At 59.0% G+C, this 56,183-nt stretch carries 56 protein-coding genes and 1 pseudogene (1 of these 57 running past the window's edge); 35 read left to right on the top strand and 22 right to left on the bottom strand.

The window, feature by feature from the left end; all coding sequences use genetic code 11:
- The 4 genes from ACIOU6_RS15305 to gap all read right to left on the bottom strand — a co-directional run.
- Positions 1-1,287, bottom strand: partial view of a TonB-dependent receptor gene (locus ACIOU6_RS15305; RefSeq protein ID WP_401137550.1) — the 5' portion only. It extends 1,299 nt beyond the left edge of the window; the window shows 1,287 of its 2,586 coding nt (coding positions 1-1,287); its start codon is at positions 1,285-1,287; the stop codon falls past the left edge of the window.
- A 122-nt stretch (positions 1,288-1,409) separates the two neighbouring features.
- Entirely contained in the window at positions 1,410-2,375 is a 966-nt protein-coding gene (locus tag ACIOU6_RS15300; protein ID WP_401137547.1) for a FecR family protein, read from the bottom strand.
- Between the two features lie 124 nt (positions 2,376-2,499).
- Entirely contained in the window at positions 2,500-3,018 is a 519-nt protein-coding gene (locus ACIOU6_RS15295) for an RNA polymerase sigma factor (protein ID WP_221730711.1), read from the bottom strand.
- Between the two features lie 191 nt (positions 3,019-3,209).
- Entirely contained in the window at positions 3,210-4,211 is a 1,002-nt protein-coding gene (gap, locus tag ACIOU6_RS15290; RefSeq protein ID WP_339430952.1) for a type I glyceraldehyde-3-phosphate dehydrogenase, read from the bottom strand.
- A gap of 220 nt (positions 4,212-4,431) precedes the next feature.
- Here gap and edd point away from each other — a divergent pair, with 220 nt between their 5' ends.
- The 11 genes from edd to ACIOU6_RS15235 all read left to right on the top strand — a co-directional run bounded on the left by edd (position 4,432) and on the right by ACIOU6_RS15235 (position 17,995).
- The gene (edd, locus tag ACIOU6_RS15285; protein WP_401137543.1) at positions 4,432-6,258 is read left to right on the top strand and encodes a phosphogluconate dehydratase; all 1,827 of its coding nucleotides are present in this window, start codon (positions 4,432-4,434) and stop codon (positions 6,256-6,258) included.
- Positions 6,255-7,214 (top strand): glucokinase, encoded by a 960-nt coding sequence (locus tag ACIOU6_RS15280; RefSeq protein ID WP_401137540.1) that lies wholly within the window; start codon positions 6,255-6,257, stop codon positions 7,212-7,214. Before edd ends, ACIOU6_RS15280 begins: the two co-directional genes overlap by 4 nt.
- A 179-nt stretch (positions 7,215-7,393) precedes the next feature.
- Entirely contained in the window at positions 7,394-8,125 is a 732-nt protein-coding gene (locus ACIOU6_RS15275; protein WP_221730715.1) for a response regulator, read from the top strand.
- Positions 8,115-9,584 (top strand): ATP-binding protein, encoded by a 1,470-nt coding sequence (locus ACIOU6_RS15270; RefSeq protein WP_221730716.1) that lies wholly within the window; start codon positions 8,115-8,117, stop codon positions 9,582-9,584. Before ACIOU6_RS15275 ends, ACIOU6_RS15270 begins: the two co-directional genes overlap by 11 nt.
- A 227-nt stretch (positions 9,585-9,811) precedes the next feature.
- Positions 9,812-11,071, top strand: a complete 1,260-nt coding sequence (locus ACIOU6_RS15265) for an AGE family epimerase/isomerase (protein WP_401137537.1) — start codon at positions 9,812-9,814, stop codon at positions 11,069-11,071.
- 131 nt (positions 11,072-11,202) lie between these two features.
- Entirely contained in the window at positions 11,203-12,504 is a 1,302-nt protein-coding gene (locus ACIOU6_RS15260; RefSeq protein WP_221730718.1) for an ABC transporter substrate-binding protein, read from the top strand.
- A gap of 156 nt (positions 12,505-12,660) precedes the next feature.
- The gene (locus ACIOU6_RS15255; RefSeq protein WP_221730719.1) at positions 12,661-13,569 is read left to right on the top strand and encodes a carbohydrate ABC transporter permease; all 909 of its coding nucleotides are present in this window, start codon (positions 12,661-12,663) and stop codon (positions 13,567-13,569) included.
- A complete protein-coding gene (locus tag ACIOU6_RS15250) occupies positions 13,562-14,407 on the top strand; it encodes a carbohydrate ABC transporter permease (protein WP_221730720.1) in 846 nt (281 codons plus the stop codon). Before ACIOU6_RS15255 ends, ACIOU6_RS15250 begins: the two co-directional genes overlap by 8 nt.
- Before the next feature lie 2 nt (positions 14,408-14,409).
- Entirely contained in the window at positions 14,410-15,570 is a 1,161-nt protein-coding gene (locus ACIOU6_RS15245; protein WP_221730721.1) for an ABC transporter ATP-binding protein, read from the top strand.
- Between the two features lie 106 nt (positions 15,571-15,676).
- Positions 15,677-17,026 (top strand): carbohydrate porin, encoded by a 1,350-nt coding sequence (locus ACIOU6_RS15240; protein ID WP_221730722.1) that lies wholly within the window; start codon positions 15,677-15,679, stop codon positions 17,024-17,026.
- A gap of 114 nt (positions 17,027-17,140) precedes the next feature.
- The gene (locus tag ACIOU6_RS15235) at positions 17,141-17,995 is read left to right on the top strand and encodes a D-hexose-6-phosphate mutarotase (RefSeq protein WP_221730723.1); all 855 of its coding nucleotides are present in this window, start codon (positions 17,141-17,143) and stop codon (positions 17,993-17,995) included.
- Between the two features lie 147 nt (positions 17,996-18,142).
- Here ACIOU6_RS15235 and ACIOU6_RS15230 read toward each other — a convergent pair whose 3' ends face one another.
- Positions 18,143-19,003, bottom strand: coding sequence for a MurR/RpiR family transcriptional regulator (locus ACIOU6_RS15230; RefSeq protein WP_171057240.1), 861 nt, complete (start codon positions 19,001-19,003; stop codon positions 18,143-18,145).
- A 226-nt stretch (positions 19,004-19,229) separates the two neighbouring features.
- Here ACIOU6_RS15230 and zwf point away from each other — a divergent pair, with 226 nt between their 5' ends.
- From zwf to ACIOU6_RS15210, 4 genes are all read left to right on the top strand, one after another.
- On the top strand, positions 19,230-20,696 hold the full coding sequence (gene zwf, locus ACIOU6_RS15225) for a glucose-6-phosphate dehydrogenase (RefSeq protein ID WP_221730724.1): 1,467 nt from the start codon (positions 19,230-19,232) through the stop codon (positions 20,694-20,696).
- Entirely contained in the window at positions 20,683-21,396 is a 714-nt protein-coding gene (gene pgl / locus ACIOU6_RS15220) for a 6-phosphogluconolactonase (RefSeq protein WP_401137531.1), read from the top strand. The genes zwf and pgl overlap by 14 nt, the downstream gene beginning before the upstream one ends.
- Before the next feature lie 17 nt (positions 21,397-21,413).
- A complete protein-coding gene (locus tag ACIOU6_RS15215; protein WP_075945403.1) occupies positions 21,414-22,079 on the top strand; it encodes a bifunctional 4-hydroxy-2-oxoglutarate aldolase/2-dehydro-3-deoxy-phosphogluconate aldolase in 666 nt (221 codons plus the stop codon).
- A gap of 189 nt (positions 22,080-22,268) precedes the next feature.
- Positions 22,269-22,994 (top strand): intradiol ring-cleavage dioxygenase, encoded by a 726-nt coding sequence (locus ACIOU6_RS15210; protein WP_401137528.1) that lies wholly within the window; start codon positions 22,269-22,271, stop codon positions 22,992-22,994.
- 5 nt (positions 22,995-22,999) lie between these two features.
- Here ACIOU6_RS15210 and ACIOU6_RS15205 read toward each other — a convergent pair whose 3' ends face one another.
- A complete protein-coding gene (locus ACIOU6_RS15205; protein WP_221730727.1) occupies positions 23,000-24,181 on the bottom strand; it encodes an aminotransferase class V-fold PLP-dependent enzyme in 1,182 nt (393 codons plus the stop codon).
- A gap of 29 nt (positions 24,182-24,210) precedes the next feature.
- Positions 24,211-24,447 carry a DUF3820 family protein gene (locus ACIOU6_RS15200; RefSeq protein WP_003227425.1) on the bottom strand — a complete coding sequence of 79 codons (237 nt, stop codon included), beginning with the start codon at positions 24,445-24,447 and terminating at the stop codon, positions 24,211-24,213.
- Positions 24,448-24,653: 206 nt separating this feature from the next.
- On the opposite strand from ACIOU6_RS15200, the gene ACIOU6_RS15195 reads away from it, so the two are divergent.
- Positions 24,654-25,121, top strand: a complete 468-nt coding sequence (locus tag ACIOU6_RS15195) for a PA2169 family four-helix-bundle protein (RefSeq protein ID WP_221730728.1) — start codon at positions 24,654-24,656, stop codon at positions 25,119-25,121.
- 121 nt (positions 25,122-25,242) lie between these two features.
- On the opposite strand, the gene ACIOU6_RS15190 is transcribed toward ACIOU6_RS15195, so the two are convergent.
- Complete coding sequence (locus ACIOU6_RS15190) at positions 25,243-25,713, bottom strand: MaoC family dehydratase (protein ID WP_071553717.1); 471 nt, start codon at positions 25,711-25,713, stop codon at positions 25,243-25,245.
- A 42-nt stretch (positions 25,714-25,755) separates the two neighbouring features.
- Complete coding sequence (locus ACIOU6_RS15185) at positions 25,756-26,700, bottom strand: lysophospholipase (protein WP_401137525.1); 945 nt, start codon at positions 26,698-26,700, stop codon at positions 25,756-25,758.
- Between the two features lie 239 nt (positions 26,701-26,939).
- Between ACIOU6_RS15185 and fadD2 the strand changes: the two genes are divergently transcribed.
- Positions 26,940-28,628: a long-chain-fatty-acid--CoA ligase FadD2 gene (gene fadD2, locus ACIOU6_RS15180; RefSeq protein ID WP_401137522.1), complete on the top strand. Its 1,689-nt coding sequence runs from the start codon at positions 26,940-26,942 to the stop codon at positions 28,626-28,628.
- Positions 28,629-28,988: 360 nt separating this feature from the next.
- Entirely contained in the window at positions 28,989-30,686 is a 1,698-nt protein-coding gene (gene fadD1, locus ACIOU6_RS15175) for a long-chain-fatty-acid--CoA ligase FadD1 (protein WP_221730731.1), read from the top strand.
- Between the two features lie 77 nt (positions 30,687-30,763).
- Here fadD1 and ACIOU6_RS15170 read toward each other — a convergent pair whose 3' ends face one another.
- Complete coding sequence (locus ACIOU6_RS15170; protein WP_115984244.1) at positions 30,764-31,141, bottom strand: hypothetical protein; 378 nt, start codon at positions 31,139-31,141, stop codon at positions 30,764-30,766.
- Between the two features lie 196 nt (positions 31,142-31,337).
- On the opposite strand from ACIOU6_RS15170, the gene ACIOU6_RS15165 reads away from it, so the two are divergent.
- From ACIOU6_RS15165 to def, 3 genes are all read left to right on the top strand, one after another.
- Positions 31,338-31,529 (top strand): CsbD family protein, encoded by a 192-nt coding sequence (locus tag ACIOU6_RS15165; RefSeq protein ID WP_401137519.1) that lies wholly within the window; start codon positions 31,338-31,340, stop codon positions 31,527-31,529.
- A 164-nt stretch (positions 31,530-31,693) separates the two neighbouring features.
- On the top strand, positions 31,694-32,644 hold the full coding sequence (locus ACIOU6_RS15160; RefSeq protein WP_221730733.1) for a YihY/virulence factor BrkB family protein: 951 nt from the start codon (positions 31,694-31,696) through the stop codon (positions 32,642-32,644).
- A gap of 2 nt (positions 32,645-32,646) precedes the next feature.
- Positions 32,647-33,186, top strand: a complete 540-nt coding sequence (gene def, locus ACIOU6_RS15155) for a peptide deformylase (RefSeq protein WP_221730734.1) — start codon at positions 32,647-32,649, stop codon at positions 33,184-33,186.
- Positions 33,187-33,219: 33 nt separating this feature from the next.
- Here the strand turns inward: def and ACIOU6_RS15150 are convergent, their stop codons facing one another.
- Positions 33,220-33,630, bottom strand: coding sequence for a GNAT family N-acetyltransferase (locus tag ACIOU6_RS15150; RefSeq protein ID WP_339538070.1), 411 nt, complete (start codon positions 33,628-33,630; stop codon positions 33,220-33,222).
- 802 nt (positions 33,631-34,432) lie between these two features.
- Here ACIOU6_RS15150 and ACIOU6_RS15145 point away from each other — a divergent pair.
- A pseudogene (locus ACIOU6_RS15145) lies at positions 34,433-35,209 on the top strand (PAS domain-containing protein); the annotation flags it as partial.
- 3 nt (positions 35,210-35,212) lie between these two features.
- The gene (locus tag ACIOU6_RS15140) at positions 35,213-35,752 is read left to right on the top strand and encodes a methyl-accepting chemotaxis protein (RefSeq protein WP_260455671.1); all 540 of its coding nucleotides are present in this window, start codon (positions 35,213-35,215) and stop codon (positions 35,750-35,752) included.
- A gap of 71 nt (positions 35,753-35,823) precedes the next feature.
- Here ACIOU6_RS15140 and ACIOU6_RS15135 read toward each other — a convergent pair whose 3' ends face one another.
- From ACIOU6_RS15135 to ACIOU6_RS15120, 4 genes are all read right to left on the bottom strand, one after another.
- The gene (locus ACIOU6_RS15135) at positions 35,824-36,252 is read right to left on the bottom strand and encodes a hypothetical protein (RefSeq protein ID WP_401137514.1); all 429 of its coding nucleotides are present in this window, start codon (positions 36,250-36,252) and stop codon (positions 35,824-35,826) included.
- 39 nt (positions 36,253-36,291) lie between these two features.
- On the bottom strand, positions 36,292-36,705 hold the full coding sequence (locus tag ACIOU6_RS15130; RefSeq protein ID WP_401137512.1) for a hypothetical protein: 414 nt from the start codon (positions 36,703-36,705) through the stop codon (positions 36,292-36,294).
- 171 nt (positions 36,706-36,876) lie between these two features.
- Positions 36,877-37,434, bottom strand: coding sequence for a hypothetical protein (locus ACIOU6_RS15125; protein WP_401137509.1), 558 nt, complete (start codon positions 37,432-37,434; stop codon positions 36,877-36,879).
- 113 nt (positions 37,435-37,547) lie between these two features.
- Positions 37,548-38,042, bottom strand: a complete 495-nt coding sequence (locus ACIOU6_RS15120; protein ID WP_260455643.1) for a PACE efflux transporter — start codon at positions 38,040-38,042, stop codon at positions 37,548-37,550.
- Between the two features lie 121 nt (positions 38,043-38,163).
- Here ACIOU6_RS15120 and ACIOU6_RS15115 point away from each other — a divergent pair, with 121 nt between their 5' ends.
- Positions 38,164-39,036, top strand: a complete 873-nt coding sequence (locus ACIOU6_RS15115) for a LysR family transcriptional regulator (RefSeq protein ID WP_401137506.1) — start codon at positions 38,164-38,166, stop codon at positions 39,034-39,036.
- Positions 39,037-39,156: 120 nt separating this feature from the next.
- Here the strand turns inward: ACIOU6_RS15115 and ACIOU6_RS15110 are convergent, their stop codons facing one another.
- Positions 39,157-40,188, bottom strand: coding sequence for a LacI family DNA-binding transcriptional regulator (locus ACIOU6_RS15110; protein ID WP_401137503.1), 1,032 nt, complete (start codon positions 40,186-40,188; stop codon positions 39,157-39,159).
- A 216-nt stretch (positions 40,189-40,404) separates the two neighbouring features.
- Here ACIOU6_RS15110 and ACIOU6_RS15105 point away from each other — a divergent pair, with 216 nt between their 5' ends.
- Together ACIOU6_RS15105 and ACIOU6_RS15100 are read left to right on the top strand one after the other, a co-directional pair.
- Complete coding sequence (locus tag ACIOU6_RS15105) at positions 40,405-40,938, top strand: gluconokinase (protein ID WP_221730740.1); 534 nt, start codon at positions 40,405-40,407, stop codon at positions 40,936-40,938.
- Positions 40,939-41,019: 81 nt separating this feature from the next.
- Positions 41,020-42,372, top strand: a complete 1,353-nt coding sequence (locus ACIOU6_RS15100; RefSeq protein ID WP_221730741.1) for a GntP family permease — start codon at positions 41,020-41,022, stop codon at positions 42,370-42,372.
- A 178-nt stretch (positions 42,373-42,550) separates the two neighbouring features.
- On the opposite strand, the gene alaC is transcribed toward ACIOU6_RS15100, so the two are convergent.
- Complete coding sequence (gene alaC, locus ACIOU6_RS15095) at positions 42,551-43,768, bottom strand: alanine transaminase (protein ID WP_221730742.1); 1,218 nt, start codon at positions 43,766-43,768, stop codon at positions 42,551-42,553.
- A 139-nt stretch (positions 43,769-43,907) separates the two neighbouring features.
- On the opposite strand from alaC, the gene ACIOU6_RS15090 reads away from it, so the two are divergent.
- From ACIOU6_RS15090 to ACIOU6_RS15080, 3 genes are all read left to right on the top strand, one after another.
- Positions 43,908-44,570: a LysE family translocator gene (locus ACIOU6_RS15090; RefSeq protein WP_401137498.1), complete on the top strand. Its 663-nt coding sequence runs from the start codon at positions 43,908-43,910 to the stop codon at positions 44,568-44,570.
- 68 nt (positions 44,571-44,638) lie between these two features.
- On the top strand, positions 44,639-45,124 hold the full coding sequence (locus ACIOU6_RS15085) for a GyrI-like domain-containing protein (RefSeq protein WP_221730744.1): 486 nt from the start codon (positions 44,639-44,641) through the stop codon (positions 45,122-45,124).
- 88 nt (positions 45,125-45,212) lie between these two features.
- Positions 45,213-45,701: a GNAT family N-acetyltransferase gene (locus ACIOU6_RS15080; protein WP_221730745.1), complete on the top strand. Its 489-nt coding sequence runs from the start codon at positions 45,213-45,215 to the stop codon at positions 45,699-45,701.
- A 132-nt stretch (positions 45,702-45,833) separates the two neighbouring features.
- Here the strand turns inward: ACIOU6_RS15080 and ACIOU6_RS15075 are convergent, their stop codons facing one another.
- Entirely contained in the window at positions 45,834-46,439 is a 606-nt protein-coding gene (locus tag ACIOU6_RS15075; RefSeq protein WP_401137494.1) for a pyridoxamine 5'-phosphate oxidase family protein, read from the bottom strand.
- A 19-nt stretch (positions 46,440-46,458) separates the two neighbouring features.
- Positions 46,459-46,944, bottom strand: a complete 486-nt coding sequence (locus tag ACIOU6_RS15070; protein WP_221730747.1) for an N-acetyltransferase — start codon at positions 46,942-46,944, stop codon at positions 46,459-46,461.
- 237 nt (positions 46,945-47,181) lie between these two features.
- Here ACIOU6_RS15070 and ACIOU6_RS15065 point away from each other — a divergent pair, with 237 nt between their 5' ends.
- Together ACIOU6_RS15065 and ACIOU6_RS15060 are read left to right on the top strand one after the other, a co-directional pair.
- Entirely contained in the window at positions 47,182-47,526 is a 345-nt protein-coding gene (locus ACIOU6_RS15065; protein ID WP_401137491.1) for a YciI family protein, read from the top strand.
- Positions 47,519-48,748, top strand: coding sequence for an RNA polymerase sigma factor (locus ACIOU6_RS15060; RefSeq protein ID WP_401137489.1), 1,230 nt, complete (start codon positions 47,519-47,521; stop codon positions 48,746-48,748). Before ACIOU6_RS15065 ends, ACIOU6_RS15060 begins: the two co-directional genes overlap by 8 nt.
- Positions 48,749-49,279: 531 nt before the next feature.
- Here ACIOU6_RS15060 and ACIOU6_RS15055 read toward each other — a convergent pair.
- A complete protein-coding gene (locus ACIOU6_RS15055; protein ID WP_339430919.1) occupies positions 49,280-50,134 on the bottom strand; it encodes a LysR family transcriptional regulator in 855 nt (284 codons plus the stop codon).
- A gap of 89 nt (positions 50,135-50,223) precedes the next feature.
- Between ACIOU6_RS15055 and ACIOU6_RS15050 the strand changes: the two genes are divergently transcribed.
- Positions 50,224-50,661, top strand: a complete 438-nt coding sequence (locus ACIOU6_RS15050) for a multidrug/biocide efflux PACE transporter (RefSeq protein WP_221730750.1) — start codon at positions 50,224-50,226, stop codon at positions 50,659-50,661.
- A gap of 48 nt (positions 50,662-50,709) precedes the next feature.
- Here ACIOU6_RS15050 and ACIOU6_RS15045 read toward each other — a convergent pair whose 3' ends face one another.
- Positions 50,710-51,465 (bottom strand): SDR family NAD(P)-dependent oxidoreductase, encoded by a 756-nt coding sequence (locus ACIOU6_RS15045; protein WP_401137484.1) that lies wholly within the window; start codon positions 51,463-51,465, stop codon positions 50,710-50,712.
- A gap of 120 nt (positions 51,466-51,585) precedes the next feature.
- Here ACIOU6_RS15045 and ACIOU6_RS15040 point away from each other — a divergent pair, with 120 nt between their 5' ends.
- Positions 51,586-52,482 (top strand): LysR family transcriptional regulator, encoded by an 897-nt coding sequence (locus tag ACIOU6_RS15040; RefSeq protein WP_339495409.1) that lies wholly within the window; start codon positions 51,586-51,588, stop codon positions 52,480-52,482.
- 37 nt (positions 52,483-52,519) lie between these two features.
- On the opposite strand, the gene ACIOU6_RS15035 is transcribed toward ACIOU6_RS15040, so the two are convergent.
- Positions 52,520-53,542 (bottom strand): transporter, encoded by a 1,023-nt coding sequence (locus ACIOU6_RS15035; protein ID WP_221730753.1) that lies wholly within the window; start codon positions 53,540-53,542, stop codon positions 52,520-52,522.
- A 274-nt stretch (positions 53,543-53,816) separates the two neighbouring features.
- Here ACIOU6_RS15035 and ACIOU6_RS15030 point away from each other — a divergent pair, with 274 nt between their 5' ends.
- Positions 53,817-55,439 (top strand): methyl-accepting chemotaxis protein, encoded by a 1,623-nt coding sequence (locus ACIOU6_RS15030; protein ID WP_221730754.1) that lies wholly within the window; start codon positions 53,817-53,819, stop codon positions 55,437-55,439.
- A gap of 109 nt (positions 55,440-55,548) precedes the next feature.
- Positions 55,549-55,992 (top strand): hypothetical protein, encoded by a 444-nt coding sequence (locus tag ACIOU6_RS15025; protein WP_401137480.1) that lies wholly within the window; start codon positions 55,549-55,551, stop codon positions 55,990-55,992.
- Positions 55,993-56,183 lie beyond the last annotated feature (191 nt).

Here is a 56,183-nt window from a genome sequence, read left to right as displayed (position 1 = left end):
GGCGATCTGGTGGTTCAGGCTCCACTTCACGTTGTCGGCCAGCAGGCTGTCGAGGGCGAAGCTGTGTTCGATACCGAAACGCTCGCGGGTGATCGTGTCGTTGCCGGTGCGCCACTGGTACATGCCGCCGGGCAGCATGTTGTTGGGGATGGTCGGGGCGCCGTTGAAGTACGGGCCGCCGTAGGCGCTTTTCTGATCGGTGTCGCGATCGTCCTTGTACTTTTCGTAGGTCAGGCCCAAGCGCGAATCTTCGTTGTAGTTCCAGCCGATCTTGGCCAGTACGTTGCTTGCCTTGACGTCTTCCGGGTTGGCGGCGGTGCGCTCAAGGCCTGTGCCGTGGTTGCTGCCGTAGGCATCGGTTTCATGGCCGTCACGCTGGCTGTAATGCAGCAAACCGTCGAACTGATCGGCACGGCCGGCGACGGTGGCGGACTTCAACCAGCTCTCATCGGCCGAGCTGTAACCGGTTTTAAGGCGGGCGCCGACGTCTTTGCCGGGCTTGATGATGTCGTCCGCATCGAGGGTGTAATAGCTGACCGCGCCGCCGATGGCGTTGCTGCCGTACAGCACCGAGGCCGGGCCACGGAGGATCTCGACGCGTTTGACGATTTCCGGGTCGACGTAGTTGCGTTGGGTCTTGGCGTACGGGCCGTTGAAGAACCCGTCCGGTACTTCGACACCGTCAACCTGAGTCAGGATGCGGTCGCCATCGATGCCGCGGATGTTGTAACCGCTGATGCCGCCTCGCTGGCCGGCGCCGCCGACGGAGACGCCCGGCTCATAGCGCACCAGATCCTTGAGGGTGTTGACGTTGTTGTGATCCAGTTCTTCACGGGTATGCACACTGACGGTGGCCGGCACGCTGTTGACCGATTGTTCCTGACGGGTGGCGCTGATGGTCACTTGATCCAGATTCAGTGCGCCGCTGTTACGGCGCATCTGCAGCACGACGTTGTTTTTGCTCAATGTGCGAACGCTCAGGTTGGTCCCCACCAACAGGCGCTCCAGGGCTGTTTCCGGCGGCAGCGAGCCACGCACGCCCGGTGACGACACGCCCTGAGCCAATTCTGCCGACAGGCCGACCTGCCAACCCGTGACGGCGGTGAAGGCATTCAGTGCCGACACCAGCGGTTGCTGGCCAATCGAGAACGAGTAATCACCCATGTTGCGTGTCGGTTGCTCGGTGGCAGCCATGAGCGGTGCGGTACCGGCCATGAGGATGGCAGCGGTCAGCAGCGACAACACGCGGGAAGAGGAAGCAGTCTGGCGGGTAAGGCGAGAGGACATCGATAGCGCTCCGTGTCGCACGAATCTTTATAGGTGCTGATTGGCGTCCGAAGATGCGAATCAATTGCATTGGCTATAACTAGACGAACGCGCTTTGGCTATCGAGTAAAAATAATTCTCATTTAGTTCAGGATCACCAGCGCCGGGAATTCCTGCAGGCGCGCCGAGGTGATGTGAGCGAGGGAACGCACCACGTCCAGTGGCTGATCGAGGCGGTAATTGCCAGTCACGGCGACATCAGCCAACTGCTCGTTGGTGTTGATGATCCAGCCCGGATAGTAGCGGCGCAGTTCGGCCAGCACCTGATTCAACGGGCAGTTCTCGAACACCAGTCGGCCTTGCACCCAGGCCAGATCGGTCGAGGCGTCAAGTTTGGCCGGGCGGTCGAAGCCGTTGGGGCCGATGCGAATACTTTCTCCGGCAGACAGACGCACCCGGGCATCGTTATGCGTAGCGCGCAAATCGACATCGCCGCGTTGCACGTTGACCTGCGCCACGCCGTCCAGATAACGCACCGCGAATGCGGTGTCATGCACGCTGGCCTTGACCGGGCCAGCGTCGATTTCCAGCGGTTGCTTGCGGTTGCCGGCAATCTCGAAAAACGCCTCGCCCTGGTACAACCGCGCGACGCGCAGTTGATCGTTGATGGTGCTGGAGAACGCCGAATTGGTGTTGAGCAGGACTTTCGAGCCGTCCTCCAGTTGCAGACGCTGACGCTCGCCGACCACGGTCAGGTGGTCAGCCTGGATGCGCAGCGGCACATTGCTGAAACTGAACAAACCGAGCAGCAATACCGCAGCGGTGGCCAGTGGTTTCCAGTGTGGACGCAGACGGCTGAGGACGCTGACTTTCGCAGGCGCCGCCGCCAGGGTTTGCGCGCACTGAGCGATTTGCGGGCCATCCCAGATCGCTTGGGCCTTGGCAAACGCCTCGGCATTCAACGGATCGGCCGCCAGCCAGGCATGAAATTGCCGGGTCTGTTCCTCGTCCGGGCTGCCTAGCACGATGAGCCAGTCCAGTGCCTGGTCCATTGCGTTTGCAGCGTCCCGCGCCGATTCCGGCGAAGGCGAGCGGTGGGTGTCCGTCACGGTGTTTCCTCGGCAGTGTCTGCGCACGGCTGTTTTTTTAGTGAAGCGTAAAAGTCGGGCAAGGGTAACAAAGCACAAAGCTTAGTGCAGTCGAACCTGGCGCTTACGGAAAGAGCCTACAGCCTCAGTCGCCATTCAAGCGTTCAGCGACGCCAATGCAGATGGTCATGATCAGTTTCAATTCTTTTTGCACGGTGCTTAAAGAGACATTCAGTTCGTCGGCGATTGCCTGATAGCTGTGCCCGTGCAGACGGCTGAGGATGAAAATCTGCTGCTGACGGGTGCTCAGTTGACTGAGACTCACGTTCAAGCGTTCGAGCAATTGTTCGGCGTGGGCGGCGTCTTCGGCGCTGCTGGCAGGGGCGGCGATGCTGTGCACGACGTCCTGCGGCACGTCATCGACCATGGTGCGTGAATGAATCTTGCGCGCACGCAGATGATCCAGCGCCAGATTGCGTGCGGTCTGGAAGACAAAGGGTTCGAGGTGGTCGATGGCCCGCTCGCTCAGCGCCCGCGTCACGCGCAGGTAGGTTTCCTGCAACAGGTCTTCAGCGGTGCTGTGATTGTTGACCATCCGTTCCAGCGTGCGCAGCAACGAAGTGCGCTGGGTGAGGAAGACATGGTTGAAGCGCGATTGACTCACGGGAGGACCTGATCCATTTGAGGCGAATGATAATGCTTATCATCCAGTCGAATGGTCAAGCCTTGATTTCAGATTGAAATCGCCAACCTGTGGGAGCGGGCTTGCTCGCGAAGGCGTCGTGTCAGGTGACTCATCTATTGATTGAACCACCGCTTTCGCGAGCAAGCCCGCTCCCACATGGGGAGTGCGGCTTACTCCGCGTTGCACAACGCCAGGCAGTTATCCAGCATGCGGTTGGAGAAGCCCCACTCGTTGTCATACCAGGCCAGCACCTTCAGCAGTTTGCCGCTGGATTTGGTGTGGTTGGCGTCGAAGATCGACGACAGCGGGTTGTGGTTGAAGTCGCTGGAAACCAGCGGCAAGGTGTTGTAGCCGAGAATTTTCGAGTGCTGGCTGGCAGCCTTGAGCAACGCGTTGACTTCCTCGGCGCTGGCTTCTTTCTTCAACTGCACGGTCAGGTCCACCAGCGACACATTGATCACCGGTACACGCACAGCCATGCCGGTCAGTTTGCCGGCCAGTTCCGGCAGCACCAGGCCCACCGCTTCAGCGGCGCCGGTTTTGCTCGGGATCATGTTCTGCGTGGCCGAGCGCGCGCGGTAAGGGTCGGTGTGATAGACGTCGGTCAGGTTCTGATCGTTGGTGTAGGCGTGAATAGTGGTCATCAGGCCGCTTTCGATCCCCAGTTCGCGGTGCAACACCTGCGCCACAGGCGCCAGGCAGTTGGTGGTGCACGAAGCGTTGGAGATGATCTGGTGCGACTGGCGCAAAATGTCGTGGTTGACACCATAAACCACGGTGGCGTCGGCGCCTTTGGCCGGGGCCGAGATGATGACTTTGCGCGCGCCGGCAGTAATATGCGCGGCGGCTTTGGCACGGTCGGTAAAGAGACCGGTGCATTCGAACACCACGTCAATTTTTTCCGCAGCCCATGGCAGTTCGGCCGGGTTGCGAATGGCACTGACGGCAATGCGGTCGCCGTTGACGGTCAGGCTTTCGTTGTCATGCGCCACTTCGGCGTCGAACGTGCCATGAACGGTGTCGTATTTGAGCAGATGCGCGTTGATCGAGCTGTCGCCCAGATCGTTGATGGCGACGATCTGCAAATCCTGTCGGTAGCCTTGGGTATACAGTGCGCGCAGGACATTACGGCCGATGCGGCCAAAACCATTGATTGCGATTCGAAGAGTCATGAAACAGCGCCGCCGTCGTTTTGTTGTTGGAATTACAAGATTATTCGCATAAAAATAGAAAACAAGCCTTTTTAGTGGCAATATTTTGTTTTATCTACAACGAGTGACCTGAATCAACTGGTCCGAATGATCAAAAACACCGTCTGTCATTCCAACAACAACGGTGTTTGATCAGCATAGACAATCAGGTCGCCACATCCGTTAGCCTGGAGTTCTACACATGCATCCCCGCGTCCTTGAGGTCACCGAACGGCTTATCGCCCGCAGCCGCGCCACGCGTCAGGCTTACCTTGCACTGATTCACGGCGCCGCGACTGACGGGCCGATGCGCGGCAAGCTGCAATGCGCCAACTTCGCCCACGGCGTGGCCGGGTGCGGCAGCGAAGACAAGCACAGCCTGCGGATGATGAACTCGGCGAATATCGCCATTGTTTCTTCGTACAACGACATGCTCTCGGCGCACCAGCCTTACGAAGTGTTCCCGGAACAAATCAAAAATGCCCTGCGCGAAATCGGTTCGGTCGGCCAGTTCGCCGGCGGTACTCCGGCGATGTGCGACGGCGTGACCCAAGGCGAACCGGGCATGGAATTGAGCCTGCCGAGCCGCGAAGTGATTGCCCTGTCAACGGCGGTGGCGTTGTCTCACAACATGTTCGACGGCGCGCTGATGCTTGGCATCTGCGACAAGATCGTGCCGGGCCTGATGATGGGCTCGCTGCGCTTCGGCCATCTGCCGACGATTTTCGTACCGGGCGGGCCGATGGTTTCGGGGATTTCCAACAAGGAAAAAGCCGACGTGCGCCAGAAGTACGCCGAAGGCAAGGCGACCCGCGAAGAGCTGCTGGAATCGGAAATGAAGTCCTACCACAGCCCGGGTACCTGCACCTTCTACGGCACGGCCAACACCAACCAGTTGCTGATGGAAGTCATGGGCCTGCACCTGCCGGGCGCCTCCTTCGTCAACCCGAACACGCCACTGCGTGATGCCCTGACCCGCGAGGCCGCGCATCAAGTCACGCGCCTGACCAAACAGAACGGCAACTTCATGCCGATCGGCGAAATCGTCGACGAAAAGTCACTGGTCAACTCGATCGTCGCCCTGCACGCCACCGGCGGCTCGACCAACCACACCCTGCACATGCCGGCCATCGCCATGGCGGCGGGCATTCAATTGACCTGGCAAGACATGGCCGACCTCTCCGAAGTCGTGCCAACCCTCAGCCACGTGTATCCGAACGGCAAAGCCGACATCAACCACTTTCAGGCGGCGGGCGGCATGTCGTTCCTGATCCGTGAACTGCTCGAAGCCGGGCTGCTGCACGAAGACGTCAACACCGTGCTCGGCCACGGCTTGAGCCAGTACACCAAAGAACCGTTCCTTGATAACGGCGAACTGGTCTGGCGCGAAGGCCCGATCGAAAGCCTCGACGAAAATATTCTGCGTCCCGTTGCCCGTGCCTTCTCCTCTGAGGGTGGTCTGCGGGTGATGGAAGGCAACCTCGGACGCGGCGTGATGAAGGTGTCCGCCGTGGCGTTGGAAAACCAGATCGTCGAAGCTCCGGCGATGGTGTTCCAGGATCAGCAGGATCTGGCCGACGCGTTCAAGGCCGGTTTGCTGGAGAAGGATTTTGTCGCGGTGATGCGCTTCCAGGGGCCGCGTTCCAACGGCATGCCGGAGCTGCACAAGATGACGCCGTTCCTTGGCGTGCTGCAGGATCGCGGCTTCAAAGTCGCGCTGGTGACCGACGGGCGCATGTCCGGCGCCTCGGGGAAAATCCCGGCGGCGATTCACGTCAGTCCTGAGGCTTATGTCGGTGGGGCTTTGGCGCGGGTGCAAGAGGGCGATATCATCCGCGTCGATGGCGTCAAAGGTACTTTGGAACTCAAAGTGGACGCCGAAGAATTTGCCGCGCGCGAACCCGCCAAAGGCCTGTTGGGCAACAACATCGGCAGCGGTCGCGAACTGTTTGGCTTCATGCGTATGGCCTTCAGCTCGGCGGAGCAGGGCGCCAGCGCCTTCACTTCTGCCCTGGAGACGCTTAATTGAAACTGGCTTTGGTCGGTGACATCGGAGGCACCAACGCGCGGTTCGCGTTGTGGAAAAACCAGCAACTGGCATCGATTCAAGTGCTGGCCACGGCCGACTACGCCAGCCCGGAGGAGGCGATCAGCCTGTATCTGAGCGGGCTCGGTCTGGCGCCGGGGGACATCGGTTCGGTGTGCCTGTCGGTGGCCGGCCCCGTCAGTGGCGATGAATTCAAGTTCACCAACAACCACTGGCGCCTGAGCCGCCAGGCGTTTTGCCTGACGTTGCAAGTTGAGCAGTTGTTGCTGATCAACGACTTCTCGGCGATGGCGTTGGGCATGACCCGTTTGCAGCCCGGCGAATTTCGTGTGGTGTGCGAAGGCGCGCCTGAGCCGTTGCGTCCGGCCGTGGTGATCGGCCCAGGCACAGGCCTTGGCGTCGGCACCTTGCTCGATCTCGGTGACGGTCGTTTTGCCGCGTTGCCGGGCGAGGGAGGGCACGTCGATCTGCCTCTGAGCAGTCCGCGCGAAACCCAGCTGTGGCAGCACATCCATAACGAGATCGGCCACGTCAGCGCGGAAACCGCATTGAGCGGCGGCGGTTTGCCTCGGGTGTACCGGGCGATCTGCGCGGTCGACGGGCATGAGCCAACACTCGACACGCCGGAAGCGATCACCGCTGCGGGATTGGCGGGTGACCCGATTGCCCTGCAAGTACTGGAGCAGTTCTGTTGCTGGCTCGGTCGTGTGGCCGGCAACAACGTGTTGACCACGGGCGCGCGAGGCGGGGTATTCATTGTTGGCGGCGTGATTCCACGCTTTGCCGATTTCTTTGTCGAAAGCGGTTTCGCCCGCAGCTTTGCCGACAAGGGCTGCATGAGTGATTACTTCAAGGGCATTCCGGTGTGGCTGGTGACAGCGCCGTATTCGGGGCTTGTTGGCGCCGGCGTAGCCCTCGATCAATCCATCCCGACCTGAAATGCAATCCAATTGTGGGAGCGAGCCTGCTCGCGAAAGCGGTGTGTCAGTCAACAGATGTGTTGAATGTTAAAACCGATTCGCGAGCAAGCCCGCTGCCACAGTGGTTCTGTGGTGTTTGTACGTTCGATGCTTAAGGCATAATCCGCCTCAATACCAACAACAAGGATGCCTTCGAAGTGAGCTCAGTCAACAAGTCGATTTTGTTGGTCGATGACGACCAGGAGATACGCGAGTTGCTGGACACCTACCTGACCCGCGCCGGGTTTCAGGTTCGGGCCACAGCCGATGGCGCCAGTTTTCGTCAGGCCTTGAACGAGGCACCGAGCGATCTGGTGATCCTCGATGTCATGCTGCCCGATGAGGACGGTTTCAGCCTGTGCCGCTGGGTGCGCCAGCATCCGCGTCAGGCGCAGGTGCCGATCATCATGCTCACCGCCAGTTCCGATGAGGCTGATCGAGTGATCGGTCTGGAACTCGGTGCCGACGATTACCTCGGCAAACCGTTCAGCCCTCGTGAGCTGCAAGCACGGATCAAAGCCTTGCTGCGTCGTGCGCAATTCGGTCAGGAGCGCAGCGGCAGTGAAGTGCTGGCCTTCGATGAATGGCGGCTGGACATGGTCAGTCATCGGCTGTTCCACACCGACGGCGAGGAAGTGATTCTCTCCGGCGCCGATTTCGCCTTGCTCAAACTGTTCCTCGATCACCCCCAGGAAATCCTCGACCGCGACACCATCGGCAACGCCACCCGTGGCCGTGATCTGATGCCCCTCGATCGTATCGTCGACATGGCGGTCAGCCGTTTGCGCCAACGCCTGCGCGACACGGAAAAACCGCCGCGACTGATCCGCACGGTGCGTGGCAGCGGCTACCAATTGGCAGCCAATGTGGTTGCCGGCAATGGTCACTGAGTCCCTGCGCAAGCTCGCAGCCAGAGCGCCGGTGCCGCGTTCGCTGTTGGGGCGGATGTTGTTGCTGACGCTTCTGGCGATGCTGTTCGCCCAGACCTTGTCGAGTGTGATCTGGGTGTCTCAACTGCGCGCCACACAACTGGAAGGGCTGGTCACCAGCGCGCGCAGCCTGGCGCATTCGATGACGGCCAGCGTCAGTTATTTCCGTTCGCTGCCGGTGGCGTATCGGCCGCTGGTGCTCGACCAGTTGCGCAGCATGGGCGGTACCCGTTTTGTCGTGACGCTCAACGACAAACCGCTGGGCATGGACGTGCTGCCGGTCACACCGCGTAAAGCCGCCGTGATGAAAGCGGTGGATGAAGTGCTGCGTCAGTCGTTGGGGCAGGACACCGACATTTCCGTGAGTTTCGTCAGCCCCGAGGATCTGCGGATTTTCAACGCCGGGTTGAAACTCGATGAGTTGCCGCGCTCCTGGGCGCATTACGCGCTGACGCTGGAACCGGTCAATCCGCCCGTGCTGGTCACCCAAATTCAAATGGCGCCGGGCGAGTGGCTGTACATCGCCTCCCTGCTGCCCGAGCCCTACACCAGCCTTGAAGAGCAAGGCCTGCCCTCGCAGCAAGTGTGGTTCATCGTCCTCACCAGCGGTTTTCTGCTGTTGTTCATCGGTTTGCTGGTGCATTGGCAGAGCCGGCCGCTCAAGCGCCTGGCGCGGGCCGCGCGGGAGATGTCGCTGGGCGCCGATGTCGAACCGGTGGCCGAGGGCGGCGGCAGCGAAGTGGTCGAGGTAGGCCGTGCGTTCAACGCCATGCGCGAGCGCATCAGCCGTTACCTGACCGAGCGCAGCCAGTTGTTCAGCGCGATTTCACATGACCTGCGCACACCGATCACCCGCCTGCGTTTGCGCGTCGAGTTGCTGGAAGACGAACAGTTGCAAGCCAAGTTCGGTCGCGATCTCGATGAGCTGGAGTTGCTGGTCAAAGGCGCATTGCAATGCGTGAAAGACACCGACATCCACGAGAACATCGAACCGGTGGATCTCAATCATGTGCTCGATTGTCTGGTGGAGCCGTATCTGGCACCGAACGGCAATGGCCGCGTGACCCAGAACGGACGAGCGCTGGCGGCGTATCCGGGAAAACCGTTGGCGCTCAAGCGTTGCATCGGCAACCTGATCGACAACGCGTTGAAGTACGGACAGAACGCGCATCTGCACATCGATGACGACGAGCATGCGTTTGTCCTGCACGTCGACGATGAAGGGCCGGGCGTGCCGCAGCAGCGCCTGGAGCAGGTGTTCGAGCCGCACTTTCGCTTGGCGGGGCAGCAGCAGGGTTACGGATTGGGCTTGGGGATTGCGCGCAACATCGCCCATAGCCATGGCGGTGAGGTGACGTTGCAGAATTTGCGTGAGGGTGGGTTGCGGGTGACGTTGCAATTGCCACGCAGTGCCGACTAGATAGACCGCGTTATCGTTCTTCGCGAGCAAGCCCGCACACAGGTGACTGTATTTCATCTGGAGAAACGCGGTCCCCTGTGGGAGCGGGCTTGCTAGCGAAGGCGTCGGCCCATTCAACATCAATATCCATGTCACAGGTTGGTGACAAAACCTGTCCCCTTCGTTACAAGCCCGCCCCGGCCCGTTGTTTAGACTGCCCGCCGTCATAACAACAAAAAAGGCCACCCATGGATCTCTTTCACCCAGGCTTCAGCAGTTGGCTGAACGCCCCTGCCCATCAGCAATGGCTCGCCGCCGAAGGCCTGCGCCTGCTGGATTTTGCCAAGGCGGCAAAACTGCCCGAAGGTTTTGGCAATCTCGACGAGCGCGGCCAGTTGCCTGCGAACGCGCAGGCCGAAACCATGAACACCGCACGCATGACTCACAGTTTCGCCATGGCCCATATTCAGGGCCTGCCAGGGTTCGCCGAGCTGGTCGATCACGGCATCGCGGCCCTGCGCGGGCCGTTGCGCGACGCGCTGCACGGTGGCTGGTTCGCGGTCGCCGAACACCGCGATGGCAACACGGGCAAGAACGCTTATCTGCACGCCTTCGTCGCCCTGGCGGCGAGTTCTGCGGTGGTCGCGCAGCGCCCCGGCGCGCAAGCTTTACTCGATGACGCGATCGACATCATCGACACGTATTTCTGGAGTGAAGAAGAGGGCGCCATACGCGAATGCTTCAATCGCGACTGGAGCGAAGAAGAAGCCTATCGCGGCGCCAACAGCAACATGCACGCCACCGAAGCTTTCCTCGCGCTGGCCGACGTCACGGAAGATCCGCGCTGGCTGGTGCGCGCCCAGCGCATCGTTGAACGCGTGATCCACGGCCATGCTGGCGCCAATGGCTACATGGTCATCGAGCACTTTGACCGCGACTGGCAACCGCTGCGCGAGTACAACCAAGACAATCGTGCCGACGGTTTTCGCCCTTACGGCACCACTCCAGGCCACGGTTTTGAGTGGGCGCGGCTGCTGCTGCATCTTGAGGCCGCGCGGGTGCAGGCTGGTATGCTCACACCCGGCTGGCTGGCGACCGACGCGCAGAAACTGTTCGAAAACAACTGCCGTCACGGTTGGGATGTCGATGGTGCGCCGGGCATTGTTTACACCCTCGACTGGGACAACAAAGCCGTGGTCCGCCATCGCCTGCACTGGACGCATGCCGAAGCCAGCGCCGCGGCCAGTGCCTTGCTCAAACGCACGGGCGAGGCGCAATACGAAACCTGGTATCGGCTTTTTTGGGATTTTTGTGAAAGCCATTTCATTGACCGCTGCAACGGCAGTTGGCACCACGAACTCGACTCACAGAACCGCCCAAGTGCCGATATCTGGCCGGGCAAACCCGATCTGTATCACGCTTGGCAAGCCGTACTGATCCCTCGTCTACCCTTGTCGCCGAGTATGGCGAGTGCGCTGGCGCAGTTGTCCCAGAGCGCTGCTATGTAATCAGTCATGTAACCATGTCGTGACATTCGCGCGTCCCTTCGTTACCTGCGAAGCGAAACGTCCTGTTTAAACTCCTGTGCAGCGCAAGCACCAGACTTGCAACGCATAACAACAAGAAAGGTACATCTCAGATGAATGCGATTTCTCGCCTCGCTACTGTCATTTCTGTCGCCTCCCTGTTCCCGCTCGCAATTCTGCCCCTCAGTGTGTCCGCTGCCGAATCCAAAGGTTCGGTGGAAGTCGTGCATTGGTGGACGTCCGGTGGTGAAAAAGCCGCTGTTGATGTGCTCAAGGCCCAAGTCGAAAAAGACGGTTTCACCTGGAAAGACGGCGCTGTCGCCGGTGGTGGCGGTGCGACTGCCATGACCGTACTGAAAAGCCGTGCTGTCGCTGGCAACCCTCCAGGCGTTGCCCAGATCAAAGGCCCGGACATCCAGGAATGGGCGTCGACCGGTCTGCTCGACACTGACGTGCTCAAAGACGTCGCCAAAGAAGAGAAGTGGGACAGCCTGCTCGACAAGAAAGTCTCCGATACCGTGAAGTACGACGGTGATTACGTGGCCGTTCCGGTGAACATTCACCGCGTCAACTGGCTGTGGATCAACCCGCAAGTCTTCAAGAAAGCCGGTATCACCAAGAACCCGACCACCCTCGAAGAATTCTACGCTGCCGGTGACAAGCTCAAGGCAGCCGGTTTCATTGCGCTGGCCCACGGCGGTCAGCCTTGGCAGGACAGCACCGTGTTCGAAGCCGTTGTGCTCTCGGTCATGGGTGTTGATGGTTACAAAAAAGCCCTGGTCGATCTGGACAACGCAGCGCTGACCGGCCCGGAAATGGTCAAGGCCCTGACCGAACTGAAGAAAGTCGCGACTTACATGGACGTCGACGGCAAAGGTCAGGACTGGAACCTGGAAGCGGCCAAGGTCATCAACGGCAAGGCCGGCATGCAGATCATGGGTGACTGGGCCAAGTCCGAGTGGACCGCGGCCAAGAAAGTCGCTGGCAAGGATTACGAGTGCGTAGCCTTCCCGGGCACCGACAAAGCGTTCACCTACAACATCGACTCCCTGGCGGTGTTCAAGCAGAAAGACAAAGGTACTGCTGCCGGTCAGCAGGACATCGCCCGAGTCGTGCTGGGTGAAAACTTCCAGAAAGTCTTCAGCATCAACAAAGGCTCGATCCCGGTACGTAACGACATGTTGAACAACATGGAGAAACTCGGTTTCGACTCCTGCGCACAAACTGCAGCGAAGGACTTCCTGGCAGACGCCAAGTCCGGCGGCTTGCAGCCGAGCATGGCGCACAACATGGCGACCACGCTGGCGGTGCAGGGTGCGTTCTTTGATGTCGTGACCAACTTCATCAACGACCCGAAAGCCGATCCAGCCGATACCGCCAAGAAACTCGGCGCAGCGATCAAGTCGGCTAAATAAGCGTCGTTAGCACAGGCCCCTCCTGTGGGAGCGGGCTTGCTTGCGAAGGCGTCGTGTCTGTTGCTCCATCCGTCGACTGACACACCGCCTTCGCGAGCAAGCCCGCTCCCACAAGGGATCTCACTGTAGTTTTTATTCCCTGTACTGGATTTCCCCATGAGTTCTGTTGCTGTGTTCAGCAAAGCCTCGCCGTTCGATGCATTGCAACGCTGGCTACCCAAACTGGTGCTGGCGCCGAGCATGTTCATCGTGCTGGTGGGCTTCTATGGCTACATCCTGTGGACGTTCGTGCTGTCGTTCACTACCTCGACGTTCCTGCCCAACTACAAGTGGGCCGGTCTGGCGCAATACGCGCGGTTGTTCGAGAACGACCGTTGGTGGGTGGCGAGCAAGAACCTCGCGGTGTTCGGTGGCATGTTCATCGGCATCACGCTGGTGATCGGCGTGCTGCTGGCGGTGTTCCTCGACCAGCGTATTCGCCGCGAAGGTTTCATTCGCACTATTTACCTGTACCCGATGGCGCTCTCGATGATCGTCACCGGTACCGCTTGGAAATGGCTGCTCAACCCGGGCATGGGCCTGGACAAATTGTTGCGTGACTGGGGCTGGGAAGGCTTCCGTCTCGACTGGCTGATCGACCCGCATCGCGTGGTGTATTGCTTGGTGATTGCGGCGGTCTGGCAGGCCTCGGGCTTCATCATGGCGATGTTCCTCGCCGGCCTGCGTGGCGTTGATCAATCGATCATTCGTGCTGCACAGATCGACGGCGCGAGCATGCCGACCATCTACTGGAAAGTGGTGCTGCCAAGCCTGCGTCCGGTGTTCTTCAGTGCGGTGATGATTCTGGCGCACATCGCGATCAAGAGCTTCGACCTGGTTGCAGCGATGACGGCCGGTGGCCCGGGTTATTCCTCCGACCTGCCGGCGATGTTCATGTACTCGTTCACTTTCAGTCGCGGCCAGATGGGCATGGGTTCGGCCAGTGCGATTCTGATGCTCGGTGCGATTCTGGCGATCATCGTGCCTTACCTGTACTCCGAGCTGAGGACCAAGCGTAATGACTAGTCTCGCTGCCAAACCTGCGATCAGCCTGAGCCGCATCGCGATCTACGCGGTGCTGATCCTCGCCGTGTTCCTTTACCTGATTCCGCTGGTGGTCATGCTGTTGACCAGTTTCAAGACCCCGGAAGACATCAGCACCGGCAACTTGCTGAGCTGGCCGACCGTGGTCAGCGGTATCGGCTGGGTCAAGGCTTGGGCCACGGTTGATGGTTACTTCTGGAACTCGATCAAGATCACTGTTCCGGCCGTGATCATCTCTACCGCTATCGGTGCGTTGAACGGTTATGTGCTGTCGATGTGGCGCTTTCGCGGTTCGCAGTTGTTTTTCGGTCTGCTGTTGTTCGGCTGCTTCCTGCCGTTCCAGACCGTGCTGCTGCCGGCCTCGTTCACCCTCGGCAAGATGGGCCTGGCGAGCACCACCACCGGGCTGGTGTTCATCCACGTCGTTTACGGGCTGGCGTTCACCACGCTGTTCTTCCGTAACTACTACGTGAGCATTCCCGACGCGCTGGTCAAAGCTGCACGCCTTGATGGCGCAGGCTTCTTCACCATTTTTCGGCGGATCATTCTGCCGATGTCGACGCCGATCATCATGGTTTGCCTGATCTGGCAGTTCACGCAGATCTGGAACGACTTCCTGTTCGGTGTGGTGTTCTCCAGCGGTGATTCGCAACCGATCACGGTGGCGCTCAACAACCTGGTCAACACCAGCACCGGGGCCAAGGAATACAACGTGGACATGGCAGCGGCGATGATCGCCGGCCTGCCGACCCTGCTGGTCTATGTGGTCGCAGGCAAGTATTTCGTGCGCGGGCTGACGGCCGGCGCAGTCAAGGGGTAATCATGGCAACGCTCGAACTTCGCAATGTAAACAAGACCTACGGCGCCGGTTTGCCGGACACCCTGAAGAACATCGAACTGTCGATCAAGGACGGTGAGTTCCTGATCCTGGTCGGCCCGTCGGGCTGCGGCAAGTCGACCCTGATGAACTGCATCGCCGGCCTGGAAACCATCACCGGCGGCGCGATCATGATTGGCGACCAAGACGTCAGCGGCATGAGCCCCAAGGATCGCGACATCGCCATGGTGTTCCAGTCCTACGCGCTGTACCCGACCATGAGCGTGCGCGAGAACATCGAGTTCGGTCTGAAGATCCGCAAGATGGCGCAGTCGGCGATCGATGAAGAAGTCGCTCGCGTGGCCAAGCTGTTGCAGATCGAACACTTGCTCAACCGCAAGCCCGGTCAGCTTTCCGGTGGTCAGCAACAGCGCGTGGCGATGGGCCGTGCCCTGGCGCGGCGGCCGAAGATCTACCTGTTTGACGAACCGCTGTCCAACCTCGACGCCAAGCTGCGCGTCGAGATGCGCACCGAAATGAAACTGATGCACCAGCGCCTGAAAACCACCACGGTCTACGTGACCCATGATCAGATCGAAGCGATGACGCTGGGCGACAAAGTGGCGGTGATGAAGGACGGCATCATCCAGCAGTTCGGTACGCCTAAAGAGATCTACAACGACCCGGCCAACCTGTTCGTGGCGAGCTTCATCGGTTCGCCGCCAATGAACTTCATCCCGCTGCGTCTGCAACGCAAGGACGGTCGTCTGCTGGCACTGCTCGACAGTGGCCAGGCGCGTTGCGAATTGCCGATGGGCATGCAGGACGCCGGTCTTGAAGATCGCGAAGTGATTCTCGGCCTGCGTCCGGAGCAGATTGTTCTGGCGAACGACGAGGGCAATGGCCTGCCGAGCATTCGCGCCGAAGTGCAGGTTACCGAGCCGACCGGTCCGGACACGCTGGTATTCGTCAACCTGAACGACACCAAGGTCTGCTGCCGTCTGGCACCGGACGTGGCGCCGCAGGTGGGCGAGAACCTGACGCTGCAATTCGATCCGTCGAAAGTGCTGCTGTTCGATGCCAAGACTGGCGAGCGGTTGGGTGTTGCCGGTCAGGCGCAGGCCGAAGCGCGGTCTGCCAACGTGGCTCAGTTCAAAGGCCGCTGAAGAGCAAAATGTGGGAGCACGCGGTGGATTGCCTGTAATCCATCGCAAATTATGTAAACCGCGTTAGATAAAAACAGTTAATAACAATAAAGACGAGGATGTAGGGATGAAAAAGAAACACGTCAATGCCCGGTTGATCTGCCAAGTGTCAGCAGCGGCAGCATTGGTGCTGGCCGGTAATGCAATGGCCGCCGATGCGTTCAGCTCCGATTCCAAATGGATGACGGGCGACTGGGGGGGTGAGCGGACCAAGCTGATCGAGCAGGGTATCGACATCAAGGCCGATTATGTTGGGGAAGTCGGTGGCAACCTGCACGGTGGCTACAACGACGACAAGACCGGCCGCTACAGCGACCAGTTCGGTTTGGGCGTGGCACTGGATCTGCAAAAACTGTGGGGCTGGGACAACACTCAGGCCAAGATTCAACTGACCAACCGTAACGGTCAAAATATCTCCAACGACCGCGTGGGCGACCCGCGTGCCGGCACCTTGAGCTCGTCTCAAGAAGTTTACGGCCGTGGCCACATGGTGCGTCTGACCCAGTTGTGGATTCAGCACCAGTTCTTCGACAACAAGCTCGACGTCAAGGCCGGTTACTTCGGTGAAGGCGAAGACTTCAACACCTTCCCGTGCGAGTTCCAGAACTTGGCGTTCTGCGGCTCCCAGGTGGGTAACTGGGCGACCAACATCTGGTACAACTGGCCCGTCAGCCAGGCCGCGATCCGCGTGAAGTACAACATCAACGACGAGCTCTACGCGCAGATCGGTGCGTACAACCAGAACCCGTCGCAACTGGAACACGGCAACGGCTTCAAGCTCAGCGGCAGCGGCACCAAAGGTACTGTTTTGCCGGTCGAACTGGTCTGGTCGCCTAAGGTCAACAGCTTGCCAGGCGAATACCGCGTCGGTTACTACAAGAGCACCGCTGATGCCAGCGATGTCCGTGAAGACATCAACGGCAACGACGCTGCAACCACCGGTAACGCCTACCGCACCCACAGCAGCAAGCACGGCTACTGGTTCGTGGCGCAACAGCAACTCACCAGCCACAACGGTGACGCGACCCGCGGTCTGAACATCGCCGCCAACGCCACGTTCCACGACAAGGACACCAACTTCATCGACAACTATCAGTCGGTGATGTTTGTCTACAAAGGCCCGTTCGACGCGCGTCCAAAAGATGACATCGGTATTGGCGCGGCGCGTATTCACGTCAACGATGACGTGAAGAAAAACGCCGAACTGCTCAATGCATCCAATGGTGTTTCGGACTACGACAACCCGGTGTTCTCGCCGATTCGTGAAACCGAATACAACTACGAGATCAACTACGGCTTCCACGTCACTAACTGGCTGACCGTACGTCCTAACCTGCAATACATCACTCATCCAGGTGGCGTGGACGCAGTGGACAACGCTTTGGTCGCCGGTCTGAAAATTCAGTCGGTGTTCTAACGCGTCTGCGATAAGCTCCTCTCTATGTGCGCATATTTGCGGACAGCCAAGGCTGTCCGCTTTTTTTTGGGGCCAGGCGCCGCCCTGTGAAAGACGAGTTCAGGATCGTGGCCAATGCATGAGCATCCGCTACAACGCTTCTTCAAGTCCCTGCGCGAACAACCGGTGTTTGCCTGGGAGCGCTATCAGATGCGCGACGTATTGGTGATCGATCATCCGCTGTGTCAGGCGGTGTTCAGTCGTCAGGGCGCGCAGTTGCTGCATTTTCAGCCGCGCGGGCAAAAGCCGTGGTTGTGGTGTGCGGCGAAGTGGCCGCATGTCGGTGCCATCCGTGGTGGCGTGCCGGTGTGTTGGCCGTGGTATGGCCGCCACCCGAGCGAAAACGCGTGGCCGTCCCATGGCTGGGCGCGGCTGCTCGACTGGAAATTGCTCGACAGCAGCAGCGCCGAGGATGGCGTGCGCTTGCACTGGCAATTGCAACTGTGCGATTGGCAGGTCGATCTGCACGCGCACTTGGGTGAACGCATGGAATTGCGTCTGAGCACCGAGCATCAGGACGACATGCCGTGTCAGTTGAGCCAGGCGTTGCACGCTTACTGGCGTATTGGTGATGTCGGTGAGATAGCGCTGTCCGGCCTCGAAGGCGCGCAGGGTTATGACCAGTTGAACCGCCAGGTTTGTCAGCAAGAAGGCGAGTTGCGCGTCGATGGTGGCTGTCAGCGGGTGTTCCAGCACGACGGCGAATTACAGCTCAAGGATCACGCCTGGCAGCGCGAGTTGTGCATTGACACCGGTGACACGGCGGACACGGTGGTCTGGCATCCGGGTTCGCGGCCGCTGTTGGGCGTGAGTTGGGATGAGATCTCGGAGTTTGTTTGTGTTGAAGCGGCGACGGGCGGGACGGACAGCCTGCATCTGGCGCCGGGGGTTAAGGCGCATTTGAGTTTGCAGGCGTGGGCGGCGGCCTGAATTTGTGGTGAGTCGCCTGACGCTTTCGCGAGCAAGCCCGCTCCTACATTGGATCTTCAATGAACACAGGATTTGTGTTCAAAACAGATCCCCTATGGGAGCGGGCTTGCTCGCGAAGAGGCCGGATCAATCAGCCGAGATTTTGGATCAGTTGAACTCGTCACCCACCGGATACCGGCTCGCATTCAAGCTCTCTTTGATCTTGCGCAGATGCGGCTGGAAATCCACCCCGCGACGCAAGGTCATCCCCGTCGCCAGCACATCCAGCACGGTCAACTGAATGATCCGCGAGGTCATCGGCATATAAATGTCGGTGTCTTCCGGCAGCGGAATGTTCAGGCTCAGCGTACTGGCCTTGGCCAGCGGCGAATTCTCCGCCGTCAGCCCCAGCACCGAAGCACCGTTCTCCCGCGCAATGCGTGCCACTTCCACCAGTTCACGGGTGCGGCCGGTGTAGGAAATGATCACAAACAGCTCGCCTGTGTGCGCCACCGAAGCAATCATCCGCTGCATCAGCACATCGGCATGCGCGGTGACGGCCAGGTTGAAACGGAAGAACTTGTGCTGCGCATCCAGGGCCACTGGTGCAGACGCGCCGAGGCCGAAGAAGTGGATCTGCCGCGCTTGAATCAACAGGTCGACGGCGCGGCTGATCAGGTTCGGGTCCAGTGCCTGGCAAGCGCTGTCCAGTGACGCGATGGCGCTGCCGAAAATCTTCTGCGTATAGGCTTCGGGATTGTCATCGGCTTCCACCGCACGGCTGACATACGCCGCGCCACTGGCCAGGCTCTGGGCCAGTTGCAGCTTCAATTCGGGGTAGCCGCTGACGCCGAACGAACGGCAGAAACGGTTGACCGTCGGCTCGCTCACCGACGCTGCCTGGGCGAGGGCGGCGATGCTGAAGCGGGTGGCCTGCTGCGGGTTGAGCAGGATCACCTCGGCGACTTTGCGTTCGGCCTTGTTCAGGTCTTCAAGGCGACTCTGGATTTGTTCCAGTAAATTTCGCACGCGGTCCATATGGAATTCCTAATTCACCTGCGCAAAGGTGCGCCGGGCTATGCAAATTGGGCCTTTGATATGGCCCGTAACGGTGGCCTATCCTACTGATGGCTCCGACCGACCACCACTCGGAATCTGTATTCTGTGAAAATGTTGTGGTTATTACTACATTTTCCCTTGAGTGATGCCTTGAAAAAAGGTATTTGTAGCTTAACTTGATAAAAGAACAAACATCATGCCTTCGATTACGGTTGAACCGTGCACCTTTGCCTTGTTCGGCGCTCTTGGCGATCTGGCCCTGCGCAAGCTGTTTCCTGCCCTTTATCACCTCGATGGCGCCGACCTGTTGCATGAGGACACGCGCATTATCGCGCTGGCCCGTGAAGCCGGCTCCGAGCAGCAGCACATGGCGTTCATCGCCGATGAACTGCGCCGCTACGTCGGCAAAGAGTTGGACGAAGCCGTCGCCGAGCGCTTTCTGGCGCGCCTGACCTACCTGCACGTCGACTTTCTTAAGGCTGAAGATTATGTAGCGCTGGCCGAACTGGCGGGCAGCACGCAGCGCATGATTGCCTATTTCGCCACGCCGGCGGCGGTGTACGGCGCGATCTGCGAGAACCTGGCGAAAGTCGGTCTGGCGCAAAACACCCGCGTGGTGCTGGAAAAGCCGATTGGCTCCGATCTCGAATCCTCGCGCAAAGTGAACGATGCCGTGGCGCAGTTCTTCCCGGAGAATCGCACCTACCGCATCGACCATTACCTGGGCAAAGAGACCGTTCAAAACCTGATCGCCCTGCGTTTCGCCAACAGCCTGTTCGAAACCCAGTGGAACCAGAACTACATTTCCCATGTGGAAATCACCGTGGCCGAGAAGGTCGGCATCGAAGGCCGTTGGGGTTACTTCGACAAGGCCGGCCAACTGCGCGACATGATCCAGAATCACCTGTTGCAGTTGCTCTGCCTGATCGCCATGGATCCGCCGGCCGACCTGTCCGCCGATAGCATCCGTGACGAAAAAGTAAAAGTGCTCAAGGCGCTCGCGCCGATCAGCCCGGAAGGCCTGACCACTCAAGTGGTACGCGGCCAGTACATCGCCGGTCACAGCGAAGGCAAGTCCGTACCGGGCTACCTCGAAGAACCGAATTCCAACACCCAGAGCGACACCGAAACCTTCGTCGCCCTGCGTGCCGACATCCGCAACTGGCGCTGGGCCGGCGTGCCGTTCTACCTGCGAACCGGCAAGCGCATGCCGCAAAAGCTGTCGCAGATCGTCATCCATTTCAAAGAACCCTCGCACTACATCTTCGCCCCCGAGCAGCGCCTGCAGATCAGCAACAAACTGATCATCCGCCTGCAGCCGGACGAAGGTATTTCCTTGCGCGTGATGACCAAAGAGCAGGGCCTGGACAAAGGCATGCAATTGCGCAGCGGTCCGCTGCAACTGAATTTCTCCGACACCTGGCGTAGCGCGCGGATCCCCGATGCCTACGAGCGGTTGTTGCTGGAAGTGATGAACGGCAATCAGAACCTGTTTGTCCGTAAAGATGAAATCGAAGCCGCGTGGAAGTGGTGTGACCAGTTGATCGCCGGGTGGAAAAAATCCGGTGACGCGCCCAAGCCGTACGCGGCCGGGTCGTGGGGGCCGATGAGCTCCATTGCATTGATCACGCGGGATGGGAGGTCGTGGTATGGCGATATCTGATGTGAAACTGCCCGCAGGCGTAAATGCCCACGAATTCAAGAGCCCGGTGCTGTTGGCCGAAGGTCTGGCGCTGAACGTGGCCAAGCAACTGAGCGATGCCATCGCTGCACGCGGCAACGCGGTGCTGGTGGTGTCTGGCGGTCGCAGTCCGGTGGCGTTTTTCCAGCACCTGGCCAAGCAGGAACTGGACTGGTCGAAGGTCGTCGTGACCCTCGCCGACGAACGCTGGGTGCCGGTCGAACACGCCGACAGCAATGCCGGTCTGCTCAAGCAGTACCTGCTCAAAGGCCCCGCCGCCAAGGCGCAATTTCTGAGCCTTTACAGCGCTGCGGCGAATGTCGAGCAAGCTGCCGAACAGGCTGACCGTTTGCTCGCCGAGTTGCCGCCGATTGACGTGTTGGTGCTGGGCATGGGCGACGATGGTCACACCGCGTCGCTGTTCCCCGATAGCCCGAACCTCACTGAGGCGTTGCAGGTCGATGGCACCCGCCGTTGCTGGCCGATGCTGGCGCCAACCGTGCCGCATCAGCGTCTGAGCATGAGCCGGGCGTTGCTGGCGTCGGCGAAGCACAAGATTCTGTCGATTTCCGGTCAATCGAAACTGACCACCCTGAATGCCGCGCTGGCATCCGACGATGTCGCTGCCATGCCGGTTCGCGCGTTTCTGCAACCCACGTTAGAGATTTACTGGTGCCCATGAGCCAAGGAACAGCCGCTATGAAAAACCCATCCCCGACCGTTTCCATGGCGGACAAAGTTGCCCTGATCGACAGCCTCTGCGCCAAGGCGCGGATCCTGCCGGTGATCACCATCGCTCGTGAACAGGACGTGCTGCCACTGGCCGACGCCCTGGCCGCAGGTGGCCTCACCGCGCTGGAAGTGACCCTGCGTTCGCAGTTCGGTCTCAAGGCCATCCAGATCCTGCGCGAACAGCGCCCGGAACTGATGACCGGTGCAGGCACCGTGCTTGATCGCAACATGCTCGCGGCGGCCGAAGCGGCGGGTTCGCAATTCATCGTCACCCCAGGCATCACCCGCGACTTGCTCGAAGCCAGCGTCGACAGCCCGATTCCGCTGTTACCGGGCATCAGCAACGCCTCCGGCATCATGGAAGGCTATGGTCTGGGCTATCGCCGCTTCAAGCTGTTCCCGGCTGAAGTCAGCGGTGGCGTCGCCGCCATCAAAGCCCTTGGCGGCCCGTTCGGCGAAGTGAAATTCTGCCCGACCGGTGGCGTTGGCCCGGCCAATATCAAGAGCTACATGGCGCTGAAAAACGTCATGTGCGTGGGCGGTAGCTGGATGCTGGATCCGGAGTGGATCAAGAACGGCGACTGGGCCCGCATTCAGGAATGCACCGCCGAGGCATTGGCGCTGCTGGACTGATGCTTGTGGATTGACTGCTTTACCTGACACTTCGTTGTGTGTTCTACGGCTTTACGGTGCGCTTGGTCGGTGCACCGTTTTTTTTTTGCTCTGAAAAAGTTGCAGATACATTGCTCGATACATAGTTACCGCACGCTGACTTTTTCCCGACGCTAATCTGCGCTCTTCTTATGGAAGAGAGCACGTGTCATGGATCGAGATCCCGCATCACCATCACCGCAACCTGTGTATCAACTGGCCCCCGAACAAATCGCCGGGCCTTATTTTCGCAATCCCAAACTGTTGCGCCGCAACATCAGCGAAGGCGCTGAAGGCCTGCCGTTGATCCTGCGCCTGACCATTGTCGATGCAATGACCGGTGAGCCGGTCAGTGGCGCCCTCGTGGACATCTGGCATTGCAATGCGCGAGGGGCTTATTCGGGCTGGAGCCGGATCAATCCCGACCTCGAAGTCGAGGTTGAAGATATCGGTTCGATCCCGCGCACCGACGACCACACCTACCTGCGTGGCAGCCAGTTTTGCGATCAAAAGGGCAGGGTGCGTTTCACGACGATCTATCCGGGGTTCTATGCCGGTCGCACGCTGCACATTCATGTCGCGGTGCGTATGGTTGCCGGCAGTGAATACCTTGATGAGCGTTGTGTGGCGTGGGTGGGGCAGTTGTACTTTCCCGAGGTCGTTTCACGCTCGGTGCTCAATGCCAAAGCCTATCGGGGGCGGGCATCGTTACCGCTGGACAACGGCCAGGACAGTATTTACGCCGGTATGGGCGGCGAAGCCTCGACCCTCGCTGTCTGGCCGATCGGTCGCGACTCCCACGAGGACGGTTATTTCGGCCACCTCACCATCGGCATCGACACCTTTGCGGTGTCGACGCAGATCAGGCCCGAGGACTTCGACAAGTACACCGTATAGCCGCGTTAACGCAGCTCGTTGAGCGCACGGGTCAACAACTGCATGTCGGCAGACGTGGTGGTCAGCCCCGGCGTGATGCGAATGCACGGTCCACAGGCTGCGCCAGTACGTACAACGGTGAACAGGTTGTAGTCGTTGAGCAGTCGCTCAGCCATCGCCTGTTGATCGTCGTGGCGAGTGAAACGCATAGAAGTGATCCCGCAAAACAGCCGTGGATCGTCCGGGGTCATGACTTCAATGCCCGGCAAGTGCCGCACCGCGCTGACCCAAAGATTGCGCAGGTAATTGAGGCGCGCACCTTTGGCCGGTGCGCCGCCGAGCGAACGGTGCTCCTCGAATACCAACGGGAGGCTCATCAGCGCTGGAATATTGGGCGTGCTGTAGGAAGTACGGCTGCGGATATCGTTGACCGTATAGTGCATCTCGCCCATGTCCGGATCGATGTCGGCCAGGCGCTGCGGGGCGATATAGAGAAAGCCAAGGGTCAGGGGCGCGCCGATCCATTTGTGCAGGTTGTAGCCGGCGAACGCGATGCCCAATGCTTCCAGATCGAACTCGATCTGGCCCAGGGCATGGGCTCCGTCGAGGATGATGTCGACGCCGTGCTCCTTGGCCAGCGCGGCAATAGCCTGCACCGGCATCACCAGGCCGGTGCGATGGGTGACATGCGTCAACGCCATCAGCTTGAGTTTCGGGTGGCGGATGAACACCTCACGGTAGGCCTGCAGCAAACTGTCGAAACTCGCCGGGTGCGCGTGGGCAATCTCGATCACCTCTACACCGCGATGCTTTGCCAGCCAACGCATGGCGCCTTTTACCGTGTCGTATTCGAGGTCACAGATCAGCACTTGATCGCCCGGTTGCAGGCGGTTGTAGTTGCGGATCAGCGATTGCAGGCCTTCGGTGGCGTTTCGTGTGAAGGCAACGCTTTGCGCGCGTACGCCCATCAACTCGGCCAGTTGCGCGCGAATGTCGAGGTTGTCGTGCTGTTCGAAGCGTTGGCGCACATACACCGAGTTGCTGTTGTTGATCAGCTCGATGTTGCGCTGGTACTCCTCGATCACCGTGCGTGACATGCGCCCGAAGTAACCGTTCTCCAGGTTTACGGGGCCGGGTTGAGCGTCATAACGATCAGCGAACGTCTGCCAGAAGGCTTCGTCACGGGCGCGGCGGGTGTTGTCGGGCATGGTTGGCAAGCTCTGTAGAGGAGGGCGCGTCAGTGGCGCGGGGCAGGTTTGCCGTGTTTTGCGCGTAGCGGTTCGAGCAAGTCAGAGAGGCCGTTGTGGTCGATTTCCTGCATCAAGGCCAGCAAGCCACCGAGTTCACCGTGCGGGAAGCCTTCGCGGGCGAACCAGTTGAGATAAGGCCCCGGCAGGTCGGCAATGATCCGGCCCTTGTATTTGCCAAAGGGCATTTCGCGGGTGATCAACAGTTCGAGTTTTTCGGGATTCATCAGTGAGATCGTCTGGCTTCAAATCAGAGTGGAAAATACAGGCATTCTGCATGCAGGCCAAATGACAGATCATGCAAATATCCTTGATACAGATAGTTCACTTACATTTAGCGTATTGATATATAACGATTTTTTTATTTATAGAAAACTGGCACGCACACTGCAATATCCCTTGCATCTTCAACCAACCGCAAGGAATTGAAAAAATGACTGACATGAATAAAGAAGCCATCTCTGTACTCAATGACCTGATTGAAACCAGCAAAGACGGTCAGGAAGGGTTCAAGACTTGCGCTGAAGACATCAAGCATCCTGAACTGAAAACGCTGTTCACCACCCGCTCTGCCGATTGCGCTACCGCCGCTGCGGAACTGCAAGCTGAAGTGCGCAAACTGGGCGGTGATCCGGAAACCTCCACCAGCGTCAGCGGTGACCTGCACCGCCGTTGGGTCGACGTCAAAGCCATGTTTACCGGCAAGGACGAAGAAGCAGTGCTAAACGAAGCCGAGCGCGGTGAAGACCACGCGCTGAAGGCTTATCGTGAAGCCATGGAGAAAATCAACAAGCACAATCTGGTCGGTATTCGTGACATGGTTGAACGCCAGTACCATGGCGCGCAACGCAATCACGACCAGGTGAAGGCCCTGCGTAACCAGGCTCGCGCTCGTTCGTAAGCCACGCTGAAAAACGGTGGGAGCGGGCTGGCTCGCGAATGCGGTGTGTCATGCAACGATGATGTTGCTGACACGACCTCTTCGCGAGCCAGCCCGCTCCCTCGTTGTTTTGTGCAGCCAATCAGCCGATGCTGATCGCCGGCAACGTCGGCAGTGTCACAGTCTGCTGTTTGCGCGGCGCCAGAATCTCAGCTTCGCCATCGACGACTAACTCATCACGCTGGTTGAACACGCGAGTGGCGATCCGCACGCGAAACTTGGGCAGCTTCTCAAGGATTTCCAGGCGCACGGTCAGTGTGTCGCCAATCTTTACCGGCTTCTGAAAGCTCATCTGCTGACCGATATAAATAGTCCCCGGCCCAGGCAATTCGCAGGCAACGGCTGCACTGATCAGCGCACCGCTGAACATGCCGTGTGCGATGCGTTCCTTGAACATGCTGGCGGCGGCAAATTCGGCGTCCAGGTGTACCGGGTTGTGGTCGCCGGACATGGCGGCGAACAACTGAATGTCGCGCTCTTCGACAGTCTTGCTGTAGCTGGCGGTCTGGCCGACTTCGAGGGCTTCGTAAGGGGTGTTGGTAACCTGGGTCATCGGTCTTGGTTCCTGTGACGGATTAAATGAATCCACAAAAAATTATTCGCTGCGATGAGGGCGCGGATGGCTTAAGGCCTGACGGATCCAGGTCAGCACATCGGCGATCACTTCGTCGCGATTGGTTTCGTTGAACAATTCGTGCCGCGCCTGCGGATAGATCTTCAGTTGCAGGTCGTGGCTGCCGGCCGTGCGCAAGGCATTGGCCAGATCTGTCAGACGCTTGCCTTCACTCACCGGATCACATTCGCCGCCGATCACCAGCAGCGGCAGGCCCGGGTCGATCTGGGCGAGAGTGGACGCTTTGCTGATTTGCTGCAAGCCGCCGAGCAAGTCGATCCACAGCTGATTGGTGCAGCGAAAGCCGCACAGCGGGTCGGCAGCGTACTTGTCGACTTCGTCGGGATCGCGGCTGAGCCAGTCGAATGACGTGCGCACCGGTTTGAATTTTTTGTTGAACGAGCCGAACGACAACCACTCGATCATTGCGCTGCGACCCTTGCCACCCTGACGCAGTTTTTCCAGGCGGGCGATCTGCCGCGCGGCACCATAAAGCGCCACCGGTTGAAAGTTCGAACCGCTGAGAATCGCCCCGTGCAGGCTGGCGCTGTGGTGCAGCAGGTAACCTTGGGCGAGGTAGCTGCCCATGCTGTGCCCGAGCAGAATGATCGGTACGCCGGGATGTTGCTGGCCGATGTACTGATTGAGGCTGGCCAGATCACCGACGACTTTGCACCAGCCATCGTCGTCGGCGAAATGCCCAAGGGTGCCGGTATCGGCGGTTTTGCCATGTCCGCGCAGGTCCGGGGCGTACACGCCGTAGCCCTGGGCGCAGAACCTTTCAGCCAGTCGTTGGTAACGCCCGCTGTGCTCGGCCATGCCATGGGCCAACAGGATCACCGCTTTCAACGGCGCCGTCGGCAGCCACTGATTGACGAAGAGGCGGCTGCGGTCACTCGCGTCCAGCCATAAAGTGTCGTGGATCATGGCGATTCCTTTGCTCAGAGTCGAAACAGTGTATAGCGCATTCGTTGTTCTTCGTCTGATCAGCCCACACGACGGCAGGAAGATTCATACGATCAATGACGGCTTTACCCGTATTTGCCTGATTGGCCATAACTGCTAGTGTCCGTGAAGCTCCGCTTTTTGCTTTCTGCTTTCAAGGGATGAACGAGAAATGACAGAAACGCGGCCCCGGATCAGCTCAGGTAAAGAGGACAAGAACAATGCAACCTGATTTCTGGAATGACAAACGCCCGGCCGGCGTACCGCTGGACATCGACATGGGTGAATTCAAGTCGGTGATCGAGGTGTTTGAGCGTTCCTGCAAGAAGTTCGCCGATCGCCCGGCCTTCAGCAACATGGGCGTGACCTTGACCTACGCAGAACTTGAGCGCCAAAGCGCTGCCTTCGCAGGCTACCTGCAAGCGCATACCGATCTTGCGCCCGGGGATCGCATCGCGGTGCAGATGCCCAATGTCCTGCATTACCCGATTGCCGTGTTCGGCGCTTTGCGCGCTGGGCTGATCGTGGTCAACACCAACCCGCTGTACACCGCGCGGGAGATGCGGCATCAGTTCAAGGATTCCGGCGCTCGAGCGCTGGTGTACCTGAACATGTTCGGCCAGAAAGTCCAGGAAGTGCTGGCCGATACCGACATTCAATACCTGATCGAAGCGAAGATGGGCGACCTGATGCCCACCGCCAAGGGTTGGCTGGTCAACACCGTGGTCAGCAAAGTGAAGAAAATGGTGCCGGCGTATTCGCTGGCCCAGGCGATCTCCTTCAAAAGCGCATTGCGCATGGGGCGTGGGCTGGGCATCAAACCCTTGAAGGCCAGCCTCGACGACATCGCTGTGCTGCAATACACCGGCGGCACCACGGGGCTGGCCAAGGGTGCAATGCTGACCCACGGCAACCTGGTGGCGAACATGCAGCAAGTGCGGGCCTGTCTGGCGCAACTGGGCCCTGACGGGCAGCCACTGCTGCGCGAAGGCCAGGAAGTGATGGTCGCGCCGCTGCCGCTTTATCACATCTATGCTTTCACCGCGAATTGCATGTGCATGATGGTGTCCGGCAATCACAACGTGCTGATCACCAACCCGCGCGACATTGCCGGGTTTATCAAGGAACTGAAGAACTGGCGCTTCTCGGCGCTGCTGGGCTTGAACACATTGTTTGTCGCGCTGATGGAACACCCGGATTTCAAGACGCTGGATTTCTCCAGTCTGAAACTGACCAACTCCGGCGGCACCGCGCTGGTCAAAGCCACGGCCGAACGCTGGGAGCAGCTCACCGGTTGCCGTATCACCGAAGGTTACGGCCTGACCGAAACCTCGCCGGTGGCGTGTACCAACCCCTACGGCGACCAGTCGCGTCTGGGTACGGTTGGCCTGCCGGTACCGGGTACGCTGTTGAAAGTCATCAACGATGACGGCGTCGAACAGCCGATGGGCGAGCGTGGCGAGTTGTGCATCAAAGGCCCGCAAATCATGAAAGGCTACTGGCACAAACCTGAAGCCACCGCTGAAGTGCTGGATGCCGAGGGCTGGTTCAAGTCTGGCGACATCGCGGTGATCGACCCGGACGGCTTTGTGCGCATCGTCGATCGCAAGAAGGACATGATCATCGTCTCTGGTTTCAACGTGTACCCGAACGAGATCGAAGATGTGGTCATGGCCCACCCGAAAGTCGCCAACTGCGCGGTGATCGGTGTGCCGGACGAGCGTTCGGGCGAGGCGGTCAAGCTGTTTGTGGTGGCGCGCGAAAGCGGTGTAAGTCTTGAAGAGCTCAAGGCTTACTGCAAAGAGAATTTCACCGCCTACAAAGTGCCGAAACACATTGTCTTGCGTGAGTCGTTGCCGATGACGCCTGTAGGGAAAATTCTGCGACGTGAGTTGCGCGATATCGCCTGATCGGTCAATGGCCGCGCTTTGCGCGGATCGCGGGCAAGCCATGCTCCCACAGGTATCTATGCAGATCTTGTGGATGCAGGCTTACCCGCGATGCTTTTGGGAGGAATACCCCCGAATTCCGGGGCTTTCAGGGTGTTATAGGATTTTTGCTCTAAAATGACCGCTAGCAAGTCTTGAGTCATCAATGTGACTGTAGGGGCCGCTTTTGGCTCTAGTCGACCCTCGGCAAAGCTGCTACTCTCGGCGCGCTTTGTGACTTCTCGGCCTATCCAAAAGCCAGATTCACCAATACAAAACACACACCAATAATAATCGCATCAAATGCGGTGAAGAATTCGCGTTGCTGAGGAGTGGGCTTCCATGATCGAAGACTTTTGGAAGGATAAATACCCGGCTGGAATTGCTGCCGACATCAATCCAGACGAGTATCCGAACATTCAGGCAGTGTTGAAGCAATCCTGCCAACGCTTCGCCAACAAACCGGCTTTCAGCAACCTGGGCAAGACAATCACCTACGGTGAGTTGTACGAATTGTCCGGTGCGTTTGCCGCGTATCTGCAACAGCATACCGATTTGCAGCCCGGTGATCGAATCGCCGTGCAACTGCCCAACGTTCTGCAGTACCCGGTGGCTGTCTTCGGTGCCATCCGCGCCGGGCTGATTGTGGTCAACACCAACCCGCTGTACACCGCGCGGGAAATGGAACACCAGTTCAACGACTCCGGTGCCAAAGCGCTGGTGTGCCTGGCGAACATGGCGCACCTGGCTGAAGCCGTGGTGCCGAAAACCGGCGTCAAACACGTCATCGTCACTGAAGTCGCCGACCTGTTGCCACCGCTCAAGCGCCTGCTGATCAACAGCGTCATCAAGTACGTGAAGAAGATGGTTCCGGCTTATCACCTGCCTAAAGCCGTCAAATTCAACGACGTGCTGAGCAAGGGGCAGGGCCAGCCAGTGGCTGAAGCCAACCCGGACAGCGGTGATGTTGCGGTGCTGCAATACACCGGCGGCACCACCGGCGTTGCCAAAGGCGCGATGCTGACCCACCGCAATCTCGTGGCCAACATGCTGCAATGCAAAGCGCTGATGGGCTCCAACCTTAATGAAGGTTGCGAAATCCTGATCACACCGCTGCCGCTGTACCACATCTACGCGTTCACCTTTCATTGCATGGCGATGATGCTGATCGGCAACCACAACATCCTGATCAGCAACCCGCGTGACCTGCCGGCAATGGTCAAGGAACTGTCGAAGTGGAAGTTCAGTGGTTTCGTTGGCCTTAACACGCTGTTTGTGGCGCTGTGCAACAACGAAGGCTTCCGCAAGCTGGATTTCTCCGCGCTGAAAGTCACCCTGTCCGGCGGCATGGCCCTGCAATTGGCCGCCGCCGAGCGCTGGAAAGCCGTGACCGGTTGCGCCATCTGCGAAGGTTACGGCATGACCGAAACCAGCCCGGTGGCGACGGTCAACCCGATCCAGAACATCCAGGTCGGCACCATCGGTATTCCGGTGCCATCGACGCTGTGCAAAGTCATCGACGATGCCGGGGTCGAGCAGCCGCTGGGTGAAATCGGCGAACTGTGCGTCAAGGGCCCGCAGGTGATGAAAGGCTACTGGCAGCGTCAGGAAGCCACCGATGAAATGCTCGACAGCGACGGCTGGTTGAAGACCGGTGATATCGCGCTGATCCAGCCGGATGGCTACATGCGCATTGTCGATCGCAAGAAAGACATGATTCTGGTCTCCGGTTTCAACGTCTACCCGAACGAGTTGGAAGACGTGCTGGCGACCCTGCCGGGCGTGCTGCAGTGCGCGGCTATCGGCGTGCCGGACGAGAAATCGGGCGAGGCGATCAAGATATTCATCGTTGCCAAGCCAGGCGTAACACTGACCAAAGAGCAGGTAATGGAGCACATGCGCGCCAACGTCACCGGCTACAAGGTGCCGCGTTCAGTGGAGTTCCGCGATACGCTGCCAACCACCAACGTCGGCAAGATCCTGCGCCGCGAGTTGCGTGATGAAGAGCTGAAGAAGATCAAGGCGAAGAACGCCGCGTAAAGCAAAAAGCCCTGCAGATGCAGGGCTTTTTGATTTTGGCCGGGAGAAATTCTGTGCCTGTGAGGCCGTTTTCGCGGTTACTGGCGAAATGGCGCGAAATTCACATTGGTTCCTGTCGGACGCATGTCCTGCAGATACGAATCCTTGTCTGCACTCAATTCCAGGCTCAGCGCCGCTTTGCGTTTGCCCTCGTTGCGAATCACCAGCCCTTCCAGCTTCTCGCGCAGGAACACCGTCGGCACTTTCAGGTGCAGCAGTTCGTCGGTGGCCGGCGTATGCATCAGCAGGTGAATCCACTCGTACTGACCCACGGCCAGACGCGTCACCGGCAGGTCGAACCACCAGATGTTGCGGTTGCGGTTCAGTTCGGCGAAGTGGCAGTTGTTGGTGCCGAGCACAGCGCCGCCCAGTTCCTGGTTTCGACGGGCAATGGCCTGCTTTTTATCGAGTTTCATAACATTCCTGCGGGGTCGGTTCCTGGCGCTTGGCGCCCATATGGAGCGCATTCTCAAGGCAACGCCGGCAAACATAAAGCCCAACCTGCATGCTGCGACGAAATGAACCCTCAAAAAAAATGAAACTTGGCGCAAACAGGGTCGGTCAATCCTTACGTAATGACTTTTCCTCGTTAATGCATCAAGGAGAAACACCATGAGTAGCACAGGCGATAAAGTAAAAGGCATGGCGAATGAAGCGGTCGGCAACGTCAAGCAAAGTGTGGGGAAAGCCACTGACAACACCAAACTGCAAGCCGAAGGCACCCTGCAAGAGAAAAAAGGCGAGGCCCAGCAAGCGGTCGGCAAAGCCAAAGACGCCATCAAGAAAGGCGTCGACAAGGCGTAATGCAGCCTTGAACGAAAGACACGAACGGCCATCCAAGGATGGCCGTTTTTGTATCCTCAACAGGCGCTGACCCGACGAGGCTCGCCAAGTAGGCTAACGTGATGTAAAAAACGGCCCCTGAGTCGCCACGACTTCAACCTGTAATGCGGCGAAAGGAGACGCGAATGATATTTCCGGACATGAAAGGTTTGCCCCTGCACCGGGTGATGGTGCGCACCGTGACTGAATTCATCGACGACGAGATGTCGACGTACGCCTCGGCATTGGCCTACCAGATGCTGTTTTCGCTGTTCCCGTTCATTTTGTTCCTGATTGCGCTGATCGGTTTCCTGCACCTGCCGGACTTCTTTACCTGGCTGCGTCTGCAATCGGAACTGGTGCTGCCACCGCAGGCGCTGGAACAGGTCAACCCGGTGATTGATCAGTTACAGCAGTCCAAGGGGGGGCTGCTTTCGGTCGGTATCGTGATTGCCCTGTACACCGCATCTGCCGGCGTGCGCCTGATGATGAGCGCGATGAATGCCGCCTACGATGTGGTCGAAGGTCGGCCGGTCTGGAAGCGTTTTCCACTGTCGATTTTCTACACCGTTGGCATTGCCGGCATGTTGCTGGCCGCCGCCGCGCTGATGGTGCTCGGCCCGCAAGTGATGGGCTGGATCGCCGCGCGGGTTGGCCTGGAAGAAGTCATCGTCACCGTCTGGACCATCGCGCGATGGCCGGTCATCGTGATTCTGATGATGGTTGCCGTGGCGCTGATCTACTACGTGATGCCGGACGTCAAACAGGAATTCCGCTTCATTACACCGGGTTCGGTATTGGCGGTGGTGGTGTGGATCATCGCCTCACTGGGCTTCGCGTTTTATGTGAAAACCTTCGCCAACTACAACGCAATGTATGGCAGCATCGGGGCGATCATCGTGCTGTTGCTGTACTTCTACATTTCCTCGGCGGTGCTGTTGCTCGGTGCGGAGATGAATGCGGTGATCGAACACATGTCCCACGAGGGCAAGGACTCGGGCGAGAAAGTCCCTGGTGAACTCGACGAACATCCCAAACAACATGTCTCGGGCCTGGGCCGCGATCATTCGCTCAAGCCGGACACTGACGAAGCCTGATCATGATCCGTGAAATCCTCAAAATGGGCGACGAGCGCCTGCTGCGCATCGCCCCGCCGGTACCGGCCGAAATGTTCGACAGCGCCGAGTTGTGGCAACTGATCGACGACATGTTCCAGACCATGGAAAGCGTCGGCGGCGTCGGCCTGGCTGCACCGCAGATCGGTGTCGACCTGCAACTGGTGATCTTCGGTTTCGAGCACAGCGAACGATACCCGGACGCTGAAGCGGTGCCACAGACGATCCTGATCAACCCGCTGATCACACCACTGAGCCCACTCACCGAAGAGGGCTTTGAAGGCTGTCTGTCGGTGCCGGGTTTGCGTGGCGCGGTGGATCGTTATCAGCAGATTCGTTATGAGGGATTTGATCCGAAGGGCGAGCCGATTGTGCGTATCGCTTCAGGTTTCCACGCGCGAGTGGTGCAACACGAGTGCGATCATCTGATCGGTCGGCTGTACCCGTCGCGCATCACCGATTTCAGCAAGTTCGGCTTCACCGAGGTGATGTTCCCGGATCTTGATCCCACCGCAGACGATTGATCCGAGTCCTGCACAATCGCCCCTATTGGATCTCTATTGATTCAGCCCCATCGCAATCATCGGCTTGCTGCGCGCATAGCGGCTTAACCGCTCAGCCATCGCCTGGGGCAGGGGCGGGTCGAAACTGAACCCGCGTCGCTCATAAAAACCACGCAAATCCGGATGGCAGAACAGCCACACGGGCTGCGTCACGTCCTCTAGCGCGGCGTCCATAAGCTTCGCCGCAATCCCCTGCTCACGACATCCGGGATCGACGAACAACCCGGTCAACCATTGGCCGCCCGACACCGGCCGTAAACACAACGCAGCGACAATCTCTCCCCGGCGTGCCACCCACAAATGCGCCTCGCGCACGGCTTTCATCGAGGATTGGTGGCGGCGGTAAAACTTGTTCATCAACGGCCAAAGAGACTCGTCGAGCAGGCTGTATTGGGTGTCAGGCATGGGTTCGGACTGTCGGTGGGCAAAGCGGCGATTATAAAAGAACGTGCGCGGCGGGATAGGTGTATACCTGATCTCACATCCCCTGTGAGTGGAGTACGCATCATGTCCAAAGGTATGGATTCAAAGAAAGCCGCGAAGAAGAAACCGGCCAAGACTGCGATTGAAAAACGCGCCGAGAAAAAAGCCAAGAAAGTCGACATCTTCGGTCATTGATCACGCCTCTCCGGAGCCCGGTTCTCGGGCTCCTGCCTGAACTCGAAAGTGATCTGCAAAATTCATTCACCGCTGCTGCACAGAGGGGAGGATTCCCGTTCCGGGCAACGCCATGCCCCCATCAATTCTACGCCGCCCACCGCTCGTGATGGCCCTCGCCCCGGCAACCTATCCCTTCGCTGAACCGATTCTTGTGCAAAAAGTGCCAGATACTGGCCGACTAGTGGCCTTGCGCAAGGCATTTCGCTGTCTATGCTGACACTTAACTAACCCTGTGGATCGTACAGGTTAGTCCGTGATTTCACGCTGCCAGAGTGCGCATTCCAAGGCACCGACACTGAACCAACAAGGAGCGTCATTTAAATGGAAGTTGTTCAACGCGTTAGGGCTGGCCCGCAGGCGGGCTATCAAGAGAAGGATGTCTTGATTAGAGCGTCGCTGCATGGACACTCCGATTGATCATCATTTATCACCTGACAACTTCCTCCCGTGGAGGAGTGCGTATGCCTGTTCTGTGGAACGTAGTGGTGGATCTTGAAAGACCTGAACTTTCATCAAATCAAAAGTCCGCGCGAAAGGTGATACAAACATGTTCAACCTACATCACAAGGCTGACCTGCAGGAAATCGAACGCTTCAGTTGTGCCCTGACCGAAGCCAGCGCCAAGTTGGACGCGATCAGTCGCTCGATGGCGATGATTGAGTTCAGCCCTGAAGGTATCGTTCTGGATGCCAACGAAAACTTCTGCAAGACCATGGGCTATGGCGCCGAGGAAGTGCGTGGCAAACATCATCGGATCTTTTGTGAAGAAGCGTTTTATCGCAGCGAAGAGTACGCCAGTTTGTGGCGCGACCTGGCCCGTGGTGAGCCGATCAGCGGCACTTTCCAGCGTTTGAACAAGCGCGGCGAGGAAGTCTGGCTCGAAGCCAGTTACATGCCGGTGTATGGCCAGGACAAGCAAGTCAGAAGTGTGATCAAAGTGGCGGCGGACATTACCGCGCGGATCAACAAGGAGCATGAAGAGGAAAGCATGCTGGCGGCGATCGGTCGCTCCATGGCAGTGATCGAGTTCACCCCCGAGGGCAATGTGATTACCGCCAACGAAAATTTTCTCAAGACCATGCAGTATTCGCTCAGCGAAATCGTCGGCCATCACCACAGCCTGTTTTGCCATCGCGCCGAAGCCGAGTCTGCGCAATACAAGGCGTTCTGGGCCTCGCTCAATCGTGGCGAATATCACTCGCACCGTTTCGAGCGCAAGAACAAATCCGGGCAGATGGTGTATCTGGAGGCCTCGTACAACCCGTTGTTCGATGCCAAAGGACGGCTGTACAAAGTGGTGAAGTTTGCCAGCGACATCACCCACCAGATGACCACCCTGCAGAACGCTGCAGAATCAGCCCACAGCACTTCCGTACAAAACGACGCCTGTGCGCAGAAAGGCTCACAAGTTGTGCAGCAAACGGTGCAGATCATTCAGGACATTTCCCACGACCTCAACGAAGCAGCGGTGAGCATCGATGCGGTGAGCAAACAATCGGACATCATCGGCACCATCGTCCAGACCATTCGCGGCATCGCCGATCAGACCAACCTGCTGGCGCTCAATGCCGCCATTGAAGCGGCGAGGGCCGGCGAACATGGACGCGGTTTTGCCGTGGTCGCCGATGAAGTTCGCAGCCTGGCGGCACGCACCAGTCAGGCGACCCTGGAAATTGTCGAGGTGGTGCGCAAAAACCACGACTTGTCGTTGAGCGCGGTGTCGAGCATGCAATCGAGCCTGAACCGAACGGGCCTTGGCGTCGAATTGGCCAATGAGGCGGGGGAGGTGATTCTGGAGATTCAGCAGGGCTCACGGCATGTGGTGGATGCGATCAGCCAGTTCAATGAGACGTTGCAGTTGAATTGAGGATGTCAGAGTAATTGTCCCTCTAACGTGAGGGACAATTGCTGGTCGGCACGCACACGGAAGTGCCTGGCCTATTGTTGCAAATTGAAGGTCCCATTGATCTTGGCGGATTGGGTTTCGTTCAGTGAGGCTGCGGTAAATTCGAAACTGCCTTTTGCGGTTTTTTTATCCCAGTCTATTTCGTCGATTCTGATCTCGCCGCTCCCCGAACGAGACGACCAGGAACTGCCCTCGAATTTTTTTGGGTTGTAGTTACCCGTGGCTCCCTCGGATTTGAAGGGGTAGATTTTGTTGGCCTCGACTTTTGCGCAGATGTAGATATCTACACCCTGGGAGTTGAAGTCCTCGCTAGCGTAACCCGCTATGTAAAACTGATTAGAACTCAGAGACAAGCCGAGTCGAGAGGTTGCAACCGGTTTTTGCCCTTCACCGTTTTCATTCACGTTCAACGCAAAGTGCCCAGTCGCACGGGTAGCGTTTTTTTTCAAGTCTTCGTTCATGTCCTGTCTTCCGGCTAATGGTTGATGGCCTTTGCTCAATCACAAACTCGCGAACGAAAAGTTACCAAAGACTTCTGCAGCCTTCTCTTTATCGTGTTTGTCTTGGACGTTGAACTTGAAGCTGCCGACGATACGTTTTTTCTCGATGTCGACTGCTGTGACCGTAATCTCGCCGTCGCTGTTCGAACTCCAGGATGCATTCGTGTTTTTCGGGTTATAGAAACCGCTGTTACCTGAGTGATTAAAACTGTAAGTTCCCACTTTGATCGGTTGGCCGATATGGAACTCTGCACCCCATTGCGGTGCCGACGTTTTATTATCGAATCCACCCACTATCAATAGATTGGGTGTCAGTTCAAAAGTGATGCGGCTGGTGGGGATCAATACTTCCTCGCCATTTTTTTCTTTGACTCTCAGATTAAGAAAGTCGACAGCTTTTTCGTCCTTGCTCATGTGCTTCATTCCTGAAAAATATCAATAGGGCTACGCGCGAACAAATTCATAGTTCTCCATACAAGGCCTACCGTCTACTGTCAGAAATTACAGGTACGGACACTATTGCGACGAATGGTATGAGCCACCAAAAAAAAGTCCCTCGCGGGACTTTTTTTAGAAGCAGTCAAATCAAAGCGCAGCGAGAAACGTGTTCGCCATCTTGTCGCTGTCCTTGACGTCGTTGACGTTTTCTTTCTCCGATTGCGCCAGTTGCATCTTGTCCTGCAAACGCTGGGCGATCTCTTTGCCGATGGCCAGTTGTTTCTCCGGCGGCATGTTCTTGATGTCGTCTTCGGTGATGCCCAAGTCCTTGAGAATACTGTCGCGCAGACGCTGTTCAGGCGTCTTGCTCATGTAGTCCTTGAACTCGTCGGTGGCGGAACCGGTGGTTTTGGTTGCGTCTGAAGTGTCGGTGGTTTGCAGGCCGACGCGGGTCTTGGCGAAGGCTTCGTCGACGTTATCGCTGATGCGTGCGGCAGCGCTGACTTGCTGAGTGGCAATCTGCGTGGCCGAACCTTGCACCTTGGCGGTGGCTTCGCTGTTTTGCGTCTGCACCTGGTTTTGCAGCGCTTGAAGAATCGCGCCGTGCAGGCCGCCTTGCAGACCGGCGGCCGCCGTGGCGGTTGCGTCTTCTGCCAGCCGCTTGGGCAGCGGCAGAATTTCCATTTGTTTGGCACTGACCAACATGATGAATTGACCTGTAGGTAATGACTGACCGCCATACAGGAGCAATTACCATGCCCGATCAATAAAGCCTTTTACTTCATGGGGTTGTTTGATTCAGTCGATCGAAAAAGCGGTCATCCCTTGCCGGTTGGCGGCAGTGGATGACCGCAATCTGTCAGCGATGGGCAATGTTCTCCAGCGTCAGATTCCGGCAGCGCCGAGGCCGGCAAACCAAACACCCGGTCAAACAACCAGTTGAACGCAAACGTGTAGCACGGGATGAAGATGATCAGCGCCAGATCCAGCACAAACGCCTGCACCAGGCTGATGCTCATCCACCACGCGATCAACGGAATCAGAAACACGATCAACGTCAGTTGAAAACCAACGGCGTGGGCGATGCGTCGCTTGACCGTGCGGGTGCGTGATGGCTGGCGGCTTTCCCAGTGTTCGAACATCGAGGTGTAGATGAAATTCCAGGTCACGGCGATGGTGGTGATGATCACGGCCAGCGGCCCGGTGCTGCCCGGCGAGGTGCCGGACAACAGCGCCAGACCGAGGGCGGAGAAGGTCATGCCGATCACTTCGTAAAGCGACACATAGACCAGTTTGCGTTTGACGCCTTGCATGGAGTTGCCTCTTTCTTGCCACTTGTTGGCCAGCGGGGCTGGCGAAGGCGGCGAAAGATAGCTTCAATAGAGCTGACAGAAAAAGTCAGTAGTTTTCAGTTTTATTGATAGGTGAGCCAAGTTGAATTTCAACAGTGACAGCATCGAACTGTTCCTCGCCGTGATCGAACGCGGCTCGTTTTCCGCCGCCGCTCGGGCGTTAGGCAAAGTCCCGTCGGCGGTGAGCATGGGCATTGGCAACCTTGAGGCCGAACTCGGCTATTCGTTGTTCGACCGCCGTCATCGCGAACCGCAACCGACGGCAATGGCCCTGTCACTGGTGCCCCATGCACGGCTTATTGCCGAACAGCTCAAACAACTGCAAGTGCACGCGGTGGAGTTGTCGTTGGGGCTGGAGAGCAAACTGTCGATCGGCGTGGTGGCGGACATCGATCGCCATCGTTTGCTGGCGGCGATCGGGGTAATTGCCGAGCGTCATCCGCTGCTCGACATCGAAGTGCTGACCGCGCCTCAGGATGACGTGCTGGCGATGCTCCACAGTGGCCGCGTCAATGTGTGTGTAGCGTTCGCCGGGCTGAGTGTGAACGTGCTGGAGCGCTTTCAGTTTGTTGGCAGTGAACGCATGATCGCCACACTGGCGGCGAACAGCCCGTTGTTGCAGGGGCAGGACCTGTTTCTGGAGGATTTGGTGCAGGTGCGACAGATCGTTGTGGCCAGTCGTGACTTGCCGATCAGCGAGACTCGACCGTTGGTGGCGCAATCGTATTGGCGCACCGACAACCTTGAGACGGCAATGGAGATGGTCGAGGCAGGATTGGGCTGGGGCAATTTTCCATTGTCGGTGGTGCAGTCGCGGCTGGCGTCGGGGCGCTTGAAACGGCTGAACTTTCGCAACATCGAAAACGGCCTGGTGCTGCCGGTGCATGCGGTATGGCTCAAGAGCCAACCGCTGCAGAAGGGCGCGTTGGCGCTGGTCGAACGCCTGGGTCACTAGAGTGTTGCGCCAATCCAATGTGGGAGCGGGCTTGCTCGCGAAGGCGATGTGCCAGTGAACGTATTCGCTGAATGACACGACGCATTCGCGAGCAAGCCCGCGCCCACAGGGTTTTCGGTGTTATGTGCTTTCGCGGATTTTCAGTTCGAAGCCCATGTCCTCGACTGGACGCGCCACGCTGTTACCCGCCATCAACGTCAGCATCTGCTCCGCCGCCCGCCGGCCAATCGCTTCACGCGGGGTATTGATGCTGCTCAGGCGCGGCACCATGTGTTCGGACATCGGCAAGTCGTTGAAGCCCAGAATTGCCACTTGCTCGGGAATCCTGATGCCGTTGCGCAAGGCCTCAAGCAATGCGCCCTGCGCCAGGTCGTCGTTGCCGAAGAAGATCGCATCGACATCCGGGTGCGCCGCCAGCAATTGCAGGAACAGTTCACCGCCTAAGCCAACAGAGGAGGAGCGCGGTGTCAGCACTTCCAGATCCGGGTCATAGCGGCCGGCCCTCTGCAAGGCTTTGCGAAAACCTTCACCGCGCAACAACGTGCGTTGATCAAGTTGCGCGCCGATGTAGGCCAGACGCTTGCGCCCACGAGACAGCAAATGCTCGGCCGCCGTTTCACCTGCACTGAGCTGGGAGAAACCGACGCAATTCACCCCGGCGGCGCTGTCCAGCTCCATCATGTACACGCAGGGAATATTGCTGGCTTCGATCATCCGCCGTGAACTTTCGGTGCGATCAAACCCGGTCAGCAGCAAACCGCGTGGCCGATAAGCCATGTAGTTGCGCAGCAGGTTCTCTTCTTCATCACGGGAATAGTGGAAGTTGCCGATCAGCACTTCGAAGCCCTTGGGCGTTAACACCCGATGAATGGCTTCCAGCGTATCGATGAACAACAGGTTGGACAGCGAAGGCACCAGCACCACCACTGAATGGCTCTGGGCCGAGGCCAGGGCACGGGCGGCGGGGTTGACGACGTAGTTGAGTTCGAGCGCGGCTTTCTGGACTTTTTCGACCAGTTCGGTGGCCACGGTGCTGACCCCACGCAACGCGCGGGAGGCGGTAATCGGGCTCACGCCGGCCAGGCGGGCAACTTCATTGAGGGTGGGACGGCCGGTGGTGCGGGTATTTTTATCGTTTTTAGGGGTGGTCATCGGGCGGCTTGCCAAACAAAAATCAAGGCACTAAGGTAGCGCTGTCCTGATGCAGCTGCAAATGCGTGAGCGAGATCCTGCCTGATCCTCGCTTTTTGGCATCGTGAACAAACCTGCTGCAACCCAAAAAAACGACAAGAAGGCGTCGGCAACTTCTGCCTGTGCACTAGAGTCATAGCTAGCAAAGGTAGCGCTGTCTGCGCGCTGAGGTGTTATATGAGTCATCCCATCACCGCCCTGGTCATCATGGGCGTTGCCGGTTGCGGCAAGACGTGCGTCAGCGAGGCCCTGTGCCAATTGAGCGGCGCCACTGCCATTGAAGGCGATACTTTTCATCCGGCCGCCAACATCGAAAAGATGAGCGCGGGGATCCCCCTGAACGACGAAGACCGTGCCGGCTGGCTCGACAGCCTGTGCGATGAACTGCGTCGCGTTGATGCCCAAGGCCAGCGCCCGGTGTTGACCTGCTCGGCGCTTAAACACAGTTACCGCGAAGTATTGCGCAGTGCCTTGCCGGGCCTGGGTTTCGTGTTTCTTGAACTGACCCCTGAAGTCGCCGCCGAGCGTGTCTCCCACCGCCCGGGCCACTTCATGCCGGCCACGTTGATCGAAAGCCAGTTCGCCACCCTCCAATCGCCGGTCGGCGAGCCGTTGACCCTGGCGTTGAATGCTTCGATCCACAGCGTTGAAGAACTGGCTGAGCAGGCTCACGTCTGGTGGCAGGCCCACGGTCTGAAACCGGCGGTATGAGTGTGTTCAAGCAGATAGCGCTGTCCTCACGACTTCTGATCAACCCGCTTTAATAACAACAACAACCAGGAGACACCCCTAATGTTTGGCATGTCCCACGACTCGTTCCTGCTGCTCGATGCAGTGGTCACGGTAATCGGCCTGATTATCCTGATCACCAAGTTCAAGATTCACCCGTTCATTTCCCTGACCATCGCGGCTGCGTTCCTTGGCCTGACGTCCGGCATGCCGATCGGCACCATCATCAAGGCGTTCCAGGACGGCTTCGGCGGCGTGCTCGGTTTTGTCGGCATCATCCTCGCGCTGGGCACCATGCTCGGCAAAATGATGGCCGAGTCGGGCGGGGCAGATCAGATCGCCCAGACCCTGATTCGCGCGTTCGGCAAGGACAAGGTCCAATGGGCCATGATGTTTGCCGCGTTCCTGGTGGGCATCCCGCTGTTCTTCGAAATCGGCTTCGTGCTGCTGATTCCGCTGGTGTTCATCGTTGCCCGTCGGACCGGCGTGTCGATCATCAAGATCGGCATCCCGCTGCTCGCCGGCCTTTCTGCCGTGCACGGTCTGGTGCCACCGCACCCTGGCCCGCTGCTGGCCATCGGCGTGTTCGGCGCGGACATCGGCAAGACCATTCTTTACGGTTTGATCGTCGCGCTGCCGACCGCCATCATTGCCGGCCCGATCTTCGGTACGTTCATCGCCAAGCACATTCCGGGTCACCCGAATCAGGAACTGGTCGATCAACTGGCCCGTGAAACCGATTCGGCCAAGCTGCCGAGCTTTAGCATCACCCTGATCACCGTGCTGCTGCCGGTGTTCCTGATGCTGCTGAAAACCTTCGCAGACGTGGCGCTGCCGGACGGCCATTTCTTCCGTACCTGGATGGACATGATCGGTCACCCGATCTCGGCGCTGCTGCTGGCGTTGCTGCTGTCGCTGTACACCTTCGGTCACAAGCAAGGCATCGGCTCCCAGCAGATTCTCAAATGGCTGGATTCGAGCCTGGCGCCAACGGCCGCGATCATCCTGATCATCGGTGCTGGCGGTGGCTTCAAGCAGATGCTGGTCACCAGCGGCGTGGGCGATGTGATTGGCCACATGGCGGTCAGCGCACAGATATCGCCGATCCTGCTGGCGTGGCTGGTGGCAGCGGTGATTCGTGTCGCTACCGGTTCGGCAACCGTGGCGACGATCACCGGCGCAGGCATCGTGGTGCCGGTGGTCGGGATGATCCCTGGCGTTAACCGTGAACTGCTGGTGCTCGCCACCGGTGCCGGTTCGTTGATCCTGTCCCACGTCAATGACGCCGGTTTCTGGCTGGTGAAGCAATACTTCAACATGACCGTGGCCGAGACGTTCAAGACCTGGACGGCGATGGAAACCATCCTCTCCATCGTCGCGTTGGGCTTTATCCTGCTGTTGTCGCTGTTCGTTTAAGCGAAGCATCAGGCACAAAAAAACCGCAGCGATGCGGTTTTTTTGTGGGTGGATTTTATGGATTACACAAAACCAGTGTGGGAGCGGGCTTGCTCGCGAACGCGTCGTGTCAGCCGATATCAATGCTGACTGACCCACCGCTTTCGCGAGCAAGCCCGCTCCCACAGGGGGATATGCGTTAGGCGGTAGTTTTCGGAGCCAGCCCATCCGCCCGGAACATCCCCCGAATCCCGCGTACAGCCTGACGAATCCGGTCCTGGTTTTCGATCAGCGCAAAGCGCACATGGTCATCGCCATACTCACCAAACCCAACCCCCGGCGAGACACAAACCTTGGCCTCGGCCAGCAGCTTCTTGGCGAATTCCAGTGAACCCAAATGCATATAAGCCTGGGGAATCTTCGCCCAGACATACATTGAGGCTTTGGGGTTTTCGACCATCCAGCCCAGTTCATGCAGGCCCTTGACCAGCACATTACGTCGTTGACGATATTGCTCGGCGATGTCGAGCACGCACTGTTGATCGCCTTCCAGCGCCGCAATCGCGGCCACTTGCAGCGGCGTGAAGGTGCCGTAGTCGTGGTAGCTCTTGATCCGCGCCAAGGCGTTGACCAGTTCCGGGTTACCGACCATGAACCCGATACGCCAACCGGCCATGTTGTAGCTCTTGGACAGGGTGAAAAACTCCACCGCGATGTCCTTGGCGCCCGGCACCTGCATGATCGACGGCGCTTTCCAGCCGTCGTAGACGATGTCGGCGTAAGCCAGATCGTGGATCACCAACACGTCGTACTGCTTGGCGAGGGCGATCACTCGCTCGAAGAAATCCAGCTCCACACATTGCGCGGTCGGGTTGGACGGGAAGCCCAGAATCATCATTTTCGGCTTCGGGATCGATCCGCGAATGGCCCGTTCCAGCTCAGCGAAGAAGTCCACACCCGGCACCAGCGGCACTGAGCGCACCTGGGCGCCGGCAATCACCGCGCCGTAGATGTGAATCGGGTAGCTTGGGTTCGGCACCAGCACCGTGTCGCCCTGATCCAGTGTGGCCAGCATCAAATGCGCCAGGCCTTCCTTGGAGCCGATGGTGACGATGGCTTCGCTTTCCGGGTCGATATCGACCTCGTAGCGTTGCTTGTACCAGTTGGAAATCGCCCGGCGCAGGCGCGGAATGCCCTTGGACGTGGAGTAACCGTGGGTGTCGTCACGCTGGGCGACTTGCACGAGTTTTTCGACAATGTGCGGCGGCGTGGCGCCGTCGGGGTTGCCCATGCTCAAGTCGATGATGTCTTCACCACGACGCCGCGCGGCCATCTTCAGCTCGGCGGTGATGTTGAAAACGTAAGGGGGGAGTCGATCAATGCGCGCAAAGCGGCGCGGCGAACCTTGTTCAGCCATTGTTGCCTCGGATAACGTAAGCGCCCGGAACCGTCCGAGCGACGCTGGTCACTGCGGTGACCTGTGGCGGAAGATAAGGTCAGTGATGGCATACTGTCCAGCGCGTTTTTTAACAATTTTTGCCCAAGGAAAATGGTTGATGGAATTCACCAGCGGCTTCTTGCTGAGCCTTTCGCTGTGCCTGGACATCGGCGTGGCCAACATCGCCATGATCACCCTGGCGATGCAGCGCGGATACTTTCAGGGCTTCGCATTGGGCCTGGGCACCTGCGTCGGCGACCTGGTTTATGCGGTGCTGGCACTGGCCGGAATGACCGTGCTGCTGCAATACGAAACCGTGCGCTGGGTCCTGTGGGTCGGCGGGTCGGCACTGTTGATCTACTTTGCGGCGAAGATGATTTACTCGGCGATTCACCACCAAGCGCTGCTCGCTGAAACCGCTGAAGTGGGACAGAACTCCCATCGCAAGGAGTTCTTCCGTGGGATCTTTCTGGCGATGTCCTCGCCGAGCGCGATTCTCTGGTTCGCGGCGGTGGGGGGCACGCTGATCGCCCGTTCCGGTGGCAATGGCCCGCTCAGTTCGGCGCTGTTCCTCGGCGGGTTCCTCTGCGCCGGGCTGCTGTGGTCGGCCGGTTTGTGCTTCGCTGCAAGCCACGGTGGCAAGCTGCTTGGCGACAAATTGCTGCGTTACTCCTACATGGCATCTGCAGCGATCTTCTGCTATTTCGCGGTGTACGTGATCGTATCGGGCTATAACGAGTTTGTCGGTTCGGGCGCCGTCGAGCAGTTGCACGCGCTGTAACCGTGCGAATCGGTTTGGGCTTTCTATACTCATCAGCCGAACCCCTTTTTTGTTCCAGGAGTCGAATCATGGATGAGCAAACACGCGTCGAAGTGGCGCAACCTCGCTTCGAAAATGGACACTTCCTGCTGATCGCCGGGCTGGGCGGACGGTTTACTCAGGACACCACCGAGGGCATCCCGCAGCTTTGGGAAAAGTTCATCCCGCACCTCGGCGAAATTCCGGGCCAGAAAAATGAAGTGACCTACGGCATCTGCTGCAATCCTGATGGCCAGGGTGGTTTTGAGTACATTGCCGGCGTTGAGATCAGCAAGCTTGACGATCTGCCGGAGCAATATCGCTGGGTCGAGGTTCAGCCCCAGCAATATGCCGTGTTCGAGCACAAAGGTTCACTGGATCAGTTGCCCGCGACCTTTCAATACATCTGGAAAACCTGGCTGCCGCAATCCGGGCGCGAAGCCGCCGATGCGCCGGAATTCGAGCGATACAGCGAGGATTTCAACCCCAGGCTCAATGCCGGTACGCTGGAAATCTGGCTGCCACTCAAGCACTGAAATCACTGCGCCGAGGCCGGTCACTGACCGGCCTCGGTGTTTGTGCTTTATGCTTGACAGCCTTGTTTCCACTGATTTTCGAGCTGCCATGAACACCCTCATCCGTAACGTCACTGTCGCCGACCTGGATCGCTGCTACGCCATCGAAACCGTTGCCTACGAAGGCGACGAAGCCGCCACCCGCGAGAAGATCGCCACCCGCATCGCCACCTGGCCGGATGGCTTCATCGTTGCCGAGGTGGACGGGGTCGTCGCAGGCTTCGTCAACTCGGGCGCGGCGTTTGATGTGCAAATGTCGGATGAGGCGTTCAAGGAACTGATCGGCCATGACCCGGCGGGACCGAACGTGGTGATCATGTCGGTGGTGGTGCATCCCGACTATCAGGGCCAGGGCCTGGCCAAGCGCTTGATGGCGGAGTTCATCGAACGTATGCGCGGGATGGACAAGGCGACGATTCACCTGATGTGCAAGGAAAAGCACATCGCGCTTTACGCCGGGTTCGGCTTTGCCTACATCAAACCGTCGGAATCCGACCACGGCGGCATGGCGTGGCACGAGATGATCCTGACCCTCTAAAAAACGCGCACCCCCCCTGTGTACAAGCGGGCTTGCTCGCGAAGGTGCCGTTTCAGTCGATATCTACTTGGCTGACACACCGTATTCGCGAGCAAGCCCGCTCCCACAGGGGCAAGGGGTGGTTTGGAGTGCTTAGTAAAGTGTGTCACGCACTCGCTTCGGTGCTTCGCGGTCGTAGCTGTCCGCGTCGAACTGGCCGTCACTCAGGCGCTTGTGAAAGGCGCCCGCACTCGGCAGGGCAGAGCGCGGTAGATGCGTTTGAGGATTCCACGCGTCCGAACGCACAAGCGCTTTCGAACAGTGGAAGTACGCCGCTTGCACGTTCACCAGCAACACCGTTTTCGCCGGTTTGCCGTTCACTGCAAAACTCTCCAGCAACGCTGGCTCAGCACTGATAGACGCCGTGCCATTGACCCGCAACATCTCGCCAATCCCCGGAATGATGAACAGCAGCGACACTCGCGGATCGTGCAGCACATTACGCAACGTATCAATGCGGTTGTTGCCCGGGCGATCCGGCAGGGCCAGCGTGCGCTCATCGATGATTCGCACAAACCCCGGCGCATCACCGCGTGGTGAATTGTCGAGGCCTTCGGCGCCCACCGAGCTGACGATCACCAGCGGCGAGACCCGCACCATCGCCTGATAGTCTTCGTTGAGAAAAGTGATCTGCTTGCGCACTGAACGCTCGTGAGGCAATCCGTAAATGGCTTCCAGTGCTTCGATTGAATCGATCATCGTGCATCCCCTCGATGATTTAGAAGAACAGCCCCATGCGTCGCTCGTAGCCGATCCGGCCCTTGTACGCTTCGCCGCTGTCGACGAAACCGTGTTTGGCGTACAGCGCGATGGCGGCGTCGTTGTCGGCGTCCACTGACAATTCCAGGCCTTTGATTTCCGGCCACGCCTGGCGCGCGACCTCCGGCAACGCTTGCAGGCATGCCTTGCCGTACCCCTTGCCTTGGGCCCGATGATCGACCTGCAAGGCATGCAACGTGGCGCTGTGTTCATCGGCCCAGGCCGGTAAAACCGGTGGGCGCTTGAGCAACAGGAACGCTACTGGCACTTCGTCCGCCAACAGCGCAAAACCCTTCACGCCGGGCGCCGGTTTCGACAGCAAAGTGTGCAAGGCACCGTGGATATCACCGGAGAATTTGATCTGCTCGGCGCGAATTTCAATGGCCTCGACCTGCTGGCGCTGCAAGGCGTTGAGGCTGTCGTAGGGCACGAGTTTGGCTGACACGGGAATTTCCTTTTTCCTACAAAGATGAGCCCCGGATTCTAGCGACTTTGCCCATCTCGGAAATTTTTTGTTTCGTCTGTCGATCTACCGATTCGCCGAACGACTAAAGGTGTCTTCACAACAAAAGATGGATAGGTGCCCCGGCTCGCCTATCTTCATGTTCGAGGAAATCGCCATCGAACCATCAGAAGCCCTGATCTTCAGCCATAGTTGATCCGTTCGAATCAGGAGAACGCCATGAAATATCTATGCCTGGTTTACAGCGATGAGCGCTTGTTGCACTCGTCGCCAGACAGCCCCGAAGACGCGGAGTGCTGGGCCTACGCTGAGTCGATTCAAGGCAGCGGGCGGATGGTCGCCGCCGAAGCGCTGGAGTCGGTGCAGAGCGCCACCACGGTACGCATGCGCAACGGCAAGTTGTCGATCACCGACGGCCCGTTCGCCGAAACCAAGGAGCAGTTGGCCGGTTTCTACCTGATCGACGCCAAGGATCTCAACGAAGCGATCCAGGTCGCCGGTAACATTCCGGCGGCGCGGGTCGGCAGCGTTGAAGTACGCCCCGTGCGCCAATTGAATGTCTGAGATCAGGGCGCGGGTTGAACAGGTCTATCGCGAAGACTCGCGGCGGATTCTGGCGACGCTGATTCGTCTGCTCGGCGATTTCGACCTCGCCGAAGAAGCCTTGCACGAGGCGTTCTTTGTCGCGGTCGAGCGCTGGCAGCATGACGGCGTGCCGGACAATCCGCGCACCTGGCTGGTGTCCACCGGGCGCTTCAAGGCGATTGATGTGTTGCGCCGGCGTGCGCGTTTCAAGGCTTCTCAGCCGTTGCTGCTGGCGCAACTCGAAGCGTTGGAGCAGGCCGACTGGAGTGGTGAAGATGTGGAGGACGATCGCTTGCGGCTGATCTTCACCTGCTGTCACCCGGCGCTGGCGGCGGATGCGCAAGTACCGCTGACCCTGCGCGAAGTCTGCGACCTGACCACCGAGGAAATCGCGCGCGCATTCCTGTCGGCGCCGGCAACGATTGCCCAGCGCATCGTCCGCGCCAAAGCGAAGATCCGTGATGCAAAAATCCCTTATCAAGTTCCCAGCCTGAGCGAATTGCCTGAGCGCCTCGACAGCGTGTTGCGGGTGATTTATCTGGTGTTCAACGAAGGTTATTCGGCGTCGATGGGCGCCGAACTGATCCGCGAGGACCTGACCCGTGAGGCCATTCGGCTTGGGCGCTTGTTGATGGAGTTGCTGCCGGAACCCGAGGTCATGGGGCTGCTGGCGCTGATGTTACTGCACGAGTCACGCAGACCGGCGCGCACCTCGCCGAACGGGGAGTTGGTGCTGCTGAGCGATCAGGATCGCTCGCGTTGGGATGCCGGGTTGATTGCCCAAGGCTGTGCGCTGGTGGAGCGTGCGCTGACTACGCGGCGGTTCGGGCCGTATTGTCTGCAAGCAGCAATAGCGGCGGTGCATGCCGAGGCGGGATCGGCAGGGGAGACGGATTGGCAGCAGATCGTCGGGCTGTATGACGTGCTGTTGCGGGTGCTGCCGTCGCCGGTGATCGAGTTGAACCGGGCGGTGGCGGTGGCTCAGCGTGATGGGGCATTGGCTGGGTTGAGCTTGGTCGAGGGGATTCTGGATCGTGGCGAGTTGCAGGACTACCACTTGGCGCATTCGGCGCGGGCGGAGTTTTGTCGGCAGTTGGGCAAGGTGGAAGAGGCGCGGGTGGCTTATTCACGGGCGCTGGAATTGACGCGGCAAGCGCCGGAGCAGCGGTTCATTGAAGCGCGGTTGCTAGCGCTGGACTGATCCGAACGGGACGCTGGCCATACCGGCCTCTTCGCGAGCAAGCCCGCTCCCACAGGGGATCGGGGTGGTCATGGAATTTGGGGGTTGCGGTGAAACCGGGTGGGAGTGGGCTTGCTCACGAAGGCGGTGTGTCAGGCAGCAGCAACGTTGGCTGATCCTGCGCTTTCGCGAGCAAGCCCGCTCCCACGGTGGATCGGGGTGGTCATGGAGTTTGGGGGTGGCGGTGAAACTGGTGGGAGTGGGCTTGCTCACGAAGGCGGTGTGTCAGGCAAAAGCAACGTTGGCTGATCTTGCGCTTTCGCGAGCAAACCCGCTCCCACAGGGGATCGGGGTGGTCATGGATTTTGGGGCTGGCAGTGAAACTGGTGGGAGTGGGCTTGCTCACGAAGGCGTTGTGTCAGGCGCAGCTACTTTGGCTGATCTTGCGCTTTCGCGAGCAAGCCCGCTCCCACGGTGGATCGGGGTGGTCATGGAGTTTGGGGCTGGCGGTGAAACCTGTGGGAGTGGGCTTGCCCGTGTATGGCCGCCACGCTATTCCAGCATCTTGCTCAATAACCAGCTCCCCGCTGGCCCCGGCGGATGCAGCCGCGACCACAAAGCATCGACAAACACCGGTTTCGGCCAGCCGCGCACGTTCAGTTCCACCAGCGTGCCGTTGCCGAAACGCCCCACCAGCCAGCGCGGAAGCGGTGCCCAGCCGAAGCCCATTTCGGCCATTTCCATCAGCATCAGGTAACTGGGCGCCGACCACACACGGCCTTTGGCGCGACTGTCGTATGGATTGACGATCGTTGCCAGGCGCAGTTCGCGATGTTGTTCCAGGATCGCTTGATCGATGTGCTTGAGCGTCGTCAGCGCATGCTCACGGCTGACGAACAGGGCGATATCGGTGCGCTCGGCGACGGTGGAAGCCAGCAGGTCCGGCGGGTAACTGTCTTGCATCTCGGCAAAGGCCAAATGTGCCCGACCACGCTGCACCAGTTCGATCAAGTCGTCGCACTCGGCAATCAAACACTCCAGTTCCATATCCGGATAACGCTGCTCGAACCCGATCAACGCCGCTTCAAAACGCGCTGATTGATAGGTGTCGGAAATCGCCACGGTCAGCTTTGGCTCCACGCCTTGGGACAATTGTCGCGCGGTGATTTCCAGGCGGCTGCTGGCCGTGAGAATCGCCTCGGCCCGTTGCAGCATCACATGGCCGGCCGGAGTGAGGGTCGGCTTGCGGCTGCTGCGATCGAACAGCTGCAGATCCAGATCGATCTCAAGGCTGGCCACCGCTGCACTGATGGTCGACTGACTGCGCCCCAGTTTGCGCGCCGCCGCCGAAAACGAGCCTTGGGTCGCCGCTTGAACAAACGCCAACAACACTTCCTGCGAGATCATCAACTATCGCCTTGATCGATGGTTATTGGTTATGAAGTATCGGTTTGGCGTTGGATCATGGCAACCAACTTCACTCAAGGAGTCAGGTCATGACTGCCAACAAATCCATCACTGAACGTATCTTGCAGGCTGTCGGTTTCGAACTGTTGGCCATTGTGATCTGCACACCGTTGCTGGCGTGGATCATGCAAAAACCATTGCTCGACATGGGCGCGGTGACGGTATTGATCGCATTGCTGGCGCTAGGTTGGAACGTGGTGTTCAACCGCTTCTTCGACCGCCTGCTTGAGCGCATGAACATTGCGCGCAACGCTTGGGTGCGAGTGGTGCACGCCTTGTTGTTCGAGGGAGGCTTGATCGTGATGGGTGTGCCACTGATTGCCGGGTGGCTGTCGGTCAGTTTGTGGCAGGCGTTTTTGCTCGACATCGGCGTGTTGCTGTTCTTTCTGCCGTACACCTATGTGTATCACTGGGGTTATGACGTGGTGCGCGAGCGTTTGCTGACGCGCAGCACCTGTGAGGGGTGAAAGCCTGAAGTCGCAGCTCACAAGGCTGCGATTTCAGGACCCCAGGGTTTAGAGAAACATCCCGCCTGAAGCCTCAACCCGCTGGCCATTGATCCACTGCCCACCCGGTGACAACAGCAACGCCAACGCACCGCCAATGTCATCCGGCTGCCCGGCACGGCCCAGCGCGGTATTGCTGGCGACCATGGCGTTCACCGCCGAGTTGTCGCGCACTGCGCCGCCGCCAAAATCGGTTTCGATGGCGCCCGGCGCGAGGATGTTCACGCCGATCTGCCGTGCCCCCAACTCCTTGGCCTGATAGCGGGTCAACACTTCCATCGCACCTTTCATCGCGGCGTAGGCGCCGTAACCCGGCAGGCTGAAGCGGGTCAGGCCGCTGGAGATGTTGATGATGCGCCCGCCATCGTTGATCAGCGGCAGCAATTGCTGGGTCAGGAAGAACGGCCCTTTCAACTGGATATTCATCAACCGGTCGAACTGCTCCGGTGTGGTTTCGGTGAACAGGGCGTGCACGCCGATGCCGGCATTGTTGATCAGGAAATCAAAGCGCTGACGGTCAAAATGTTTGAGCGCTTGCTCGACCTGCGCGGCGAAATCGGCAAAGCCTTCGCTGCGACCCACATCCAGTTGCAGCATCACGGCGTTGGCGCCGAGTTGTTCCAGTTCAGTCACCAGCGCTTGGGCTTCATCGGCGCGGCTGTTGTAAGTGCCGATGATGTCGATGCCCTGCGCGGCGAGGTGCAGGGCGGCGTTTTTGCCCAGGCCACGGCTGGCGCCGGTGATCAATGCGATTTTGCGGTTCATGGGACTTCCTCAATGGCGGTGAGTGGATGGAGCAAAGTTTATTTATCCGCCCTTAGGTGATAAACAGAGCTAAACCGGAATCACTGGTCGAATAAACCGAACAATCAGCGAGTGCCCCCGATGAACAAACTGGAACTGCTGCGCACCTTCGTCCGGGTCAGCGAACTGTCGAGTTTCACCCTCGCCGGGGAGAGCCTCGGCTTGCCGCGTTCTACCGTGTCCGAGCATGTGCAGGCGCTGGAAACGTTGCTTGGCACGCGGCTGCTGCAACGCACCACGCGCAAAGTGCAGGCAACACAGGACGGTTTGGTGTTGTACGAGCGGAGCAAGGATCTGCTCTCGCACATGGACGAGATCGAAGGGCTGTTTCGTCAGGACGAGGCCTCGCTGACGGGGCGGATTCGCGTCGACATGCCGAACATCCTGTCTCGGCGACTGGTCATGCCGCGCCTGCCGTCGTTCATGGCGCGCCACCCCAATCTGGAGCTGGAAATCAGCAGCACCGACCGCCGGGTCGATCTGCTCAGCGAGGGTTTCGACTGTGTGGTGCGGATCGGTGCGCAGCCCGATCAATCCGTGGTGGCCCGGCATCTGGGCGACTTTCCCATGATCAACTGTGCCAGCCCCGCGTATCTGGCGCGCTACGGCGTGCCGCAGACGCTGGAGGATCTGGCGCAGCATCGGCTGGTGCATTACGTCGGCGTTTTGGGGGCGCGTTCGGAGGGTTTTGTCTACGAGGAGGGCGGCCAGGTCCGGCGTTTGCCGATGGCTGGCAGCGTGACGGTCAACAGCACCGATGCTTACGAGTCGGCCTGCCTGGGTGGTTTTGGTCTGGTGCAGGTGCCGCGCACCGGCATGCAGCCGCATCTGGATAACGGCGAACTGGTGACGGTGCTGGCGCAGTACACCGCGCCGGCGATGGCGATTTCGTTGCTGTATGCGCGGCAGCGGCATCTACCGCTGCGCGTGCGGGTGTTCATGGATTGGCTCGGTGAGGTGATCCGTTCCACTCTCTGACCTACATCGCTCTTTGTGATGGGCTGAAAAAAGTGGATCAGTAATCTCCGCGTTTACGAAACGCCCAGCGCCCGGCAATCACGGTAAACGTCGCCACCAGCGCCACCAATATCCAGAACCCTTGCGGGTCTTGCGACAGCGGCACGCCCCCCACATTCATCCCGAAGAACCCGGCAATGATGTTGATCGGCAGTGCCAGCACCGTCACCACGGTCAGGGTGAACAGCGTGCGGTTGCTCTGTTCGTTGAGGTTGGCGGCGATCTCTTCCTGAAGCAACTTGATCCGCTCGCCGAGGGCGGTGAGGTCGTTGATGATCAGCGCAAACTCCTCGGTGGACTTGCGCAACTCCTTCACGTCCTCCTTCTGCAACCACGGCGGCGGACGGTTGAGCAGGCGCAGTAAAGAGCCGGGTTCGAGCGCCAGTAACCGTTGCAAGCGCACCAGTACGCGGCGATTGGCGCCGAGTTCGGCGCGGTTGGTCGACAGTCGCGAAGAGAGCAATTGATCCTCGACCTGATCGACGCTCATGCTGGTCTTGCGCACGATCTGGGTCAGCACTTCGCCCTGGTCGCGCAGCAGGTGTACAAGCAATTCGGAGGGCGAGCGAAAGCGTTCGCCGGCCTTCACCGACGAGCGCAGTTTGTCCACCGAGTGCAGCGGTTGCAGGCGCGCACTGACGATCAGTTTGCTGCGCACGCAGACCCACAGCGTCGACACATCCGACGACACCATGCTGCTGAGGTTGAACACCACGTCGTTGACCACCGCCAACAGCGCCGAGTCGACATGCTCGATGCGCGTCGAACGCGAGCCCTCATGCAACGCTTCAAAAAACTCTTCAGGCAATTGCAGATGGCTTTTCATCCAGCGCTCGCACGCGGCGTGAGCCAGATTGAGGTGCAGCCAGAGGAATTCATCGCTGTCACTGTCACCTTGCAGACAGCGCAATGCAGTGGCCGAATCGATTTCGCGGCCGCGTTCACCGGGCAGAAAACGGAAGCCGTAGAGCAAGCCAAACAAGTCCGGGTCGCGATGACTGATATCGAGGCTGTGGTTCATGGAGGCTCGCTGCGAGGAGGGCGGTTGGCGCAGGGTTTACAGGTTCACCTGAAGGGCATCATCGCAATGTCACATGACGTTTGCGTGACAAAAAAGTGACGTCAAATCAAAGCACTACCGGCGGTCGGGAATATCTCAAGAACTGCTCTGGAGCGCCGATCACACGTACGTTAGGTTGCGCGCCGTTGGCCAAGCCACGGTTCGCCGACAGGGAAGTCCGGCCACTTTTCACGCCTGAAACGGGCGTGCCTCATCCCTGCCATGAGTACCTGCAATGCTGCAAAAATCCCTGAGAGCGCAAATTCTCGCCCTGCTGAGCGGCAGTCTGCTAGCGATGCTGTTGATCGCGCTGGCCTGCTTTCATTTCCTGTCCAACGGCGTGCAGAGCTACAGCCAACTGATTGCCGGCCCGTTGCACACCTCGCAACTGATCGACGAAGCCAACCTGCAATTCAAAGTGCAGGTGCAGGAATGGAAAAACGTCCTGCTGCGCGGCAAGCAACCGGCGGATCTGAGCAAGTATTGGGGGCAGTTCGAAGATCGTCAGCGCGATGTACAGAACATCCTCGGCGAATTGGCCAGCCAGAAAAGTATTGATCCCGGCTTGAAAACCCGTATCGAACGTCTGCGTGACGAGCATCGCCAACTCGGCGCCGCGTATCAGAAGGGCCGCGATGCCTATGTGGCCGCCGGTGGCGATCCGGTTGCCGGCGACAACGCCGTCAAAGGTGTCGACCGCGCCGCCAGCGATCAGATGAGCGAACTGGTGGCCGAGTTGCGCAAGCAGGGCAGCGAACAGTCGGCATCGATCAGCGCCGAAGCCGATCGCACCGTGTGGCTTGGGCTGTTGGTGATGCTCGCGTCGGGCCTGCTGATCGGTCTGTTGAGCCTGTGGCTGGTCAACCGCAACCTGGTCGAGCCGATCCGCAAGCTGATTGATTACGTGACGCAGTTGAGTCGCGGCAAACTGGCCGAGCGTGTGGTCAGCGACCGTCAGGACGAGTTGGGCAACCTGGCGGCTGCCGCCAACACCCTGCGTGATTTTCTCGCTGAAACCTTCACTCGCCTGCAACGCAGCGCCAGCGATCTGGACAGCGCCAGCGGCGAGTTGAACGCCATCGCCACCACCATGGCCGGCGGCACCAACGAGCAGTTCAACCGCACCGATCAGGTGGCCACGGCAATGAACGAAATGTCCGCCACCGCCCAGGAAGTAGCGCGCCACGCGGCTGACGCTGCGCGTGCTGCCGACGATGCCGACCAGTCTGCCCAACAGGGTGAGAAGGTTATGCAGAGCACCATCCGCTCCATCACCCAAATGCGCAGCGAAATCACTAACACCGCCACGGTGATCCGTCGTCTCGAAGCCGACAGTGGCCGTATCGGCAAAGTGCTGGAAGTGATTCGCGGCATCGCCGAGCAGACCAACCTGCTGGCGCTGAACGCGGCAATCGAAGCCGCGCGGGCCGGTGAGGCAGGGCGCGGTTTTGCTGTGGTTGCTGACGAAGTGCGCAACCTGGCGCAGCGCACGGCGGAGTCGATCATCGAGATCAATCAGATCATCCAGAACGTGCAGACCGGTGCTGTGGACGCCGCGCAAGCCATTGACAGCGGTCAGGCGCGCAGCGATGAAAGCGTCGAGCAAGTCACTCAGGCAGGCGCGATGCTGGAGCGCATCACCCACGCCGTAGAAGCGATCCGCGACATGAACCGCCAGATCGCCACAGCGGCCGAAGAGCAGACGTCGGTGGCCGAGGACATCTCGCGCAACCTGACCGAGATCACTTCGATTGCGAGCACCAACCTCGACAACGTGCAGCGCACCGAAAGCGCCAGCCAGAACCTGCACGGCCTGTCCGGGCAACTGAACGAAGTCACCGCCCGCCTGAGCGCCTGACTCGTTGACTGTGTACCGGATCGGATACCGAGTCGGTACACAGTCGATCTCAATTTGCGGCGGCCATGGTCGATGACCGGTTATCTATAACCGGCATTGGAGCATTCCCATGGTCAGCATCAGTTCTGTATCGATCAATCAAACCCTCACCACGTCGGCCAGCAAAACGTCGATCAGCGATGTCAGTGAAGACACCTCCACCACGGCGTCGGCCAGCACCGGCACGACCGCTGATACCCGCACAGTCGCAGCAGGCGGCGCTGCGCAGGCGGGCGACAGCAGTTCCAGCAGCAGCGAAGAATCGGATTCGGTGACAGAACTGCGCAAGCAAATTGCCGAGTTGCAAAAGCAGTTGCAGGAAGAGCAGCAAGCGCTGAAAGCGGCCCAAGCGAAGCAGGACAGTGCTGATGCCAAGGCTGCCGACGTGGCTACCGCACAAGCACAAGTGGCCGCGACTTCAGCTTCACTGCAAACCGCCACGGCGTCGTTGTTGCAGGCGTTGCAGGAATCGGATTCGAGCACATCCGGTTCGCTGGTCAGTACCTCCGCCTAAATGTGGGAGCCTCACCGCCAGCCACAAACTCCATGACCACCCCGATCCCCTGTGGGAGCGGGCTTGTGTAGTGGTCAACTAATTCCGGACACCTCAATAGGTGATTTTGACGCCATCGCCCGTTCGTAAACGGTCGGTGGCAGATATCCCAGTTTCGAGTGCAGCCGTTCGTTGTTGTAAAACCCAACGAT

The sequence above is a fragment of the Pseudomonas sp. NPDC087615 genome (genome assembly GCF_044743445.1).
GTDB classification, from domain to species: Bacteria; Pseudomonadota; Gammaproteobacteria; order Pseudomonadales; family Pseudomonadaceae; genus Aquipseudomonas; species Aquipseudomonas baetica_A.
Note: the sequence above shows the minus strand (reverse complement) of the source record. Positions and strands in the feature narration are given on the sequence as shown.

Coding starts and splice junctions, on each gene's coding strand:
- ACIOU6_RS15055 (WP_339430919.1), bottom strand. CDS start 50,134: ATGATCTCGCAGGAAGTGTTGTTGGCGTTTGTTCAAGCGGCGACCCAA.
- ACIOU6_RS15105 (WP_221730740.1), top strand. CDS start 40,405: ATGAGTCATCCCATCACCGCCCTGGTCATCATGGGCGTTGCCGGTTGC.
- ACIOU6_RS15035 (WP_221730753.1), bottom strand. CDS start 53,542: ATGAACCACAGCCTCGATATCAGTCATCGCGACCCGGACTTGTTTGGC.
- ACIOU6_RS15255 (WP_221730719.1), top strand. CDS start 12,661: ATGAGTTCTGTTGCTGTGTTCAGCAAAGCCTCGCCGTTCGATGCATTG.
- ACIOU6_RS15210 (WP_401137528.1), top strand. CDS start 22,269: ATGGATCGAGATCCCGCATCACCATCACCGCAACCTGTGTATCAACTG.
- ACIOU6_RS15260 (WP_221730718.1), top strand. CDS start 11,203: ATGAATGCGATTTCTCGCCTCGCTACTGTCATTTCTGTCGCCTCCCTG.
- ACIOU6_RS15110 (WP_401137503.1), bottom strand. CDS start 40,188: ATGACCACCCCTAAAAACGATAAAAATACCCGCACCACCGGCCGTCCC.
- ACIOU6_RS15050 (WP_221730750.1), top strand. CDS start 50,224: ATGACTGCCAACAAATCCATCACTGAACGTATCTTGCAGGCTGTCGGT.
- zwf (WP_221730724.1), top strand. CDS start 19,230: ATGCCTTCGATTACGGTTGAACCGTGCACCTTTGCCTTGTTCGGCGCT.
- ACIOU6_RS15125 (WP_401137509.1), bottom strand. CDS start 37,434: ATGTTGGTCAGTGCCAAACAAATGGAAATTCTGCCGCTGCCCAAGCGG.
- ACIOU6_RS15205 (WP_221730727.1), bottom strand. CDS start 24,181: ATGCCCGACAACACCCGCCGCGCCCGTGACGAAGCCTTCTGGCAGACG.
- ACIOU6_RS15085 (WP_221730744.1), top strand. CDS start 44,639: ATGGATGAGCAAACACGCGTCGAAGTGGCGCAACCTCGCTTCGAAAAT.
- ACIOU6_RS15080 (WP_221730745.1), top strand. CDS start 45,213: ATGAACACCCTCATCCGTAACGTCACTGTCGCCGACCTGGATCGCTGC.
- ACIOU6_RS15215 (WP_075945403.1), top strand. CDS start 21,414: ATGAAAAACCCATCCCCGACCGTTTCCATGGCGGACAAAGTTGCCCTG.
- ACIOU6_RS15030 (WP_221730754.1), top strand. CDS start 53,817: ATGCTGCAAAAATCCCTGAGAGCGCAAATTCTCGCCCTGCTGAGCGGC.
- ACIOU6_RS15025 (WP_401137480.1), top strand. CDS start 55,549: ATGGTCAGCATCAGTTCTGTATCGATCAATCAAACCCTCACCACGTCG.
- ACIOU6_RS15245 (WP_221730721.1), top strand. CDS start 14,410: ATGGCAACGCTCGAACTTCGCAATGTAAACAAGACCTACGGCGCCGGT.
- ACIOU6_RS15075 (WP_401137494.1), bottom strand. CDS start 46,439: ATGATCGATTCAATCGAAGCACTGGAAGCCATTTACGGATTGCCTCAC.
- fadD1 (WP_221730731.1), top strand. CDS start 28,989: ATGATCGAAGACTTTTGGAAGGATAAATACCCGGCTGGAATTGCTGCC.
- ACIOU6_RS15185 (WP_401137525.1), bottom strand. CDS start 26,700: ATGATCCACGACACTTTATGGCTGGACGCGAGTGACCGCAGCCGCCTC.
- ACIOU6_RS15065 (WP_401137491.1), top strand. CDS start 47,182: ATGAAATATCTATGCCTGGTTTACAGCGATGAGCGCTTGTTGCACTCG.
- pgl (WP_401137531.1), top strand. CDS start 20,683: ATGGCGATATCTGATGTGAAACTGCCCGCAGGCGTAAATGCCCACGAA.
- ACIOU6_RS15250 (WP_221730720.1), top strand. CDS start 13,562: ATGACTAGTCTCGCTGCCAAACCTGCGATCAGCCTGAGCCGCATCGCG.
- ACIOU6_RS15090 (WP_401137498.1), top strand. CDS start 43,908: ATGGAATTCACCAGCGGCTTCTTGCTGAGCCTTTCGCTGTGCCTGGAC.
- edd (WP_401137543.1), top strand. CDS start 4,432: ATGCATCCCCGCGTCCTTGAGGTCACCGAACGGCTTATCGCCCGCAGC.
- ACIOU6_RS15240 (WP_221730722.1), top strand. CDS start 15,677: ATGAAAAAGAAACACGTCAATGCCCGGTTGATCTGCCAAGTGTCAGCA.
- fadD2 (WP_401137522.1), top strand. CDS start 26,940: ATGCAACCTGATTTCTGGAATGACAAACGCCCGGCCGGCGTACCGCTG.
- ACIOU6_RS15195 (WP_221730728.1), top strand. CDS start 24,654: ATGACTGACATGAATAAAGAAGCCATCTCTGTACTCAATGACCTGATT.
- ACIOU6_RS15235 (WP_221730723.1), top strand. CDS start 17,141: ATGCATGAGCATCCGCTACAACGCTTCTTCAAGTCCCTGCGCGAACAA.
- gap (WP_339430952.1), bottom strand. CDS start 4,211: ATGACTCTTCGAATCGCAATCAATGGTTTTGGCCGCATCGGCCGTAAT.
- ACIOU6_RS15160 (WP_221730733.1), top strand. CDS start 31,694: ATGATATTTCCGGACATGAAAGGTTTGCCCCTGCACCGGGTGATGGTG.
- ACIOU6_RS15040 (WP_339495409.1), top strand. CDS start 51,586: ATGAACAAACTGGAACTGCTGCGCACCTTCGTCCGGGTCAGCGAACTG.
- ACIOU6_RS15265 (WP_401137537.1), top strand. CDS start 9,812: ATGGATCTCTTTCACCCAGGCTTCAGCAGTTGGCTGAACGCCCCTGCC.
- ACIOU6_RS15150 (WP_339538070.1), bottom strand. CDS start 33,630: ATGCCTGACACCCAATACAGCCTGCTCGACGAGTCTCTTTGGCCGTTG.
- ACIOU6_RS15100 (WP_221730741.1), top strand. CDS start 41,020: ATGTTTGGCATGTCCCACGACTCGTTCCTGCTGCTCGATGCAGTGGTC.
- ACIOU6_RS15200 (WP_003227425.1), bottom strand. CDS start 24,447: ATGAATCCCGAAAAACTCGAACTGTTGATCACCCGCGAAATGCCCTTT.
- ACIOU6_RS15060 (WP_401137489.1), top strand. CDS start 47,519: ATGTCTGAGATCAGGGCGCGGGTTGAACAGGTCTATCGCGAAGACTCG.
- ACIOU6_RS15170 (WP_115984244.1), bottom strand. CDS start 31,141: ATGAAACTCGATAAAAAGCAGGCCATTGCCCGTCGAAACCAGGAACTG.
- ACIOU6_RS15130 (WP_401137512.1), bottom strand. CDS start 36,705: ATGAGCAAGGACGAAAAAGCTGTCGACTTTCTTAATCTGAGAGTCAAA.
- ACIOU6_RS15140 (WP_260455671.1), top strand. CDS start 35,213: ATGACCACCCTGCAGAACGCTGCAGAATCAGCCCACAGCACTTCCGTA.
- def (WP_221730734.1), top strand. CDS start 32,647: ATGATCCGTGAAATCCTCAAAATGGGCGACGAGCGCCTGCTGCGCATC.
- ACIOU6_RS15270 (WP_221730716.1), top strand. CDS start 8,115: ATGGTCACTGAGTCCCTGCGCAAGCTCGCAGCCAGAGCGCCGGTGCCG.
- ACIOU6_RS15135 (WP_401137514.1), bottom strand. CDS start 36,252: ATGAACGAAGACTTGAAAAAAAACGCTACCCGTGCGACTGGGCACTTT.
- ACIOU6_RS15120 (WP_260455643.1), bottom strand. CDS start 38,042: ATGCAAGGCGTCAAACGCAAACTGGTCTATGTGTCGCTTTACGAAGTG.
- alaC (WP_221730742.1), bottom strand. CDS start 43,768: ATGGCTGAACAAGGTTCGCCGCGCCGCTTTGCGCGCATTGATCGACTC.
- ACIOU6_RS15165 (WP_401137519.1), top strand. CDS start 31,338: ATGAGTAGCACAGGCGATAAAGTAAAAGGCATGGCGAATGAAGCGGTC.
- ACIOU6_RS15045 (WP_401137484.1), bottom strand. CDS start 51,465: ATGAACCGCAAAATCGCATTGATCACCGGCGCCAGCCGTGGCCTGGGC.
- ACIOU6_RS15190 (WP_071553717.1), bottom strand. CDS start 25,713: ATGACCCAGGTTACCAACACCCCTTACGAAGCCCTCGAAGTCGGCCAG.